The sequence below is a fragment of the Streptomyces fradiae genome, from assembly GCF_041270065.1.
Classification (GTDB): Bacteria; Actinomycetota; Actinomycetes; order Streptomycetales; family Streptomycetaceae; genus Streptomyces.
The window spans coordinates 2,452,828-2,508,810 of the sequence record NZ_CP065958.1 but is presented as its reverse complement, the minus strand read 5'-3'; the positions used below and the strand labels follow the sequence as shown (position 1 = coordinate 2,508,810).

Annotated in this window: 53 protein-coding genes and 1 pseudogene (2 of these 54 cut by a window edge); 32 read left to right on the top strand and 22 right to left on the bottom strand. The window is 71.5% G+C overall.

Annotation, left to right across the window (positions count from 1 at the left end):
• The 4 genes in view from JAO84_RS11285 to JAO84_RS11270 are tightly spaced (at most 13 nt apart) and all read left to right on the top strand, a layout consistent with a single transcriptional unit that may run on beyond the window.
• Nucleotides 1–1,040 carry the 3' portion of a PhoH family protein gene (locus JAO84_RS11285; protein ID WP_370412730.1) on the top strand. It extends 13 nt beyond the left edge of the window, so only the last 1,040 of its 1,053 coding nucleotides appear in the window; its start codon lies off the left edge, out of view; its stop codon occupies nt 1,038–1,040.
• A 12-nt stretch (nt 1,041–1,052) separates the two neighbouring features.
• Nucleotides 1,053–1,550, top strand: coding sequence for an rRNA maturation RNase YbeY (gene ybeY, locus JAO84_RS11280; protein WP_041129173.1), 498 nt, complete (start codon nt 1,053–1,055; stop codon nt 1,548–1,550).
• Nucleotides 1,551–1,563: 13 nt separating this feature from the next.
• The gene (locus tag JAO84_RS11275; protein ID WP_370412728.1) at nt 1,564–2,880 is read left to right on the top strand and encodes a hemolysin family protein; all 1,317 of its coding nucleotides are present in this window, start codon (nt 1,564–1,566) and stop codon (nt 2,878–2,880) included.
• Nucleotides 2,877–3,230: an MmcQ/YjbR family DNA-binding protein gene (locus JAO84_RS11270; protein WP_265862274.1), complete on the top strand. Its 354-nt coding sequence runs from the start codon at nt 2,877–2,879 to the stop codon at nt 3,228–3,230. Before JAO84_RS11275 ends, JAO84_RS11270 begins: the two co-directional genes overlap by 4 nt.
• A 3-nt stretch (nt 3,231–3,233) precedes the next feature.
• Here the strand turns inward: JAO84_RS11270 and JAO84_RS11265 are convergent, their stop codons facing one another.
• The gene (locus tag JAO84_RS11265) at nt 3,234–4,649 is read right to left on the bottom strand and encodes an MFS transporter (RefSeq protein WP_370412726.1); all 1,416 of its coding nucleotides are present in this window, start codon (nt 4,647–4,649) and stop codon (nt 3,234–3,236) included.
• A gap of 158 nt (nt 4,650–4,807) precedes the next feature.
• Between JAO84_RS11265 and JAO84_RS11260 the strand changes: the two genes are divergently transcribed.
• From JAO84_RS11260 to era, 7 genes are all read left to right on the top strand, one after another.
• Entirely contained in the window at nt 4,808–5,626 is an 819-nt protein-coding gene (locus JAO84_RS11260; RefSeq protein ID WP_370416724.1) for a helix-turn-helix transcriptional regulator, read from the top strand.
• 191 nt (nt 5,627–5,817) lie between these two features.
• A complete protein-coding gene (locus JAO84_RS11255) occupies nt 5,818–6,555 on the top strand; it encodes a hypothetical protein (RefSeq protein WP_370412724.1) in 738 nt (245 codons plus the stop codon).
• 78 nt (nt 6,556–6,633) lie between these two features.
• Nucleotides 6,634–6,996, top strand: coding sequence for a cytidine deaminase (locus JAO84_RS11250; RefSeq protein ID WP_370412722.1), 363 nt, complete (start codon nt 6,634–6,636; stop codon nt 6,994–6,996).
• A 180-nt stretch (nt 6,997–7,176) separates the two neighbouring features.
• Nucleotides 7,177–7,656, top strand: a complete 480-nt coding sequence (locus JAO84_RS11245; protein WP_370412720.1) for a hypothetical protein — start codon at nt 7,177–7,179, stop codon at nt 7,654–7,656.
• A gap of 190 nt (nt 7,657–7,846) precedes the next feature.
• A complete protein-coding gene (locus JAO84_RS11240; RefSeq protein WP_370412718.1) occupies nt 7,847–9,208 on the top strand; it encodes a beta-xylosidase in 1,362 nt (453 codons plus the stop codon).
• A gap of 45 nt (nt 9,209–9,253) precedes the next feature.
• Nucleotides 9,254–10,219, top strand: coding sequence for a WxL protein peptidoglycan domain-containing protein (locus JAO84_RS11235; RefSeq protein ID WP_370412716.1), 966 nt, complete (start codon nt 9,254–9,256; stop codon nt 10,217–10,219).
• A gap of 21 nt (nt 10,220–10,240) precedes the next feature.
• The gene (gene era, locus JAO84_RS11230) at nt 10,241–11,200 is read left to right on the top strand and encodes a GTPase Era (protein ID WP_370412714.1); all 960 of its coding nucleotides are present in this window, start codon (nt 10,241–10,243) and stop codon (nt 11,198–11,200) included.
• Between the two features lie 170 nt (nt 11,201–11,370).
• Here era and JAO84_RS11225 read toward each other — a convergent pair whose 3' ends face one another.
• Together JAO84_RS11225 and JAO84_RS11220 are read right to left on the bottom strand one after the other, a co-directional pair.
• Nucleotides 11,371–11,634, bottom strand: a complete 264-nt coding sequence (locus JAO84_RS11225; RefSeq protein ID WP_265862261.1) for a protealysin inhibitor emfourin — start codon at nt 11,632–11,634, stop codon at nt 11,371–11,373.
• A 21-nt stretch (nt 11,635–11,655) separates the two neighbouring features.
• The gene (locus JAO84_RS11220) at nt 11,656–12,699 is read right to left on the bottom strand and encodes a M4 family metallopeptidase (protein ID WP_370412711.1); all 1,044 of its coding nucleotides are present in this window, start codon (nt 12,697–12,699) and stop codon (nt 11,656–11,658) included.
• Between the two features lie 295 nt (nt 12,700–12,994).
• On the opposite strand from JAO84_RS11220, the gene leuA reads away from it, so the two are divergent.
• Together leuA and JAO84_RS11210 are read left to right on the top strand one after the other, a co-directional pair.
• The gene (gene leuA / locus JAO84_RS11215) at nt 12,995–14,764 is read left to right on the top strand and encodes a 2-isopropylmalate synthase (RefSeq protein WP_370412709.1); all 1,770 of its coding nucleotides are present in this window, start codon (nt 12,995–12,997) and stop codon (nt 14,762–14,764) included.
• 272 nt (nt 14,765–15,036) lie between these two features.
• Nucleotides 15,037–15,729 carry a TerB family tellurite resistance protein gene (locus tag JAO84_RS11210; RefSeq protein WP_370412707.1) on the top strand — a complete coding sequence of 231 codons (693 nt, stop codon included), beginning with the start codon at nt 15,037–15,039 and terminating at the stop codon, nt 15,727–15,729.
• Nucleotides 15,730–15,735: 6 nt separating this feature from the next.
• Here JAO84_RS11210 and JAO84_RS11205 read toward each other — a convergent pair whose 3' ends face one another.
• The 3 genes from JAO84_RS11205 to JAO84_RS11195 all read right to left on the bottom strand — a co-directional run bounded on the left by JAO84_RS11205 (nt 15,736) and on the right by JAO84_RS11195 (nt 19,529).
• The gene (locus tag JAO84_RS11205; protein ID WP_370412705.1) at nt 15,736–17,061 is read right to left on the bottom strand and encodes a LuxR family transcriptional regulator; all 1,326 of its coding nucleotides are present in this window, start codon (nt 17,059–17,061) and stop codon (nt 15,736–15,738) included.
• Between the two features lie 81 nt (nt 17,062–17,142).
• Entirely contained in the window at nt 17,143–18,516 is a 1,374-nt protein-coding gene (locus JAO84_RS11200; protein WP_265862252.1) for an FAD-dependent oxidoreductase, read from the bottom strand.
• Between the two features lie 170 nt (nt 18,517–18,686).
• Nucleotides 18,687–19,529: a hypothetical protein gene (locus JAO84_RS11195; protein ID WP_370412703.1), complete on the bottom strand. Its 843-nt coding sequence runs from the start codon at nt 19,527–19,529 to the stop codon at nt 18,687–18,689.
• 86 nt (nt 19,530–19,615) lie between these two features.
• Here JAO84_RS11195 and JAO84_RS11190 point away from each other — a divergent pair, with 86 nt between their 5' ends.
• Nucleotides 19,616–20,068, top strand: coding sequence for a DUF3592 domain-containing protein (locus JAO84_RS11190; RefSeq protein WP_370412701.1), 453 nt, complete (start codon nt 19,616–19,618; stop codon nt 20,066–20,068).
• Nucleotides 20,069–20,104: 36 nt separating this feature from the next.
• Nucleotides 20,105–20,803, top strand: coding sequence for a class I SAM-dependent methyltransferase (locus JAO84_RS11185; RefSeq protein ID WP_370412699.1), 699 nt, complete (start codon nt 20,105–20,107; stop codon nt 20,801–20,803).
• On the opposite strand, the gene JAO84_RS11180 is transcribed toward JAO84_RS11185, so the two are convergent.
• From JAO84_RS11180 to JAO84_RS11170, 3 genes are all read right to left on the bottom strand, one after another.
• The gene (locus tag JAO84_RS11180; protein ID WP_370412697.1) at nt 20,766–21,320 is read right to left on the bottom strand and encodes a GNAT family N-acetyltransferase; all 555 of its coding nucleotides are present in this window, start codon (nt 21,318–21,320) and stop codon (nt 20,766–20,768) included. The genes JAO84_RS11185 and JAO84_RS11180 overlap by 38 nt on opposite strands.
• A gap of 118 nt (nt 21,321–21,438) precedes the next feature.
• Entirely contained in the window at nt 21,439–21,708 is a 270-nt protein-coding gene (locus JAO84_RS11175) for a DUF397 domain-containing protein (RefSeq protein ID WP_370412695.1), read from the bottom strand.
• The gene (locus JAO84_RS11170) at nt 21,690–22,526 is read right to left on the bottom strand and encodes a Scr1 family TA system antitoxin-like transcriptional regulator (RefSeq protein ID WP_370412693.1); all 837 of its coding nucleotides are present in this window, start codon (nt 22,524–22,526) and stop codon (nt 21,690–21,692) included. Before JAO84_RS11170 ends, JAO84_RS11175 begins: the two co-directional genes overlap by 19 nt.
• A 177-nt stretch (nt 22,527–22,703) precedes the next feature.
• Here JAO84_RS11170 and JAO84_RS11165 point away from each other — a divergent pair, with 177 nt between their 5' ends.
• On the top strand, nt 22,704–22,871 hold the full coding sequence (locus JAO84_RS11165; protein ID WP_370416960.1) for a hypothetical protein: 168 nt from the start codon (nt 22,704–22,706) through the stop codon (nt 22,869–22,871).
• On the top strand, nt 22,868–23,086 hold the full coding sequence (locus JAO84_RS11160; protein WP_265862234.1) for a hypothetical protein: 219 nt from the start codon (nt 22,868–22,870) through the stop codon (nt 23,084–23,086). Before JAO84_RS11165 ends, JAO84_RS11160 begins: the two co-directional genes overlap by 4 nt.
• Before the next feature lie 63 nt (nt 23,087–23,149).
• On the opposite strand, the pseudogene JAO84_RS11155 reads toward JAO84_RS11160, so the two are convergent.
• Nucleotides 23,150–24,319: pseudogene (locus JAO84_RS11155) on the bottom strand (DUF3103 family protein).
• A gap of 163 nt (nt 24,320–24,482) precedes the next feature.
• Here JAO84_RS11155 and recO point away from each other — a divergent pair.
• The 3 genes from recO to JAO84_RS11140 are packed head-to-tail and all read left to right on the top strand — an operon-like array spanning nt 24,483 to nt 26,594.
• Nucleotides 24,483–25,232, top strand: coding sequence for a DNA repair protein RecO (gene recO, locus JAO84_RS11150; RefSeq protein WP_370412692.1), 750 nt, complete (start codon nt 24,483–24,485; stop codon nt 25,230–25,232).
• 13 nt (nt 25,233–25,245) lie between these two features.
• Complete coding sequence (locus JAO84_RS11145) at nt 25,246–26,070, top strand: isoprenyl transferase (protein ID WP_265862228.1); 825 nt, start codon at nt 25,246–25,248, stop codon at nt 26,068–26,070.
• Nucleotides 26,067–26,594, top strand: a complete 528-nt coding sequence (locus JAO84_RS11140; RefSeq protein WP_370412689.1) for a YcxB family protein — start codon at nt 26,067–26,069, stop codon at nt 26,592–26,594. The genes JAO84_RS11145 and JAO84_RS11140 overlap by 4 nt, the downstream gene beginning before the upstream one ends.
• Before the next feature lie 66 nt (nt 26,595–26,660).
• Here JAO84_RS11140 and JAO84_RS11135 read toward each other — a convergent pair whose 3' ends face one another.
• The 4 genes from JAO84_RS11135 to JAO84_RS11120 form a co-directional block, all read right to left on the bottom strand.
• Nucleotides 26,661–27,071, bottom strand: coding sequence for a Fur family transcriptional regulator (locus JAO84_RS11135; RefSeq protein WP_265862225.1), 411 nt, complete (start codon nt 27,069–27,071; stop codon nt 26,661–26,663).
• A 72-nt stretch (nt 27,072–27,143) separates the two neighbouring features.
• On the bottom strand, nt 27,144–28,040 hold the full coding sequence (locus JAO84_RS11130) for a metal ABC transporter permease (protein ID WP_370412687.1): 897 nt from the start codon (nt 28,038–28,040) through the stop codon (nt 27,144–27,146).
• 34 nt (nt 28,041–28,074) lie between these two features.
• Nucleotides 28,075–28,842 (bottom strand): metal ABC transporter ATP-binding protein, encoded by a 768-nt coding sequence (locus JAO84_RS11125; RefSeq protein WP_370412685.1) that lies wholly within the window; start codon nt 28,840–28,842, stop codon nt 28,075–28,077.
• A gap of 32 nt (nt 28,843–28,874) precedes the next feature.
• Nucleotides 28,875–29,870, bottom strand: coding sequence for a metal ABC transporter substrate-binding protein (locus tag JAO84_RS11120; RefSeq protein ID WP_370412683.1), 996 nt, complete (start codon nt 29,868–29,870; stop codon nt 28,875–28,877).
• A gap of 74 nt (nt 29,871–29,944) precedes the next feature.
• On the opposite strand from JAO84_RS11120, the gene JAO84_RS11115 reads away from it, so the two are divergent.
• From JAO84_RS11115 to JAO84_RS11100, 4 genes are all read left to right on the top strand, one after another.
• Nucleotides 29,945–31,474, top strand: a complete 1,530-nt coding sequence (locus tag JAO84_RS11115) for a hypothetical protein (protein WP_370412681.1) — start codon at nt 29,945–29,947, stop codon at nt 31,472–31,474.
• Nucleotides 31,475–31,540: 66 nt separating this feature from the next.
• Entirely contained in the window at nt 31,541–32,920 is a 1,380-nt protein-coding gene (locus JAO84_RS11110; protein ID WP_370412679.1) for a glycine--tRNA ligase, read from the top strand.
• 462 nt (nt 32,921–33,382) lie between these two features.
• On the top strand, nt 33,383–34,069 hold the full coding sequence (locus tag JAO84_RS11105) for a DUF3800 domain-containing protein (RefSeq protein WP_370412677.1): 687 nt from the start codon (nt 33,383–33,385) through the stop codon (nt 34,067–34,069).
• Nucleotides 34,070–34,195: 126 nt separating this feature from the next.
• Nucleotides 34,196–36,397: a hypothetical protein gene (locus JAO84_RS11100; protein WP_370412675.1), complete on the top strand. Its 2,202-nt coding sequence runs from the start codon at nt 34,196–34,198 to the stop codon at nt 36,395–36,397.
• 83 nt (nt 36,398–36,480) lie between these two features.
• Here the strand turns inward: JAO84_RS11100 and JAO84_RS11095 are convergent, their stop codons facing one another.
• The 3 genes from JAO84_RS11095 to JAO84_RS11085 are packed head-to-tail and all read right to left on the bottom strand — an operon-like array spanning nt 36,481 to nt 39,628.
• On the bottom strand, nt 36,481–37,074 hold the full coding sequence (locus tag JAO84_RS11095) for a TetR family transcriptional regulator (RefSeq protein ID WP_370412673.1): 594 nt from the start codon (nt 37,072–37,074) through the stop codon (nt 36,481–36,483).
• A 17-nt stretch (nt 37,075–37,091) separates the two neighbouring features.
• Nucleotides 37,092–38,117 carry an aldo/keto reductase gene (locus JAO84_RS11090; protein ID WP_370412671.1) on the bottom strand — a complete coding sequence of 342 codons (1,026 nt, stop codon included), beginning with the start codon at nt 38,115–38,117 and terminating at the stop codon, nt 37,092–37,094.
• A gap of 53 nt (nt 38,118–38,170) precedes the next feature.
• Complete coding sequence (locus JAO84_RS11085) at nt 38,171–39,628, bottom strand: MFS transporter (protein ID WP_370412669.1); 1,458 nt, start codon at nt 39,626–39,628, stop codon at nt 38,171–38,173.
• Nucleotides 39,629–39,738: 110 nt separating this feature from the next.
• Between JAO84_RS11085 and JAO84_RS11080 the strand changes: the two genes are divergently transcribed.
• The 4 genes from JAO84_RS11080 to JAO84_RS11065 all read left to right on the top strand — a co-directional run bounded on the left by JAO84_RS11080 (nt 39,739) and on the right by JAO84_RS11065 (nt 46,657).
• Nucleotides 39,739–40,683, top strand: a complete 945-nt coding sequence (locus JAO84_RS11080) for a helix-turn-helix domain-containing protein (protein ID WP_370416723.1) — start codon at nt 39,739–39,741, stop codon at nt 40,681–40,683.
• Between the two features lie 77 nt (nt 40,684–40,760).
• Complete coding sequence (gene dusB, locus JAO84_RS11075) at nt 40,761–41,897, top strand: tRNA dihydrouridine synthase DusB (protein ID WP_370412667.1); 1,137 nt, start codon at nt 40,761–40,763, stop codon at nt 41,895–41,897.
• Between the two features lie 377 nt (nt 41,898–42,274).
• Complete coding sequence (gene ppdK, locus JAO84_RS11070; protein ID WP_370412665.1) at nt 42,275–44,986, top strand: pyruvate, phosphate dikinase; 2,712 nt, start codon at nt 42,275–42,277, stop codon at nt 44,984–44,986.
• A 600-nt stretch (nt 44,987–45,586) separates the two neighbouring features.
• Entirely contained in the window at nt 45,587–46,657 is a 1,071-nt protein-coding gene (locus JAO84_RS11065; RefSeq protein WP_370412663.1) for a helix-turn-helix domain-containing protein, read from the top strand.
• Here JAO84_RS11065 and JAO84_RS11060 read toward each other — a convergent pair.
• A complete protein-coding gene (locus tag JAO84_RS11060) occupies nt 46,627–47,787 on the bottom strand; it encodes an alkaline phosphatase PhoX (RefSeq protein ID WP_370412661.1) in 1,161 nt (386 codons plus the stop codon). The two genes, JAO84_RS11065 and JAO84_RS11060, sit on opposite strands and share 31 nt — an antisense overlap.
• A 182-nt stretch (nt 47,788–47,969) precedes the next feature.
• Here JAO84_RS11060 and JAO84_RS11055 point away from each other — a divergent pair, with 182 nt between their 5' ends.
• From JAO84_RS11055 to JAO84_RS11045, 3 genes are all read left to right on the top strand, one after another.
• Entirely contained in the window at nt 47,970–48,998 is a 1,029-nt protein-coding gene (locus tag JAO84_RS11055) for a hypothetical protein (protein ID WP_370412659.1), read from the top strand.
• A 60-nt stretch (nt 48,999–49,058) separates the two neighbouring features.
• Nucleotides 49,059–49,523, top strand: coding sequence for a group III truncated hemoglobin (locus JAO84_RS11050; RefSeq protein WP_265862203.1), 465 nt, complete (start codon nt 49,059–49,061; stop codon nt 49,521–49,523).
• A 116-nt stretch (nt 49,524–49,639) separates the two neighbouring features.
• Nucleotides 49,640–50,068, top strand: a complete 429-nt coding sequence (locus JAO84_RS11045) for a VOC family protein (protein WP_370412657.1) — start codon at nt 49,640–49,642, stop codon at nt 50,066–50,068.
• 18 nt (nt 50,069–50,086) lie between these two features.
• Here the strand turns inward: JAO84_RS11045 and nirD are convergent, their stop codons facing one another.
• From nirD to JAO84_RS11030, 3 genes are read right to left on the bottom strand one after another with little or no spacing between them, the layout of a single operon-like run.
• Nucleotides 50,087–50,434, bottom strand: coding sequence for a nitrite reductase small subunit NirD (gene nirD, locus JAO84_RS11040; protein ID WP_370412655.1), 348 nt, complete (start codon nt 50,432–50,434; stop codon nt 50,087–50,089).
• A complete protein-coding gene (gene nirB, locus JAO84_RS11035; RefSeq protein WP_370412653.1) occupies nt 50,431–52,974 on the bottom strand; it encodes a nitrite reductase large subunit NirB in 2,544 nt (847 codons plus the stop codon). Before nirB ends, nirD begins: the two co-directional genes overlap by 4 nt.
• A complete protein-coding gene (locus JAO84_RS11030) occupies nt 52,971–54,380 on the bottom strand; it encodes an NAD(P)/FAD-dependent oxidoreductase (protein ID WP_370412651.1) in 1,410 nt (469 codons plus the stop codon). The genes nirB and JAO84_RS11030 overlap by 4 nt, the downstream gene beginning before the upstream one ends.
• A gap of 195 nt (nt 54,381–54,575) precedes the next feature.
• Here JAO84_RS11030 and JAO84_RS11025 point away from each other — a divergent pair, with 195 nt between their 5' ends.
• Nucleotides 54,576–55,361, top strand: coding sequence for a sulfite exporter TauE/SafE family protein (locus JAO84_RS11025; RefSeq protein ID WP_370412649.1), 786 nt, complete (start codon nt 54,576–54,578; stop codon nt 55,359–55,361).
• A 16-nt stretch (nt 55,362–55,377) separates the two neighbouring features.
• On the opposite strand, the gene JAO84_RS11020 is transcribed toward JAO84_RS11025, so the two are convergent.
• Nucleotides 55,378–55,983 carry the 3' portion of a class F sortase gene (locus tag JAO84_RS11020; protein WP_370412647.1) on the bottom strand. Its footprint extends 15 nt past the window's final position, so the window shows 606 of its 621 coding nt (coding positions 16–621); its start codon lies off the right edge, out of view; it ends in the stop codon at nt 55,378–55,380.

The window sequence follows — 55,983 nt, the reverse complement described above, 5'->3', positions numbered from 1 at the left end:
CCACAGCCCAGACCCCCGCGCCGGGGCAGGCCCGTGCCCAGTTCAAGGTCCCCGCCAAGCACCCCATGGTGATGGTCCTGGGCTCCCGCGACGCCCTGCTGCGCGTGATCGAGGAAGCGTTCCCCACCACCGACATCCATGTCCGGGGGAACGAGATCAGCGCGATCGGTGACGCGAAGGAAGTCGCGCTCGTTCAGCGCCTGTTCGACGAGATGATGCTGGTGCTCCGCACCGGACAGCCGATGACGGAGGACGCGGTGGAACGATCGATCGCCATGCTGCGCGAGGAGACGGACGGAGCGGCGGTCGAGACGCCCTCCGAGGTGCTCACCCAGAACATCCTCTCCAGCCGCGGCCGCACCATTCGCCCCAAGACCCTCAACCAGAAGCACTACGTCGACGCCATCGACAAGCACACCATCGTCTTCGGCATCGGCCCCGCCGGCACCGGCAAGACCTATCTGGCCATGGCCAAGGCGGTCCAGGCCCTGCAGTCCAAGCAGGTCACCCGGATCATCCTGACCCGGCCGGCGGTCGAGGCGGGCGAGCGGCTCGGCTTCCTGCCCGGCACGCTCTACGAGAAGATCGACCCCTATCTGCGCCCGCTCTACGACGCGCTGCACGACATGCTCGACCCCGACTCCATCCCCAAGCTGATGGCGAACGGGACGATCGAGGTCGCGCCGCTCGCGTACATGCGCGGCCGGACGCTCAACGACGCGTTCATCATCCTCGACGAGGCGCAGAACACGAACCCCGAGCAGATGAAGATGTTCCTCACCCGCCTCGGCTTCGACTCGAAGATCGTCATCACCGGCGACATCACCCAGGTCGACCTCCCGGGCGGCACGAAGAGCGGTCTGCGGCAGGTCAGGGACATCCTGGACGGCGTCCCCGACGTGCACTTCTCGATGCTCACGTCGCAGGATGTCGTACGGCACCGGCTCGTCGGCCGTATCGTCGACGCGTACGAGAAGTACGACACGGCCAGCGAGCAGCGCCGGCAGCACGAACAGCGCACCGGCCGCAACGGGAAGTAGACACAGCAGCACATGTCGATCGACGTCAACAACGAGTCCGGCACCGAGGTCGACGAGCAGGCGATCCTCGACATCGCCCGCTACGCGCTCGCGCGGATGCGCATCCACCCGCTCTCCGAGCTCTCGGTGATCGTCGTGGACGCGGAGGCGATGGAGCAGCTCCACATCCAGTGGATGGACCTGCCGGGCCCCACGGACGTCATGTCCTTCCCGATGGACGAGCTGCGCCCGCCGTCGAAGGACGACGAGGAGCCCCCGCAGGGACTCCTCGGCGACATCGTGCTCTGCCCCGAGGTCGCCACCCAGCAGGGCAAGGACGCCCCGACCCAGCACTCCATGGACGAGGAGCTCCAGCTGCTCACCGTCCACGGAGTGCTGCACCTGCTGGGGTACGACCACGAGGAGCCGGACGAGAAGGCCGAGATGTTCGGCCTCCAGGCCGCCATCGTGGACGGCTGGCGCGCGGAGAAGGGCCTCACCGGCCCGTCGCCGGCGCCCACCGTCTCCTGACCCCCCGCAGGTCATGAGCGCACAACTGATCATCGGGGCGGTCGCCCTCGTCATCGTCGCCTGGCTCGCCGCCTGCGCCGAGGCGGGCATCGCCCGCGTCTCCAGCTTCCGCGCCGCCGAGGCCGTACGGTCCGGGCGGCGCGGGGCCGAGAAGCTGGCCCAGGTCGCCTCCGACCCGACCCGCTATCTCAATGTGGCGCTGCTCGTCCGCGTCGCCTGCGAGATGGCGGCCGGCGTCCTCGTCACGTACGCCTGCCTGGAGGCCTTCCCGGAGACCTGGGAGGCGCTGCTCGTCGCGATCGCCGTCATGGTGCTCGTGTCGTACGTCGCCGTCGGCGTCTCGCCGCGCACCATCGGCCGCCAGCACCCGCTGAACACGGCGACCGCCGCCGCGTACGTCCTCCTGCCCCTGGCCCGGATCATGGGCCCGATCCCGCAGCTGCTGATCCTCATCGGCAACGCGCTGACGCCCGGCAAGGGCTTCCGCAAGGGCCCGTTCGCCTCCGAGGCCGAGCTGCGGGCGATGGTCGACCTCGCCGAGCAGGAGTCGCTGATCGAGGACGAGGAGCGCCGCATGGTGCACTCCGTCTTCGAGCTCGGCGACACCCTGGTGCGCGAGGTGATGGTGCCCCGCACCGACCTGGTGTGCATCGAGCGCTACAAGACGGTCCGTCAGGCCCTCACCCTCGCCCTGCGCTCCGGCTTCTCGCGGATCCCGGTCACCGGGGAGAACGAGGACGACATCGTCGGCATCGTGTATCTGAAGGACCTGGTCCGCAAGACGCACATCAACCGGGACGCCGAGGCGGACGTGGTCTCCACGACGATGCGCCCGGCGGCCTTCGTGCCCGACACCAAGAACGCGGGCGACCTGCTGCGCGAGATGCAGCAGGAGCGCAACCACGTCGCCGTCGTCATCGACGAGTACGGCGGCACGGCCGGGATCGTCACCATCGAGGACATCCTGGAGGAGATCGTCGGCGAGATCACCGACGAGTACGACCGGGAGCTGCCGCCCGTCGAGGAGCTCGGCGACGACCGCTACCGGGTCACCGCCCGCCTCGACATCGGCGACCTCGGCGAGCTCTACGGCTTCGGCCCCGACGAGTACGACGACGAGGACGTGGAGACGGTCGGCGGACTGCTCGCCAAGGCCCTCGGCCGGGTGCCGATCGCCGGCGCCAACGCGGTCGTGGAGCTGCCCGACGGGCGGACCCTGCGGCTCACCGCCGAGTCCCCGGCCGGCCGCCGGAACAAGATCGTGACCGTGCTCGCCGAGCCGCTCGGAAAGCGCGGCGACGGGGCCGAGGGGGAGGGTTCGGAGCGATGACGCCCGAGCAGCTGCGCGCGTTCTGCCTGGACTTCAACGACGCGACGGAGGAGTTCCCGTTCAATCCGGAGACCTCCGTCTTCAAGGTCGCCGGGAAGATGTTCGCGCTGTCGGCGCTCGACGCCGAGCCGCTCAGCGTCAACCTCAAGTGCGACCCGGACGACGCCGTACGGCTGCGCGAGGAGCACCCGGCGATCCTCCCCGGCTGGCACATGAACAAGCGGCACTGGAACACCGTGCGCGTGGGAGAGCTCCCGGACCGGATGGTCCGGGAGCTCGTCGAGGACTCGTACGACCTGGTGGTCGCCGGTCTGCCCAGGGCGGTACGGCTCCGCCTCGACCGGCCCTGACCCTCAGGCACGCTTCCGCAGGCCGAGGGCCACCAGCAGCGCCGCGACCAGCACGATCGCCGCGTCCAGGGCGATGACCGTACGGACCCCGGAGAACAGGTCGGCGCCGGTGGTGGCGAGCACGCCCAGCATCGGGATGCCGACGGTGAGGCCGACCTGCTGGGTGGTGGTGACCAGACCGGTCGCAAGCCCCTGCTCCTCGTCGCGGACGCCGGAGGTGACGGTCACGCCGTACGAGATGATCGCGCCCAGGTGCAGCATCGAGGCCGCCGAGACGGCGACCGTCGCCACGATCGCGCCCGACTCGCGGCCCACGAGCAGCAGCGCGGCCGTGAGCAGGCCCTGGCCGGCCAGCGAGACGACCAGGGTGCGGTGGGCGCCGAGCCGGCCGATCACCCGCGGGGTGACCATTCCGGCGAGGACCGAGAAGGCGCCCTGGACGCCGAAGACGATGCCGGAGGCGAAGGCCGAGAGGCCCAGCGTCTCCTGCAGGTACAGGGTCAGCACGAAGACGATCGTCGACATCATCGAGAAGGTGACCAGACCGCCCAGGTTGCCGAAGGCGACCGTGCGGCGGCGCAGCACCGGCAGCGAGACCAGCGGGGCCGGGTGCCGGGACTCGACGACGCCGAAGGCCAGGAGCAGCAGCACACCGAGGGCGAGCGTGACCAGGACGTCAGCGCCGCCGAAGCCGTGCTCGGCGGCCGTGGTCAGCGCGTAGATCAGCGAGAGCAGACCGCCGGTGACGGTCACCGCGCCCGGGATGTCGAGCCGGGGCCGCTCCGGGGTGCGGGACTCGGGCAGCAGGCCGGGGGCGAGCGGCAGCACGATCAGGGTGAAGACGGCGAGCAGACCCATGGTGGAGCGCCAGCCGAGGGTGTCGGTCATGACCCCGCCGAGCACCATGCCGATGGTGAAGCCGAGCGACATCAGGGTGCCGGAGATGCCGAGCGCCCGCTCCCGCAGCGGTCCCTCGGGGAAGACGGTGGTCAGCAGCGCCATGCCGGTCGGCACGATCGCCGCCGCGCCGAGGCCCTGCAGGGCGCGGCCGGCCAGGAAGGCGCCCGGGCTCCAGGCGAGGGTGGCGAGCAGCGAGGCGGCGCCGAAGAGGACGAGGCCGGAGAGGAAGAGCCGCTTGCGGCCGAAGAGGTCGCCGATCCGCCCGAAGAGCAGCAGGAAACCGCCGGAGGGGAGGGCGAAGGCGGTGACCGCCCACTGGAGCGCGGACGGGGCGAAGCCGAGGTCGGCGCCGAGGACGGGGAGGGCGACGTTCAGTACGGAGAAGTCGAGCGCCACCATGAACTGGGCGGCGCACAGCACGAAGAGGACGAGCCGGGCGCGGCCGGTGAGGGCGCCGGGGGAGGCGGGGGCCGCGGTCTGATCCTGCGGTGCGGTCGGGGGAGAGGTGACGGTTGCCATGGCCACGACTCTCGTGGCACGGGAACAACGGTGGGGAGCGGGAACTTATCCTGTTGGTCGCACCACCAGGCATCCAGGGGGAGGAAGCACACGTGGCCACGGCACTGGAGTCCACCGCCGCCAAGGCACACCGACTGGCCGAGCTCCGCGAGTTCCTGATGAGCCGCCGGGCCCGGGTGAGCCCCGCCGAGGCGGGCCTGCCGGACGGCGGCAGACGCCGCACGCCCGGGCTGCGCCGCGAGGAGGTCGCGGTGCTCGCCGGGGTCGGAGTGTCCTGGTACCAGTGGCTGGAGCAGGGCCGGGACATCACGGTGTCCGCGCAGGTCCTGGACTCGGTGGCGCGGGTGCTCCGGCTGAGCCCGACCGAGCGGCGCCACCTGTACGTACTGGCCGCGCTGAACCCGCCGGCGCCCGAACTCGCCCCGGAGGACCGGGACATGTGCCAGGGGCTGCGGCGGTTGATCGACGCGTGGATGCCGTTCCCGGCGCACATCATGGACCAGTACTGGAACACCGTGATGTACAACGACGCGGCGGCGGTCGTGCTCGGCATGCGGCCGGAGATCGTGCAGAACTGCCTGATCGCCTTCTTCACCGACCCGCTCTACCGGGAGCGGTCGACGAGCTGGGAGGAGCTGGCCCCGAAGGTCGTCGCCCAGTTCCGCGCGGCCTGCTCGGAGTGCCCGGACGACGACGGCTTCCGGCAGGTCGTGGCGGAGGCCAAGGAGGCGAGCGCGGAGTTCGCCGAGCTGTGGGAGCGCCGTGACATCCTGCCCGGCGGCCAGAACCGCAAGGAGATGGACCACCCGCTGGTCGGCCCGCTGATCGTCGAGGCCACCCAGCTCCGCGTCCCGGCCCGCCCGGACCTCGTCATCGTGCTGCACACCCCGCTCCAGGAGGCGGACACGGCGGCGAAGCTGGAGTGGCTGGTGTCGCCGGAGGGGCGGCGCGGGGCGATGTATCCGGTGGCGGGCTGAGGGGCCCGCGGGCTGTCACCGGCGGGCGAGGGCCTGACGCCGGACGGGCGGTTTGCTCAGCACGTACGCGTCGCCTTATTCATCACGTACGTGTCACCGACGCCGTATATGCTCCGGCCGTCCGGGCGTTGTCGATCTTGCGGCGCCCGGCGTCATCCGCTCAACTCTCCACCCTCAAGAGGTACTTCACCATGCGCACTCGCATCAGACGCGGCCTGGCCGCCGCCCTCGCCGTCTCCGCTCTCTCGCTGACCGCCGCCTGCGGTGGCGGCGACGAGAAGGGCGGTGCCGCGAAGGACGGCGCCGCCAAGCCGGCCGCCGGAGCGACGACCACCGCCGCCCCCACGTCCGAGGCGCCGGCCGCCAAGCCGCTGACCGACGCCCAGATGAAGGCGGCCCTGCTTGAGCTGAAGGACCTGCCGTCCGGCTGGAAGACCACGAAGCACCCGGACGCCCCGACCGTCTACAAGACCAGCAAGACCGAGTGCCAGCCCTTCGCCGACATGATGAGCAACGGCGAGACCGCCGGTGCCACGCAGAGCCCGAGCGCCGACTTCGCCCGCGGCAACAACGACGCGGAGATCACCGAGCGGGTCCTGAGCTTCACCGGTACCGGTGCGGCCGACCACCTCAAGCAGCTCAACACGGCCCTCGACACCTGCGCCGAGATCCCCGTGGAGGCCGACGGCCAGAAGATGAAGATCACGGCGAAGAAGCGCCCCGCGCCGCAGGGCGCCGAGGAGGCGCTCGCCTTCACCCTCGGTGTCGAGGTCTCCCCCGGCATCACGATCGCGCCGAACTTCGCGTACGCGCGCCAGGGCAACGGCGTGGTGCGCCTGATGGTGCTCGCGGCCCCCGCGGCCAACAAGGACTTCGACGAACTCGCCAAGACGGCCACCGACAAGTTCGTCAAGGCCGCCCAGGGCTGAGCCCCCGGCCCCGCTCGGCTCCCGCGCTGATCCCAGGTCCCCGGCCCGTCACCGCGGGCCCCGGCCTATCCTCGGATCATGACACTCAACCGCGAGCACGACGACCTCGGCGCCGAGGACCTGAAGATCATCACGCTGGCGCGCAGCGCCCGCGCCCGCAACGGGGTCGCCGAGGGCGCCGCGGTGCGCGACGAGACCGGACGGACGTACGTGGCCGGGACCGTCGCCCTGGAGTCGCTCAAGCTGAGCGCGCTGCAGACCGCGGTCGCGATGGCCGTGGCCAGCGGTGCCGAGTCGCTGGAGGCCGCGGCCGTCGTCTCCGCCGCGGAGACCCCCTCGGACGAGGACCGCGCGGCGGTACGGGACCTGGGCGGGCCGGAGACGCCGGTGCTGCTCGCGGGGCCCGACGGGAAGCTGCGGGTGGCGGTCACGGCCGGCTGAGGCGCGGGCCGCCGCACCCGTCGTACCGCCTCACACATGGCCCTTGTGCTCTTGTGAGGAATGCGCGTCAATGACTGCGCACGGTCCGACGGACCGTCAGATCCGCGCAGTGTCCGCTTCACGCAGCGTCCGCACCCCTGCGTCGTCCTTCACCGGAATCGGAAGGGGTACGTCCACGCCATGAGAAGCAGAAGCAGCTTAGGGATCGTCGCGGCGCTCTCCGGGGCGCTCGCCGCCTCGGCCCTCGCCTTCGCGCCGGGCGCCGCCGCCGTGTCGCCGGGCTCGGCCACGGCCACGTACGACTGCGGGGCCTGGGGCGGCGGCGGTGCCACGCTCACCGCCACGCAGAGCGGCACCGCCGCGACGATCACCCTCACCTCGGCCGTCAAGACGCCGATCGCGGTCGGCGCCGACCAGATCAGCGCCACCCTGACGATGGCCAAGGCGGGCGGCGGCACCCGGGTCTTCAGCGGCAAGAAGAACCCGGCGCTCGCCGCGAACCAGTCCGTCACGATCGGCCCGCTCAGTGGGACCGTCGCCTCCGGCGACAGCCTCAACTCCTACTTCGCGGGCACCGCGCTCAAGATGGTGATCTTCGGCGTCACCGTGAACTGCGACGCGCTCACCTCGCAGTCGCCCGGGCCCTTCGTGTTCAGCTGAGCCCCCTTTCGCATGACCGACCGGTGCCGCCGCGAGCGGCACCGGTTCCTGTCGTGACCTGCGGAAACACCACGATCATCCTGATCTTGACAGTATCTGATGGGTCATCAGTCGATGCATTTCGATTCCATTGACTTCTCTCGGCCCGCAGCCGTCAATGGCGCCCTCTCATCCCTCAGGAGGGGCCCACATGGCACTCGGAACACGCCGCACACGGAGCGGTACGGCTGCTCGAAGACGGCGCCGCTGGACCGCCGCCCTCGGCGCCACCGCGCTCGCGCTCACCGCGGGCGGGGCGCTCGCCGCACCCGCCGGGGCGGCCACCACCGCCTCCGTGGCGGTCGACTTCGCGACCCACTGCGTACCGCCGCCGATCGCCGGCATCCCGCCCATCGACGGCACCACCACCGCGCAGATCACCGTCGACAACGCGGCGCCCAAGGTCGGCGACACGGTCACCGTCACCTACACGGTCACCAAGCCCGCCGCGTCCAACCCGGTCGACCTCGCGCTCCCGGAAAACATCATGACCCCGAGCGGCAAGGTCACCCTGGGCGGCGCCCAGACCGGCTCGGTCACCGTCACCGGCGAGAAGAAGAACCCGCCCGTCCCCGGCAAGGGCGCCTTCCCGCCCTTCTCGATGACCGGCACCTTCACGGTCACCGCGCCCGGCGCGATCCAGCTCTCGCCCGGCGACTACAACATCCACACCTCCTACATCATGGAGCTGGACACGCCCTGCACCGTGTCCAACCCGCCCGCACCGGTCTCCGAGACCGTCACGGCGACCGCCCAGCCGGGCGCCAACGAGCGGGCCCTCCAGCTCGACAACGCCTCCGGCGCACCCGGCGTCCGGGTCACCGTCACCGGCACCAAGTTCACCCCGCTCACCGAGGTCACCGTCGCCGGCCGGGCCGGCGCCGCCGAGACCGCCGACAAGATGACCGTCACCACCGACAGCGAGGGCGGCTTCGCCGCGCGCCTGATGGTCTCCGACAAGGCGACCACCGGGATCGTGGCGTACGAGGGCGCCGCCTGGGACGCCGACAAGGGCGCCGGCCCCGTCGCGTACCAGGTCATCGACGACACCCCGGCCCCGCCGGGCAGCCAGAAGATCACCGCCACGGTCAAGGCGGGCACCCTGTCGATGACCCAGGCCGGCGACGCCGTCGCGCTCTCGGCCGTCGAGTTCGGCACCGGCGGCGCGGCCACCGGCGCCCTGCGGACGGTGACCGTCAAGGACTTCCGCGGCGGTCCCGCGGGCTGGTCCCTGACCGGCAAGGTCACCGACTTCACCGGCCCCGGCGGCGCCGCCATCGGCGCCGGGAAGCTCAGCTGGACCCCGGCCTGCGCCACCAAGGCCGGCAGCCCCAGCACCTGCGCCCCCGGCACCGCGGGACCCGTCGGCAGCACGGGCGCGACCCTCGCGTCCACGCCCAACGGCACCGTCACCGGCGGCGAGTTCACCGTCGACGCCGGGCTCTCCCTCGACGTTCCCGCGTTCACCGCGCCGGGCTCGTACGCGGGCGTGCTCACGCTGACGCTGTCCTGACCGTACGAAGGCACCGAACCACTGGAACCGAAGGGGTCCGCACCCGTGCGACGCAAGCCGTACGTCCTCCTCCTGCTGAGCGTTCTGGGCGCCGTGCTTCTGCTCGGCGCCCAGAGCGCGCCCCCCGCCTCCGCCGCCGAGAACGGCGAGTGGGCCGTCTACCCGGCCGCCTCGCAGCTCGGCAGCCGCCCGTACTTCTACCTCTCCGCCGACCCGGGGAGCACCGTCACCGACCAGGTCACCGTCGCCAACAAGACCGCCGCCCCGCTCACCTTCCTGCTCTACGGCGCCGACGCCTACAACACCGAACGCGACGGCGGCTTCGCCGTCCGCACCCGGCAGGAGCGGCAGACCGGCGCCGGCGCCTGGATCAAGCCGGCCCGCGACCGGGTCACCGTCCCGCCGCGCTCGGCCGTCACCGTGCCGTACACCCTCGCCGTCCCCGCCGACGCCGAGCCCGGCGACCACCCCGGCGCCGTCGTCGCCCTCGACGAGCGGGTGGCGAAGGGCGGCGGCGCGGGCGCGGTCGCCCTCGGGGTGCAGCGCGCCGTCGCCGCCCGCGTCTACCTCCGGGTCGGCGGCCCCACCGTGCCCGCCCTCTCCGTCGAGGACGTCACCCTCGACCAGGACCGGCCGCTCGTCCCCGGCACCGGCACCAGCCGCGCCGTCGTCTCGTACACCCTCCACAACCGCGGCAACGTCACCCTCAACCCCAAGGTCGCCCTCAAGGCCCAGGGCCTCTTCGGCCGCACCCTGCTCGCCCGCGACCTGGACCGGCTGCCGGCCGAGCTGCTGCCCCGGCAGAAGATCCGGCTCACCGAGCAGTGGACCGGCTCGCCGCAGCTCGACTGGGGGGACATCACCCTCACCGCCACCGCCAAGGACGTCCGCGAGTCCGGCCGGGTCGGCTTCCTGGCCCTGCCCTGGCTGCCCCTCGCCGCCCTGGTCTGCGGCGGTACGGCCGGGGTCGTCGCCCTCCGGATCCGCCGTCACCGGGCACTGGGTACGTGAGGCGGGCGCTCATCGGGGACAATGGCCCCCATGAGCGTTCGTACTCCTGAGACCGATGAGAACAAAGCCCCCCACCGGGCGGGCTTCGCCTGCTTCGTCGGGCGCCCCAACGCGGGCAAGTCCACCCTCACGAACGCTCTCGTCGGCCAGAAGGTGGCGATCACCTCCAACCGGCCGCAGACCACCCGGCACACCGTCCGCGGCATCGTGCACCGCCCCGACGCGCAGCTGATCCTGGTCGACACCCCCGGCCTCCACAAGCCGCGCACGCTCCTCGGCGAGCGGCTGAACGACGTCGTGCGCACCACCTGGGCCGAGGTCGACGTGATCGGCTTCTGCCTGCCCGCCGACCAGAAGCTCGGCCCCGGCGACCGCTTCATCGCCAAGGAGCTCGCCGAGATCAAGAAGACCCCCAAGGTCGCGATCGTCACCAAGACGGACCTCGTCGACTCCAAGACCCTCGCCGAGCAGCTGATCGCCATCGACCAGCTCGGCAAGGAGCTCGGCATCGAGTGGGCGGAGATCGTCCCCGTCTCCGCCGTCGGCGACAAGCAGGTCCAGCTCGTCGCCGACCTGCTCATCCCGCTGCTCCCGCAGTCCCCGCCGCTCTACCCGGAGGGCGACCTCACCGACGAGCCCGAGATGGTCATGGTCGCGGAGCTGATCCGCGAGGCCGCGCTCGAAGGCGTACGGGACGAGCTGCCGCACTCGATCGCGGTGGTCGTCGAGGAGATGCTGCCCCGCGAGAACCGCCCCGCCGACCGGCCGCTGCTCGACATCCACGCCAACGTGTACATCGAGCGCCCCAGCCAGAAGGGCATCATCATCGGCCCCAAGGGCAAGCGCCTGAAGGAGGTCGGCATGAAGTCCCGCAAGCACATCGAGGCCCTGCTCGGGACCCCGGTCTTCCTCGACCTCCACGTGAAGGTCGCGAAGGACTGGCAGCGGGACCCCAAGCAGCTCAGGAAGCTGGGCTTCTAGCCCGGCCACCCACCGTCCGGCCGGAGGCCGGCGCAGCCGTCCGAAGCCCGTGAGGCCCCCCGGGGCCTCACGGTGCGAGGGCGGCAGTGAAAGAGGGGACCCCAAGCAGCTCCGGAAGCTGGGCTTCTAGAAGCTCGGCCGCCAGCCCCGGGGCGCTAGGCCCCTCGGGGCTAGGCGCCTTCCTTCAGGACCCGCTGGATCAGCTCGCGCTGCTCCGGCGTGAGGTCGGGGTCGCAGCACTTCACCGTGCGGCCGTCGACCGTGATCTCGTACGCGAAGCCGTCCGGGACCCCGCGGCTCTCGCGGGGTTCCGCGGCGAGCGCCGCGCGGGCCAGGTCGTGCATCTGCTCGGCGTCGGCCAGGCCCGCCGTGTCCAGTTCCGCGGACTTCTCGATGCCCGCGAAGCCGCCTGTGCGTCGTACTCGGATGCGCATGGGACCTGTCTACCAGCGCTCTCAGGTGGTCGGCACGCCGACGAGCGACCAGGCCTTGAGGACGGACTGGACCTCGTCGCCCTCGCCGAAGAGCCGGCGGGCCGACGCCACCGTCGCCCGCGCGAACTCGTTGAAGCGGGCCTCCTCGGTCAGGGTGCCGCCGGTCATCACGTCGTACCAGATCTTCCCGGCCCGCTCCCAGGCGAAGCCGCCGAGCTCGGTGGCCAGCAGGTAGAAGGCGTGGTTGGGGATGCCCGAGTTGATGTGGACGCCGCCGTTGTCGGAGCTGGTGCGCACGTAGTCGTCCATGGTGGCCGGCTGCGGGTCCTTGCCGAGTTCGTCGTCGTCGTACGCCGTGCCCGGCTCCTTCATGGAGCGCAGCGCGACGCCGTTGTCGATGGCGGGACCGAGCAGACCGGCGCCGATCAGCCAGTCGGCCTGGTCGGCCGTCTGGCCCAGCGCGTGCTGCTTCACCAGCGAGCCGAAGACGTCGGAGACGGACTCGTTGAGCGCGCCGGACTGCCCGAAGTAGGCGAGGTTCGCCGAGTGCTGGGTGAAGCCGTGGGCCAGCTCGTGGCCGATGACGTCGACCGGGATGGTGAAGTCGAGGAAGAGCTCGCCGTCACCGTCGCCGAACACCATCTGCTCGCCGTTCCAGAAGGCGTTGTCGTACTTCTCGTCGAAGTGGACGCTCGCGATCAGCGGCATGCCCGCGCCGTCGATGGAACGGTGTCCGAAGGCCTTGAAGAAGAGGTCGAAGGTGGCGCCGAGCCCGGCGTGGGCCCGGTTGACGGTGGCGTCCTTGGAGGGGCGGTCGCTCTCCTCGTGCACGCGGACGCCCGGCAGCTCGGTGCCGTGCTCGGCGTCGTAGATGGTCCGCTGCGGCTTGTCGGAGGGGGCGCCCTCCGGGGCCGGGGGCGCCTCCTCGCGGGCCGAGCGCTGGGTGACGTCCATGAGGAGGGTGCGCTGGGCGGCCTGGGCGTAGGCCGGGTTATCGGATTCGGCGAGCCGCTCCAGGATGTGGGGCGGGACGATCGAGCAGAACACAGACGAGTGGGGAGTCATCCCAGCAATGTGGCACTGTGTGGTGTCACTGTCACGAGCAGCGACAGTGATTGGCGAAATGGAGTGATAGGTCACCTTTCGGCCTTGACGTGACCGCCGTCTTGCATACTGAAACGGGACGTCCGCCTCCGCCGGGCCTGGGCTACAGTGACGCACATCATGCGTTTCGGGCTGCTTCTCCTTAGCTGCCGCGGCGAGGGCCTGTAGTCGTAGGCCGACCCCCTCCCCGCGGGTTTCGGTGTTGCGTTCGACAGTCGGCCGTCCCTCCCGCAGGACCTCCGAGGAGCCCTACGCAATGTCTCAGTCGCCCTTCATCAGCCGTCCGACGCCGATCACCAACGCGACGCACCTGCAGCAGCCGTCCGGGATGCCCGTCCACAAGTACGGGCAGTACGAGGCCGTCGCCATCCCCGACCGCACCTGGCCGGAGCAGCGCATCACCAAGGCGCCCCGCTGGCTCTCCACCGACCTGCGCGACGGCAACCAGGCGCTGATCGACCCGATGAGCCCGGCCCGCAAGCGCGAGATGTTCGACCTGCTGGTCCGGCTGGGCTACAAGGAGATCGAGGTCGGCTTCCCGTCCTCCGGCGAGACCGACTTCGCGTTCGTCCGCTCCATCATCGAAGAGGGCGCGATCCCGGACGACGTCACCATCTCCGTACTGACCCAGGCCCGCGAGGACCTGATCGAGCGGACCGTGGAGTCCCTGAAGGGCGCCAAGCGCGCCACCGTGCACCTGTACAACGCGACCGCGCCGACCTTCCGCCGGGTCGTGTTCCGCGGCTCGAAGGACGACATCAAGCAGATCGCCGTCGACGGCACCCGCCTGGTGATGGAGTACGCGGAGAAGCTGCTGGGCCCGGAGACCACCTTCGGCTACCAGTACAGCCCGGAGATCTTCACCGACACCGAGCTGGACTTCGCCCTGGAGGTCTGCGAGGCGGTCTGCGACGTGTGGCAGCCCGGCCCGGGCCGCGAGATCATCCTGAACCTGCCCGCCACCGTGGAGCGTTCGACGCCGTCCACCCACGCGGACCGCTTCGAGTGGATGTCCCGCCACCTGACCCGCCGCGAGCACGTCTGCCTGTCCGTGCACCCGCACAACGACCGCGGTACGGCGGTGGCGGCGGCCGAGCTGGCGATCATGGCCGGCGCCGACCGCATCGAGGGCTGTCTGTTCGGGCAGGGCGAGCGCACCGGCAACGTCGACCTGGTGACCCTGGGCATGAACCTGTTCAGCCAGGGCGTCGACCCGCAGATCGACTTCTCGCAGATCGACGAGATCCGCCGGACCAGCGAGTACTGCAACCAGATGGAGGTCCACCCGCGCCACCCCTACGCGGGCGACCTGGTCTACACCGCCTTCTCCGGCTCCCACCAGGACGCCATCAAGAAGGGCTTCGACGCCATGGAGGCCGACGCGGCCGCCCAGGGCAGGACCGTCGACGACATCGAGTGGGCCGTGCCGTACCTGCCGATCGACCCGAAGGACGTCGGCCGCTCCTACGAGGCCGTCATCCGGGTCAACTCGCAGTCCGGCAAGGGCGGCATCGCGTACGTCCTGAAGAACGACCACAAGCTGGACCTGCCGCGCCGCATGCAGATCGAGTTCTCGCGGATCATCCAGGCCAAGACCGACGCCGAGGGCGGCGAGGTCACGCCGAAGGAGATCTGGTCCGTCTTCCAGGACGAGTACCTGCCCACCGCCGACCCGGACAACGCCTGGGGCCGCATCCAGCTGCGTTCCGGCCAGTCCACCTCGGACACGGACGGCACCGACACCCTGAAGGTCGAGGCGGTCGTCGACGGTGTCGACACCGTCCTGACCGGCTCCGGCAACGGCCCGATCTCCGCCTTCTTCGCCGCGCTGCAGGCGGTCGGCGTGGACGCCCGCCTGCTGGACTACCAGGAGCACACCATGAGCGAGGGCGCGTCCGCGCAGGCCGCCTCGTACATCGAGTGCGCCATCGACGGCAAGGTCCTGTGGGGCATCGGCATCGACGCCAACACGACGCGCGCGTCGCTGAAGGCGGTCGTCTCGGCGGTCAACCGCTCGGCGCGCTGACGCGCCTGCCCCGGGAGCTATCGACACGTCGCCCCGCACCCCGCTCCGGGGTGCGGGGCGACGTCGTTCCGGGCGTCGGCTCCGGCCACTCCGGAGGGTGATCTCGCGACGACCGGTCCACCCGCCGGACCTGCGCAAGGCCCTCGAACGCTCCGGCGGGTCTCGGCCAACTACGGGTTCTTCTGCTGACGAGGTGCTGACGCCACATCATCGATGTGGCTAACATCACGCCAACGCCGGCAGTGTTGCCGGGTCGTTGAAGGAGGTGCGGCGTGCGGTCAGCGCGGAAGTCCCGTGAGCGAAACCTGGTTCTCTGCGGAATCCGTACCTCCTGGAACACGATCGGCGACGGCGAGTTCTTCTGCGAGGAGTGCGGCGGCGACCGCAACTACCGGCGCCGCACCGGCCGCCGCCGGTTCGCCCTGCTCGGGGTGCCGCTGCTGCCCCGCGGCCAGGCCGGCCCGGTCGTGGAGTGCGCGGCCTGCCACACCCACTTCGGTACGGAGGCGCTGGCCCACCCGACGACCAGCAGGTTCTCGGGGATGCTGCGCGACGCCGTGCACACCGTGGCCCTCGCTGTCCTCGCGGCCGGCGGCACCTCCTCCCGTACCGCCGTCGACACCGCGGCCACGGCGGTCCGCGCGGCCGGGTACGCGGACTGCACCTCCCTCCAGCTTGTCGAGCTGGTCGAGGCGCTGGCCGCCGACACCGGCCGATTCCTGCCCGATGTGAGCAGCGGGGGCGCGGCCCTCGCCATCGAGCTCCACGAGGCCCTGGAACCGCTCTCCCCGCACCTCGCCGCAGCGGGCCGCGAATCGATCCTGCTGCAGGGCGCCCGTATCGCCCTCGCCGACGGCCCCTACACGCCGGCCGAGCAGGAGGTCCTCACGACGGTCGGCAACGCGCTGGCGCTGCGTGCCGACGACACGGCCCGGCTGTTGGAGACCGCCCGCAAGGTCTCCTGAGCGTTCTCAGACGCGGGTCGCCAGGAGGGCGCGGATCCGGCCGGCCTCGTACGGCACGCGCAGTTCCCGCCAGAGCGCGAGGGCCCGCCGCAGCGGGGCGGGATCGCGCGTCAGGGCGCCGCGCGCGCCGGCGGCCAGGGCGGTGAGCAGCGGCGCGTCGGGCGCGGCGAGCGTTTCCAGGTCCCGTACGGCCCGGGTGGCCGTGGCGGGCTCGTCGAGCGCGAGGGCGGTCTCGGCGAGCGCGGCGAGCAGCCGGGCCCGGCCGAGCCGGTCGTGCTCGGGGTCCGGCTGGCAGTCAAGGGCGAGCCGCAGCCCCGCGAGCGCCGCGTCCCCGCGCCCCTGCCCGAGCCGGAGCAGCGCGAGCCCGGGCTGCGGCACCCGGCCGAGCCCGTAGGCGCGCGCGTACGAGCGTTCCGCGTCCGCCGTACGCCCCTGCCGCCGCTGGATCTCGCCGAGGATGTACGTGGCCTCCGCCACCGCGTCCCGCGCGTCGGGCCCCGCCTCCCGCACCACGAGCCGCACGGCCTCCTCGGCCCGCGTCCAGGTGCCGTGGAGGTCGAGGACCGCGATGTGGTGGACCCGGCAGAGCGGCCGGAAGGGATGCGGGTGGGCGTGCGGGTGCGGCCCCGGGCTCTGCCGGGCGCACCAGGCCATGGCGGCGTCCGCCCAGGCGGTCGCGCGGCGCAGATCGCCGGCCCGCAGGGCCTGCCCGGCGGCGAGGGAGTGGATCCGGCCGGTGACGGCGGCGCTCAGGGCGCCGGCGGTCGCGGCGGCCACGGCGGCGTCGAGGAGCGCGAAGCCCTCGGCGCGCCGGCCGTGGGCGAGCAGCAGGGAGGCCTCGGCCTGCCGGGCCAGGGCGAGCAGATCGGCGCTGCCGGCCCGGGCGGCGAGCCGGGCGGTCCGGCGTACGGCGGCGAGCGCGGCGACCGGGTCGTGGTGCTCCTCGGCCCGTGCCGTGTCGGTCCAGGCGAGCAGGCCCTGCTCGGGGCAGTCGGGCCGCCCGTCCAGGTCGTGGTGGGCCCGCCGCAGCCAGCCTGCGGCGGCGGCCGGGCGCCCGAGCCGCTGGTACGCGTCGGACAGCCACCACGCGGTCAGCCCGGCGCCGCGCGGGTCGCCGGCGGCGACGTACGCGGCATGGGCCCGCAACCGGGCGGCGACGGCCTCGTCCAGACGCCCGGACCACCAGGCGGCGTCGGCGAGCGCGGTGAGCCCGTCGGGCCCGAGGGGCCGCCCGCCGGGGCGCCGGTCGGCGGCGTGCAGGAGGCGGTAGGCGGTGGGCCAGTCCTCGCGGCGGACGGCGTCGCGTGTGGCGCTGTGCTCGGCGACGGCCATGAAACGGCTCCTTCCCGGCCCCATCAAGGATAGGACCGGGAAGGAGTCAAGGCTTGATCAGCCGATCAGCTACTTAGTCGTTCAGCCGAGGTCGACACCGCTGGCGCGGAGCATGTCCTCGCGCTCGACGATCTTCACGCGCTCGCGGCCCTGGGGCTCGCCGAGCGCCTTCTCGGCGGCGTCGAGCTTGTACCAGCCCTCCCACGTCGTGTACGTGACGCCCTTGCCCTCCAGGAAGGACACGACGGCGTCCTCCTCCGGGGAGGCGGGGGTGAGCAGCCGGCCGTTGGCGTGGTCGTCGAGCAGGTTGGCCACCGTCTCGTTGGCGTCGCCCTTGGTGTGGCCGATGAGGCCGACCGGGCCGCGGCGGATCCAGCCGGTGACGTAGGTGGAGGCGAGGTGCGCGCCGCCCTCCTCGATGACCCGGCCGCCCTCGTCCGGGACGGTGCCGGTGACGGTGTCCCAGGGGAGCTTGGGCAGCTCGTCGGAGAGGTAGCCGACGGCGCGGTAGACGGCCTGGACGTCCCAGTCGGTGGTCTGGCCGGTGCCCTTGACGTTGCCGGTGCCGTCGAGCTCGGTGCGCTCGGTGCGCAGGCCGACGACCTTGCCGTCCTCGCCGAGGATCTCGACGGGCGACTCGAAGAAGTGCAGGAAGAGCTTGTGCGGGCGGTCGCCGACGTCGCGGATCGCCCAGTTCTCCAGGGTCTTGGCGACCATGTCGGTCTGCTTGTTCTTGCGCCGCTCGGCGATGGAGCCCTCGTCGTAGTCGATGTCCTCGGGGTTGACGATGACCTCGATGTTGGGGGAGTGGTCCAGCTCGCGCAGCTCCATGGGGCTGAACTTGGCCTGCGCCGGGCCGCGGCGCCCGAAGACGTGGACCTCCAGGGCCTTGTTGGCCTTGAGGCCCTCGTACACGTTGGCCGGGATCTCGGTCGGCAGCAGCTCGTCGGCCGTCTTCGCGAGGATCCGGGCGATGTCGAGGGCGACGTTGCCGACGCCGAGCACGGCGACCTTCTCGGCCGACAGGTCCCAGGTGCGCGGGACGTCCGGGTGCCCGTCGTACCAGGAGGCGAAGTCGGCGGCACCGAGGGAGCCGTCGAGCTCGACACCGGGGATGCGCAGCTCGCGGTCGAACATGGCGCCGGTGGAGAAGACCACGGCGTCGTAGAACGACCGCAGGTCGTCGAGGTGGAGGTCGGTGCCGTAGTTCACGTTGCCGAAGAGGCGGACCTGCGGCTTGTCGAGCACCTGGTGCAGGGCGGTGACGATGCCCTTGATGCGCGGGTGGTCGGGCGCGACGCCGTAGCGGATGAGGCCGAAGGGCGCGGGCATCCGCTCGAAGAGGTCGATGGACACACCCGGCTCGGCGGCGGCCTCGGACTTCAGCAGCGCGTCAGCGGCGTAGATCCCGGCGGGGCCGGCGCCGACGATCGCGACCCGGAGGGGGCGGGGCATGACTGGATTCCCTTCGCAAGCGACGCGCGGCGAGGGATCGCCGCACTTAGGCCACCCTAAATAATGCGCTGAGCTGCGCGGTACCTGACCCCTGTCTATGACCCCATAAGGCGGACTTATGACTTCCATAAGTGGAGACGAGGTCGGGGGGTGCCGAGCTTACGGGACGGTCAGCCGCCGAAGGCGGGCAGGGCCAGGAGGAACGTGCCGTAGCCGAAGAGCCCCGCCACGGCGGCGATCACGAGGAACAGGGCCAGCGTGCCCGCCTTCTCGCGCCACCCGGTGCAGACGGTCGCGTTCCTGGGGTTCCGCGGATGGTAGGCGATCCGGACGGGCCTGCCCTTGTTCTCGCCGTGGATGTGGCGGGTCACGCCGTCGGTGGCCGTGAAGGCGTTGGTCGTGCCGCCGTCCCGGAAGACCTGCTGCCCGTCCACGGTGATGCCGTAACGGGGCAGGTACCACTCCCACCACAGCCCGCTCAGTCCGACCAGAGCGACGTAGGTGACGCCGACGCCGGCCTCGCCGAGGAGCAGCGTCGCGATGCCCCGCCCCCAGTTCTTGTCGATCAGCCCGACGACGACCGCGAGGATCGCGACGGCGGCGCAGGCGGCGTACACCCACCCCTTGTGGGTCGGCAGTCCGACCTCCGCGTCCTCCTCCTCGCGCGCGCTCTCCTCGTCGTCGAAGACCAGACTCCGCGTCGCGACGAGCGTGGCGCCGTCCACCGTCTCCTCGCCCGGGGCGCGCTCGGGCAGCGCGGCGTTCACCGCGTCGGCGAAGACGGAGGCGGCGGCCGCGCTCACGTCCTCGACCCGGTACACCGTCGGCGCGGTCCCCGCCGGGGCGGTCAGCTCGACCGCGAGGTCCCGCCGCTCGGCGCGGACCCGCGCGATCGCGGCGAGCGGGATGCGCAGCTCGGCCTCCGGCCGGCGCAGCACGAGCTCCTCGCCGACGGAGCGGAGCTCGGTGCCCCGGTCGCCCTGGAGGACGGGTATGGACGAAGAGATCGACATGCGCGTGATCGTAAGGCGCGAACTCCGCACTGGTGAAGGGGATGTGGGGGTTTCGGGCGAGGCTGGTGGTGTCGTACCGTCCGCCTGTGAACCTGGTGACTGGAGTACTCGTCTGTTTCATCGTCGCGTCCGCGCCGGTCTGCGTCTTCGGCCTGATGCTGATCTCCGGCGAGCGGAGCGAGCGGAAGCGGATGACGGGGTTGTGCCAATCCGGCGTCGAGGTCCAGGCGAAGCTGATCAGCCTGGTGCCGTTCGGCAACCGGGGCTACGCGAGCGTCACGTACGAGTTCGAGACCCCCACCGGCACCGTCCGCCACAACAAGGGCGCCTCACGGGGCCCCGCGCACGTGATCGGCCACGAATACCCGATGGTGTACGACCCCCAGAACACGAAGAGCGTGCACCTGGGCGACATGGCGGCGGCCCGCAAGGAGCGCAGGAACCGCGAGGGCTACGTACGCGGCGCGCAGCGCCTGACGCTCCTGTCCCTGGCCGCGGGCGTCCTGGCGACGGTGGGCCTGATCGGCAGCCCCTCCTGACGCCACCGAAGCTGCCCACGCCCTAGGTTGGGGCGGGTGAGCGGATTTCTTGAAGAGGTGCGGGCCTCCTACGACACCGTGGCCGAGGCGTATGCCGAGCGGGTGCCGGCGCCCGGGGCGCTCGATCCGTTGTCGCGGGGGGTGCTCGGCGCGTTTGTGGAGGAGATGGCGGGGGCGGGCGGGACCGTTCTGGACGTGGGGTGCGGGCCCGGGAAGGTGGCCGGGTATCTGGCGGCCGGTGGGGTGCGGGTGGTCGGGCTCGATCTGTCGGCGCGGATGGTGGGGATCGCGCGCCGGGCGCAGCCGGAGGTGCCGTTCGTCGTCGGGTCGATGACCGCGCTCGGGGTGCGCGCCGGGGCGCTCGCCGGGGTCCTCGCGTACTACTCCACCCACCACACGCCGCCCGAGCATCTCCCCGCCGTCTATGCGGAGTTCCGCCGCGTCCTCGCCCCCGGTGGGCGTCTCATGCTCGCGGGCTACGTCGGCGCCGACGGGGACGGGGGCGGAGGCGAGGGCGAGCGGCTGCGGCACACCGAGGCGTACGGCGGGCTCCCCGTCTCGTACGAGTCCCACTACGTCCCGCCGGAGCGCATCGTCCGGCTCCTGGAGGCGGCGGGCCTCACGGTCACCGCGCGGCTCGTCCAGGAGGTGGAGTCGGCCAAGGGCGCCAAGCGCCGGGTCGGGACCTTCCTCGCCGTCAGGCCGCCGGCTGGGACGTCGCCTCGGGCCGGGTGAGCCGCCAGACCCGGAACTCCTCGCCCTCGTCCCCTCGTACCCGGTCCACCTCGGTGAAGCCGAGCCGTGCCGGGACGCCCGCGCTCGCGTGGTTCTCCGGCAGGTGCATCACCAGAAGCTGCTGTACGTGCGGCAGCCGGAAGCCCTCCGCCACGATCGCCCGCACCGCGCGGGTGGCGACGCCCCGGCCCGTGGCGGCCGGGTGGAGCCAGTACCCGATCTCGTACGCGCCCGGGGGCGTGTCCTCCTGGAGGTGCAGGCCGCACGCGCCGACGATCACCCCGTCGAGCACGACCGCGTACGTGTAACTCGTCCCCGCCTCCCAGTCCCGGTCCCGCCGCGACAGGAACCCGGCGGTCCACTCCGGGCCGTAGTTGTCGACCCAGTCCATCCACGGCCGCAGATGGTCGATGGACTCGCCGAGCACCCGGTGCAGTTCGGGCAGGTCGGCCGGGCTCACGAAGCGGCGGAGGCCGAGCCGGTCGTCCACCGTGACCGCGTCCCGCGGGTACGTCATACGTAGCCTCCCATCATGGCGACGGGCGCCCCGACACCGGGAACCAACGCCAGCAGGATCCAGCCCAGCGCCCTCGCCTTCCGCGCCGTGCCGATCTGCACTGGCGTGGAGGTGGTCGTCATCCCTTCACGTCGGCGATGAACGCGGCCCAGGCCGCGGCCGGCACGACGAGGGCGGGGCCGGTGGGGTTCTTGGAGTCACGGACGGGGACGACGCCGGGGACGTTGTCGAGGACTTCGACGCAGTCGCCGCCGGAGCCGTTGCTGTAGGAGCTCTTGCGCCAGGCGGCGCTGGCAAAGTCGTACGAGACCTCGATGCAGTCGCCGCCGGAGGCGTTGCTGTATGAGCTCTTGAACCAGTGGGCGTTGCTCAGGTCGTACTCGCGCATCGTCTGTAGTCCTCCGCCGCCGACTCGATCATGGCCAGGGACGCCTCAGGCGACAGCGCGGCGACCCTGAGCAGATCGTAGGTGCGCTGCGCATCCTTCACCACCGCCGGATCGTCGAGAAGCGTTCCCGAATACTCCGTCTCTGTATAGGCCGTTGGCGGTTGGTCCGAGAACTCCATCAGCTTGAGTGTGCCGGTCATGTGCGCGTGTGCGCCCACCTCGCGCGGGATCACTGCCACCAGCACCCGGCGCTGCCGAGCCAGTGCCACGAGGTGGTCCAGCTGCCGGGCCATGAGCGCCGGGCCACCCACGGGGGTGCGCAGGACGTTCTCGTGCAGGATTGCCCAGTACTCGGGCCTTGTAGCGTCCTCCTTGAGGATTGCCTGTCGCTCGATCCGCGAGCTGACCTTCTCCTCGATGTACGCCTCCGAGGCGAAGGGATACATCGCGAGGATCTGCGCGCGCATGTACTCCGGCGTCTGCAACAGGCCCGGTACGACGGTCGGCGCGAACTCGCACAGCTTCGTCGCGACAGCCTCAAGTTCGGCGACCTCGTGGAAATAGTCCGCATACGGTGACGCGTTGATGAGGTCCCGGCAGGTCCGTTCGAAAATACCGCCGGTTTGTAGCACCTCGTCGATTCTCTGCGCCACGTCCAGCTGCGGCTTCCGCACACCCTGCTCGAACAGGCCGATGTAGGTCCCCGACACGAACACCCGTGCACCCAGCTCGTTCCGGGACATCTTCGCCGTCTCTCGGCGCTCCTTCAGGAGCTCCCCGAAGAACACCCACACTTCTTTTCGCTTGGCCTTGGCCATGGATTAACTCCCCAGCGACACACCACAGTTGTTGCCCCCGCGCATCTGCCGATTCTAGGGAGCCGCCCCCAGGCTGGATGCGGAAATCGGGAAATGGATTCGGGAAGGATCGCGTTGGTGAAAGAACACAGCATGCGGCCGACGGAAACGGAAGCGGCGCGAGAGGCGGTGAGGGAATTGCGTGACGCGCTTGAGCGGGTCGGAATCACCCTGCCCTCGCTCGGGCTCGACGCCGTCACCCTCGCCGCCGAGCCTCCTCGGCCGCTCGTCGAGCTGGGGCGCTGCACGACCGCGACCGCGCGGTTGCTCGCCGCGGCGCTCGTGAACGAAGGGGGACGCGGATGAAGAAACCGCCCATCGGCGCGTACGTCGTCGAGATCGGTACGGGCAAGGTCGGCACCGTGATGGGGCACGAGGGGCCCTACCTCCAGCTGCGGCCGATCGGCGGCGGGCGCGAGTGGGACTGTGAGCCCGACGGGGTGCGGGTCGCCACGCCGGGGGAGCGGCTGCGCGCCTCCACGGCGCACGCGAACGCCCGGAGCCGGGGGGAGGTGCCCTGATGGGCACGTAGGGGCCTGCGGGGAGTGCTGCTCCCCGCAGGCCCCGCGCGATGCATGAAGGGGTCAGAACTGCTCGACGAAGTACGGCTGGACGGTCAGATAGCCGTTGCCCCGGGCGCCGTACAGCGTGCCGGTGCTCTGCTGGGCGAGGGTGTACCAGGAGTCGACGTAGTCGGGGTCGTCGGTCCACCAGTCGTCCGGCATGGCGTCCAGGATGGCGTTCACCAGGGGGACGTAGGCGCCCTGGTCGGTGATGGTGAGGAGCACCGTGGCGATGGCCTTGGCGAGGTCGCGGTAGTTGGTGCTGCCGTCCTCCTCCATCATCACGGCGTCGGCGAGGTTGTACTTGTAGTTGGACCAGTTGACCAGGATCTGGTTCGGCCGGTAGACGGTGCCGTCGCTGTCGAGGTACGGCATGTCGACCGGGTCGACGCGGACCTTGCCGTCCTGGCCGAAGCCGCTGACCAGGGTGTAGATCTCGGCGTCGCCCTTGACTCAGGGCTCCTCGTCGTCGTTGAGGTGGACGGCGGTGATCTTCGTGGTCCAGAAGCCGGCGGTGGCCGCGGTGGGGGCCGCGGTCGTGTTCGCGGGTGCGGCGGACGCGATGCCGGCCTTCGCCAGCTCCTTCCGTACGACGTCCAGGCCGGCCGCCAGGGCCTTCGTGCTGTCGATGTCGACGACGTACACCGGCTGCGCGGGCACCTCGCGGGCGTCCAGCCGGTGCGCTCGGCCCTGGCTGTCGTAGGCCGTGACGGTCGTGACGGTGCGGTCGTCGTCGTCCGTGACGGCCGCCGCGACCCACGGGGTGGCGCCGGCCGCGAGCGCGGCGCGCATCGACGGGTCGCCGAGCCGCAGCCGGAGCAGCGAGCCGGTCCCGGCGTCCAGGCCCTTGGCCCGCGCGATGTCCCGGTCGGCCGCGGCGAGCCGGGACCTCAGCGAACCGGTCGCCCGCTCGGCGACCGGCACCTCGGCCCCGGGCGACTTCAGGGCGGCCGCGCTCAGGCTCGTACGCCAGGAGGAGTCGCCCAGCGAGCGCGCGAGGTCGCGGGCCGCCCGGTCCTGGGCGGAGCCGACGGCGGCCTTGGTCGTGGCCGCTCCGGTGGGGGCTGGGGCATGGGCCGGGGCGGCGGAGGCCGCTGCGGCCCCGCCCAGGGTCTGGGCCGCGCAGAGGGCGGCGAGGGCGGCCGCGGTGGCGGTGAGGGTGCCGCGTCGTCGGGTGGGACGAGGTCTCACGGTGATCGCTCCTCCAGAGGGAGTGGTCGGACGATCTATGCGGGTAGAAGGTTTCCTCGGGCATCATGATGACGAGGACATGTCACCCGCCACAAGAGGGCCCCGTCCGACCCCGCTTCAGGCCCCGCCCCGGGTTGTCCGAGCCGTACGGGACAATGGCGCCATGAGTCTGTTCCGCGACGACGGCATCGTGCTGCGCACCCAGAAGCTGGGTGAAGCGGACCGCATCATCACGCTGCTCACGCGCGGTCACGGACGCGTACGCGCCGTCGCGCGCGGGGTGCGGCGGACCAAGTCGAAGTTCGGGGCCCGGCTCGAACCGTTCTCGCACGTGGACGTGCAGTTCTTCGCCCGCGGGAGTGAGCTGATCGGACGCGGGCTCCCGCTCTGCACACAGAGCGAGACCATCGCCGCGTACGGCAGCTCGATCGTCACCGACTACGCCCGCTACACCGCCGGCACCGCGATGCTGGAGACGGCGGAACGGTTCACCGACCACGAGGGCGAACCGGCCGTCCAGCAGTACCTGCTGCTCGTCGGCGGACTGCGCACCCTCGCGCGCGGCGAGCACGCCCCGCACCTCATCCTCGACGCCTTCCTGCTGCGCTCGCTCGCCGTCAACGGCTACGCGCCCAGCTTCGAGGACTGTGCGAAATGCGGCCTTCACGGCCCCAACCGGTTCTTTTCGGTCGCCGCGGGCGGAGTCATCTGCGCGGACTGCCGGGTCCCCGGAAGCGTCGTACCCTCTGCGGAGGCCGTTGGCCTGCTCAGCGCGCTGCTCACCGGCGACTGGGAGACGGCGGACGCGGCCGAGCCGCGTCACGTCAGGGAGGGCAGCGGACTCGTGTCCGCCTATCTGCACTGGCACCTGGAGCGCGGGCTGCGCTCCCTGCGTTATGTAGAGAAAAACTAGGAGAGACCACGCCATGGCCATCGCACGACTTCTCGGGCGCCAGCGTCGGGAGTACAGGACCCCCGAGCCGCACCCGTCCGGTGCCCGCCCGCCGAAGCTGCAGTCGGAGCTCGTGCCCGAGCACGTCGCGATCGTCATGGACGGCAACGGCCGCTGGGCCAAGGAGCGCGGGCTGCCGCGCACCGAGGGGCACAAGGTCGGCGCCGAGCAGGTGCTCGACGTGCTGCAGGGCGCGCTGGAGATGGGCGTCGGGGCGATCTCGCTCTACGCCTTCTCCACCGAGAACTGGAAGCGCTCGCCCGAGGAGGTGCGCTTCCTCATGAACTTCAACCGCGACTTCATCCGCAAGACCCGCGACCAGCTCGACGAGCTCGGCATCCGGGTGCGCTGGGTGGGCCGGATGCCCAAGCTGTGGAAGTCGGTCGCCAAGGAGCTCCAGGTCGCGCAGGAGCAGACCAAGGACAACACCAAGCTGACGCTGTACTTCTGCATGAACTACGGCGGGCGCGCGGAGCTCACGGACGCGGCGCAGGCGCTCGCGGAGGACGTGAAGGCGGGCCGGCTCGACCCGTCGAAGATCACCGAGAAGACCATCCAGAAGTACCTCTACTACCCGGACATGCCGGACGTCGACCTCTTCCTGCGCCCCAGCGGCGAGCAGCGCACGTCCAACTACCTGATCTGGCAGAGCGCGTACGCCGAGATGGTCTTCCAGGACGTGCTGTGGCCCGACTTCGACCGCCGCGACCTGTGGCGGGCGTGCGTCGAGTTCGCGCAGCGCGACCGGCGCTTCGGCGGGGTGGACCCGGCGGATCTCGCCGTCCTCGACAAGGCGTGAGCAGCCCGTTGACGGCCGAGGCCGTCGAGCTGATCTACACGCCGACGCGCGCCGACGTGGTGGCGGCGCTGGTCGCCCGCGCACGGAAAACGCGGCAAGCGCGGGTGATGCGGTGGCTGTGCGTCTACACCACGGTGATGTGCCTGGTGCTCGTCGTCCTGAAGGCAGGCAGCGGGAACGTGCCGGGCGCGGTGCCATGGGGCCTGTTGGCCCCGGTCGTGGCCGCTCTGCCCGCCGCGCAGCGGCGTTCGTCGGCGCGGCAGGCTCTCAAGAGGCTCGCGCCCCTCGGGGAGTTCCGGACCGTCGTGAGCGACGAGGGGGTGCACGCGGCCGCCCGCGGCCTCGAAAGGCGCACTGCGTGGAGTGCTCACCCCCGGTACGCCGAGGGGGCGGAACTGTTCGTCCTGCTGACCGCAGACCGGTCCGCCACCGGCCTTGTCGTCCTGCCCAAGCGCGGGCTCGCCGACCCGGCCGACGTCGACCGGCTCCGTACGCTCCTGGACCGGAACATCACCCGCCTCTGAGCGGGCGTACGGATACGCGAGGGCCCGCACCGAATCGCTTCGGTGCGGGCCCTCGTCTATGTCAGGTCACTTCGACGCGCAGTCCTCGCACGTGCCGAAGATCTCCACCGTGTGTGCCACGTTCACGAAGCCGTGCTCGGCCGCGATCGTCTCGGCCCACTGCTCCACCGCCGGGCCCTCGACCTCCACGGCCTTGCCGCAGACGCGGCAGACCAGGTGGTGATGGTGGTCGCCGGTCGAGCAGCGGCGGTAGACCGTCTCGCCGTCGCTGGTGCGCAGGGCGTCGACCTCGCCCGCGTCCGCGAGGGACTGGAGCGTGCGGTAGACGGTGGTCAGGCCGACGGAGTCGCCGCGGTGCTTGAGCATGTCGTGCAGCTCCTGGGCGCTGCGGAACTCGTCCACCTCGTTCAGGGCCGCCGAGACTGCGGCCCGCTGCTTGGTCGAGCGGCCTTTTACGGGGGGTCCTGCCGTCGCCACGGGGGCCTCCTTGAATCCTTGTCTGCCCCCGCCATTCTGCCAGCCCCCCGTACCCCTTCCGTGAGACCCGGCTCAGACCTTCACGTCGTCCGTGGGGCGCCGGGTGCCCGGGACGCAGCGCGCGTCGCAGTCCGCGATGGCCTGTTCGGCGGCCCGCGCCCGGCGTCGGGCGAGCGGGGCGGCGAGCAGGGCCAGGGTGATGAAGACGCCGATCGCGAGCAGGACGATGGTCGCGCCGGGCGGTACGTCCTGGTAGTACGAGGTGATCGTGCCGGAAAGGGTGACGCCCGTGCCGATCAGCACCGCGAGCACGAACGTGGTCTTGAAGGACCGGGAGAGCTGCTGGGCCGCCGCGACCGGGATCACCATCAGCGCGCTGACCAGGAGCAGGCCGACGACGCGCATGGCGACCGTGACGGTGACGGCCGCGGTGACGGCGATCAGCAGGTTGAGGACGCGCACCGGCAGGCCGGTGACCCGGGCGAACTCCTCGTCCTGGCTGACGGCGAAGAGCTGGCGGCGCAGGCCGACCGTCACGAGCAGGACGAATCCGGCCAGGATGCTGATCGTGGTGACGTCCTCGGTGGAGACCGTCGAGAGCGAGCCGAAGAGGAACGAGCTGAGGTTGGCGTTGGAGCCGGTCGGCGAGAGGTTGATCAGCAGGACGCCGCCCGCCATGCCGCCGTAGAAGAGCAGCGCGAGGGCGAGGTCGCCGCGGGTCTTGCCGTACGCCCGGATCAGTTCCATGGCGACGGCGCCGGCGACGGCGACCAGGGTCGCCATCCACACCGGGTTGGTGTTCATGAGGAAGCCGAGGCCGACGCCGGTCATGGCGACATGGCCGATGCCGTCGCCCATGAGCGCCTGGCGGCGCTGGACGAGGTAGATCCCGACGGCGGGGGCGGTGATGCCGACGAGTACGGCCGCGAGGAGCGCCCGCTGCATGAAGGCGGGTTCGAGGAAGTCCATGGTCTTGTCTCTCGGTCTCTTGTCTCTCCGCGCCTCAGGTCAGCAGGCCGGTACGGAGCGACTCGTCGGCCGCGTGGGGGTGGACGTGGTCGTGGCCGGGCAGGGCGTGCTGGCCGACGGCCTGCGGCGGCGGGCCGTCGTGGACGACGCAGCCGTCGCGGAGCACGACCGCGCGGTCGATGAGCGGCTCGAGCGGGCCCAGCTCGTGCAGGACGAGGAGGACGGAGGTGCCGCCGGCGACCTGCTCGCGCAGGGTCGCGGCGAGGATCTCCTGGCTGGCGAGGTCGACGCCGGCCATCGGCTCGTCCATGATCAGCAGCTCGGGTTCGGAGGCGAGCGCGCGGGCGATGAGCACCCGCTGGTGCTGGCCGCCGGAGAGCGCGGAGACGGAGTCGGTGGCGCGGTCGGCGAGGCCGACGAGCTCCATGGCGCGCAGTACGGCGGCCTTGTCGGCCCTGGTCGGCAGGCCGAAGCGGCGACGGGCGAGCCGGCCGGAGGCGACGACCTCGCGGACGGTGGCGGGGACGCCGGCGGCCGCGGTGGTGCGCTGCGGTACGTAACCGACGCGGGCCCAGTCGCGGAACCGCTTCTGCTCCGTGCCGAACAGCTCGATCGTGCCGCCGGTCAGCGGCACCTGGCCGATGACGGAGCGGACGGCGGTGGACTTGCCGGAGCCGTTGGCGCCGAGCAGGGCGACGACCTCACCGCGGTGGACGGTGAGGTCGACGCCCCGGAGGACGGGGCGGGCGCCGAGGGCCGCCGTGGCTCCGCGGACGGAGATGACGGGCTGGTCGTCGCTCATGAGTGCCTCCTGTGCCTCCTGCTGTGCTGTGGTCACTTGGCGCCGAGGGCCTTCTGCAGCGCCGCGAGGTTGGACTGCATGACCTCGATGTAGTCATCGCCCTTGGACTTGTCCGTGATTCCCTCGAGCGGGTCGAGCACGTCGGTCTTCAGACCGGTGTCGGTGGCGAGGGTCTTCGCGGTCTTGTCGCTCGCGAGGGTCTCGAAGAAGACCGTGGTGACCTTGTCCTTCTTCGCGATGTCCTGGAGTTCCTTGATGCGGGCGGGGCTCGGCTCGGACTCGGGGTCCATGCCGGAGATGCCCTCCTGCTCCAGGTGGTAGCGCTCGGCGAGGTAGCCGAAGGCGGAGTGGGTGGTGATGAAGGTCTTGGTGGTGGTGTTCTTCAGACCCGTCTCGAAGGCGGTGTTCAGGTCGCCGAGCTTCTTCACCAGGGCGTCGGTGTTCTTCTTGTAGTCGGCGGCGTGGGCCGGGTCGGCCTTCTCGAAGGCGGCGCCGACGCCCTTGGCGACCTCGGCGTACTTCACGGGGTCCAGCCAGATGTGCGGGTCGGCACCGGCCTCGGACTCGTGGCCCGCGTGGTCCTCGTGGCCGGCCTCTTCGGAGCCGTGGCCCTCTTCGCCCCCGTGCTCGTGGCCGACCTCGGTGCCGTGCTCTTCGAGCTTGGTGAGGGTGGTGGCGTCGACCTTGGCCTTCACGTCGGTCTGGGCGATCGCGTCGTCGACGGCGGGCTGGATGCCCTTGAGGTAGAGGATGACGTCGGCCTCGCCGAGCTCGCCGATCTGCTTCGGCTTGAGCTCCAGGTCGTGGGGTTCGACGCCGGGCTTGGTGAGCGTGTTGACGGCCACGTGGCCGCCGCCTATCTGCTCGGCCAGGTACTGCATGGGGTAGAACGACGCGACCACGTCCAGCTTGCCGTCGCCCCCCTTGTCCGCGGCGTCGGAGGTTCCGCCGCAGGCGGTGAGGGTGATGAGGCCGAGGGAGACGGCTCCGGCGAGGGCGGTGGCGGGTATGAGGCGGCGTACGTTCATGACACTCATTTTCAACAAAAATGGAAACGGTTGTCAATTGCCGGACGTGTGTCCCACGGCACTACTGTTCGATCATGCGGCGCGCGGAGATCAACGGCATCCCCCTGTACTGGGACGACATCCCCGGGCCCTTCACGGCTCACCTGCTGCTCGGTACGGGCGTCGAGGACGAGCCGCTGCCGCTGGGCGGCGTCACCGAGCTCCTGGAGCAGCTCGCCGTCACGGCCGTAGCGGCCGTGACAGCCGTCGTCGAGATCGACTCCGCCGTGCGGGGCGACCACGTCCACTTCCGTCTCGTCGGCGCCCCCGAACGCGTCGCCGAGGCCGTGAACCGGCTCTGCCGGGCGCTCGCCGAGCCGCCCGTGGCCGGCCTCGCCGCCGCCGCGCGGCGCGTCGCGGCGCGGCAGGAGCGCGAGGAGCGCTGGGAGGGGTTCCAGGAACGGGAGCTCGGATACCGCTACGGGCTGCGCGGCCCCGGCCGGATCGGCTGGGGCTCCCTCGCCCTCGACCACCTCGTCGACCACGCCGGTGCCGGCGCCGTCCGCGCCTGGGCCGCCGAGCGCGTCACCCGGGCCGGGGCGGTGCTGCTGCTCAGCGGGCCGCCGCCGGAGGCCCTCGACCCGCGGCTCCCGGACGGGCCGCGCGTCGAGCGGCCCGTCGTCGCTCCGCTGCCGGGGCGGGCCGGCTGCTGGCTCCAGGCGCCCGGGCACTGGATCGACCTGGCCATCGTCTCGTACGAGGGCCCCGCCTCGCCCGCCGGTCGGCTGGCCGCCGAACTGGTGCGCCACCGGGCGCTGCGCGATCCGCACGTGGCGGCCGATTTGACCGGCGACGTCGAGGTCCACTCCTCGTACGTGGGCGGCGGGCGCATGCTCTTCTGGCTGGTGGCCGACACCGACGAGATGGGCGCCGCGGCGGTGGGCGAAGCCCTGGACGCGATCCTGCGGGAGCTGGCGGGGTACGGCCGGGAGGGCGCGGGCGCGGATGAGGAGGCGGGCGAGGCCGCGGACAAGGCCGCGGACGAGGTGCGGCGGCTCGGTCTGGCCTGGACCGAGCGGCTCGACACCGCCGAGCAGCGGCACGGGCAGCTGGTCACGGCCGGCCTCGACCACCTCTCCGGCCTGGAGGTCTTCGACGTGCCGGCGCTGCGCGAGCGGATCGCCGCGCTGGGCCCGGCCGACCTCCGCGCGGCCCTCGCCTCGTACCCCTCGACCGCCTTGCTCGTGCTGCCCCACGCGTGCGTGCCCGGCGCGGACAGTCCCTTCGAGCCGGAGCGGCACGACACCCTCGCCGAGACCCTCCACGACCACCCGTACACGTACAAGCCCCGGCTGTTCGGGCCCGCCGGGCGCCACGAGCGGATGTATCTGAACGACGAGGGCATCGCGCACTGGAACGGGCACTGCCTCCGCTCCGTGCGCTGGAACGAGGCGGCCGGGCTCGGGATCTTCCCCTCCGGACTGCGGCGGCTGTTCGGGGAGAACGGCGATGTCGTCGATATCCAGGCAGACTGGTACAAGTCGGGGGCCGATCTGGCCCTCGCCGCCGACACCCGCGTACCGCCCTCCCTCCGCTTCCCGATGAGGGAGGAGGAACCGATTTGATACGGGCCCCAGGGGCGCCGGTAACCTGTGGCATTCGCACTTCGTCGTCGTAATGAAGAGAGCACCGTGGCCGCCGACAAGATCGACAGCATCGTCAGCCTGAGCAAGCGCCGTGGCTTCGTTTTCCCCTGCAGTGAGATCTACGGCGGTCAGCGCGCCGCCTGGGACTACGGACACCTGGGCGTCGAACTCAAGGAGAACATCAAGCGCCAGTGGTGGCGTTACATGGTCACCTCGCGCGAGGACGTCGTCGGTATCGACTCGTCGGTCATCCTGGCGACCGAGGTCTGGGAGGCGTCCGGTCACGTCGCGACCTTCACCGACCCGCTGACCGAGTGCACCTCCTGCCACAAGCGCTACCGCGCGGACCACCTGGAGGAGGCGTACGAGGAGAAGCACGGCCGCCTCCCCGAGAACGGCCTCACCGACCTCAACTGCCCCAACTGCGGCAACAAGGGCACCTTCACCGAGCCCAAGCAGTTCTCCGGCCTGCTCTCCACCCACCTCGGCCCGACCCAGGACAGCGGCTCCGTCGCGTACCTGCGTCCCGAGACCGCGCAGGGCATCTTCACCAACTTCGCCCAGGTGCAGACCACCGCGCGCAAGAAGCCCCCGTTCGGCATCGCGCAGCAGGGCAAGTCCTTCCGGAACGAGATCACTCCGGGCAACTTCATCTTCCGCACCCGCGAGTTCGAGCAGATGGAGATGGAGTTCTTCGTCAAGCCGGGCGAGGACGAGCAGTGGCACGAGTACTGGATGGAGCAGCGCTGGAACTGGTACACCGGCCTGGGTCTCCGTGAGGAGAACATGCGCTGGTACGAGCACCCGAAGGAGAAGCTCTCCCACTACTCGAAGCGCACCGCCGACATCGAGTACCGCTTCCAGTTCGGCGGCAGCGAGTGGGGCGAGCTCGAGGGCGTGGCCAACCGCACCGACTACGACCTGAAGGCCCACGCCGAGGCCTCGGGCGCCAACCTGACCTTCCTGGAGCAGGAGGGCGAGCGCTACACGCCGTACGTCATCGAGCCCGCCGCCGGTGTCGGCCGCGCCATGCTGGCCTTCCTCCTCGACGCGTACACCGAGGACGAGGCCCCCAACGCCAAGGGCGTCATGGAGAAGCGCGTCGTGCTGCGCCTCGACCACCGCCTGGCCCCGGTCAAGGTCGCCGTCCTCCCGCTGTCCCGCAACCCGGAGCTCTCGCCGAAGGCCAAGGGCCTCGCGGCCGACCTGCGGCAGAACTGGAACATCGAGTTCGACGACGCCGGCGCCATCGGCCGCCGCTACCGCCGCCAGGACGAGATCGGCACCCCGTACTGCGTCACCGTCGACTTCGACACCCTCGAGGACAACGCGGTGACCGTGCGCGAGCGCGACACCATGAAGCAGGAGCGCGTCTCCCTGGACCAGATCCAGGGCTACCTGGCCAGCCGCCTGATCGGCGCCTGACCCCCTGGTCGTCGGTACGGCGAAGCCCCCGGTTCCGGAAACGGAACCGGGGGCTTTCCCGTGCCCGGGCCTGGACGGAATGGCGTACTCCGCTCCAAGGCCGGGTAGATACAAGGGATTTGATGGCGCATCGGATCGGCCATCCGCTACCGTTGATCCATCCGAGACACCAGGCCGCACCGTGGCGCATGGGTTCGAGGCCGCTGCCGGAATGGTCCGGTGCCGGCCCCGAAGGCTCGGGCCGCCGCAGGGCGTCCCCGGCTGTCGCCGGTGCGGGTGGTTACCTTCATATGAGGTCTGATCCCGCATCGCCGTGACATCTGCCCCCGGAACGACCGCCGTGTGCCCGGTACGCGGCGGTCAGGCACTCCGCGTTCGCCACCTCCTCATGCGAGCCGGGTGGTGAGAAGGGCCTCCGGCAACGGTGCTGGAGACAACCCAGACGTGCCCGGGAGTCGACCCATGATTTCCAGGAACAGTGCCCCCCGTCTGTACGCGATCGACGACGGAGGCGACGGCCGTTCGCTGGTCTCGTTCGCCCGCTTACGCATCGAGCTTCCCCACCTGTCCGCCGCGACGCGGATCTGGCAGACCTTCCGCCACGAACTGGCGGCGGACACCCGGCTGCTCATCCCCGCCCACGCGCCCCTCCACTCGGTCGACCTCGCCCGCGCTCGCGGCCGCCACCTGCACCGCTCACGCAGCTCCGACAAGGCCGCCCACCAGCGGCACAGCCGCGAGGTGATCCTGCGCGGACTGCGGGCCATCGCCACCATGCCGGGCGCGGACGTGCACGTGGTGTACCGGCGCACCCAGCGCTACGGCCACGACCGGCCCGACCTCTTCGCCGCGCTGCTCGCGCAGATCGAGCAGGAGCTGACCGAGGCCGGCACCAGGGGGATGGTTGTCGTGGACGGCGACGGCACGGAACGCCAGCTGGCCCAGGCGCTGCACCGCCTTCCCGACCGGGGCCGCCGCATCGTCGGCGGCGTCCGCTTCCGCAGGTCCCAGGAGTACGGCCTGCTCCAGGCCGCCGACATGATCGCGTACTCCGCCCACCAGGCGGTCGCCAAGCGCGACGCCGGGATCGAGATGGCGCACTGGTTCGGCGCCACGTTCCCCGGCACGTGCGGGCCCAGCGCCCGCTGACCACCACAGACAAAAGGGCCGGCCCCCGGCGAGGCCGGGGGCCGGCGGGCTGGACCTGGCCCACTGAGAGCGGGCCAGAACCGCGTTGCCAGTCTTCCACACTCATGCGAGATCAGGAGAGGTCACATGTCCGCCACGCGCCCGGGAACACCGGTCGAGATCGAGTGGGACAAGCAGAAGATCGAGGTCGCCGATGTCCTCCGGGAGCTGCCCGACGCGTCGAGCGTGGGCGACCGGAACGCCCTGGTGAAGGCGGGTCTTGAGAGCTCCCTCGCCTACCTGCCCGAGGACTCCTGGCACGCGCTCGCCCGTGCCGTCGTGACGCCGTCCACGGTGACCGTGCAGCTGAACAACTCGCGGGACGCCGACAGCAGCCTGCTCCTTGAGGAGTCCGTCGACGGCGCACTGCTCCGGTCCGTCCACTCCCGGATATGGCTGTACGAGCTCTTCCCCGGGATCCAGCCGCGGACGGCCCAGGAGATCCTGGCGACCGAGGACCCCCTGGTGGAGGGCGCGGCCGAGGAGGACCGCCCGCAGGCGGTGCTGCGCTACCGCTACAAGAACCTCGCCCACCTGCGGAACCACATCCGGCAGACGCTCGCCGTGACGCTGGCCCGCAACTCCTACGCGGAGTCGATCCTCGCCCGCCGGGTGACCCGCGCGCTGATCGCCCACCCGGTCGTCTACGAGTTCGAGGACGGTTCGGAGCCGGTGCACGTGCTCGTCGCCCGCGACGGCATCACGCGACTGGCCAGCGCCTGGAAGGTCCTCGCCGGACCGGACGAGGAGCCGGAGGCGGTGGCGGAGATGGCGGCGGAGGTGCTCGTCGCCAGCCTCGCCGTCGTGGAGGGACAGCCGCACAAGCCGCGTACGCAGCGGATGGCCCTGGCCCGGGAGCGGCGGCGCAAGAAGCTCCGGGCGGAGTTCTACGAGGAATGGGGCCGGGCGCAGGGCGAGGCCGTGCCGCTGCGGGCCGTCCAGATCGGGCAGTCCCACACCCTGCCCGCCCATGTGACGGTGGGGGTGGTGCCGAACGGAGGCACGTCCCTCGCCGCGCGCGATGTGTTCGACGACGCGCTGCACTCCGTCCTCGCCTCCATCCACGTCGAGTTCAAGGCCTGGGACGAGGCCGCGCAGAACGTGGAGGTGGCGGGCCGCGCCCTGAAGCACGTCGTGCAGAGCCACCAGAGCGACGGGCTGGCCGGCATCTACGAACTGGCCGTCGGACGCCGGGAGGTCGCCGACCTTCCCTCGGTCTACAACGAGCCGAAGCTGCCGGCCACCGGGCTGTGGCGGGCCACCCGGCTGGTGCACACCCTGACGCGACCCGCGCTCTACGACGCCCTGCGCCATCGGGCCAAGGAGATCAAGGGTGTTCGCCGGATGACCGACAAGGGCTTCGCGGCGCTGCTCGGACCGATGGTCGACCAGCCGTGGCGGGCCACGAAGAAGGGCGCGTCGACGCAGGCCCGCAACGCCTGGACGAACGGAGGCGTCCTCTTCAAGGAAGTGCTGAAGGACGGCTGGGCGCCCGTCGTCACGGACGACTTCACCTCCCTCGTGGAACCCGCGATGGGCGGCGACCAGAACGCCCGGCTCACCCTCGCCCTGGCAGGTGGTACGGCGCTGATCGCGGACAAGCTCCTGACCCGGAACGTCGGCTCCGCCCTCGGCGCCCGCCGGGCGTACGGCAAGGTGCCCCTGCGCAGCGACACGCACAAGGTCGTCGAAGGGCTCGCGCGCGAGGGCAACCTCCTCGGCCTGTGGACCCTGGGCCTCGCGGCGCAGCGGTTCCAGGACAGCGGCCTGCCCTGGAACGCGAGCCAGCAGGAGGGCCTGCCCAGCCTGGGGGGCTACGCGCACTACGCCGTCGACCTGGAGGCGGAGGACCGCATCCTGCGGGAGGGTGGCGACCCCGTTCCGCTGCTCGAATGGGACGTGGTCGCGGCGGCTTTCCCCGAGCGGGTGAAGCCCGGAAGGGCGGGCGGCGCCGACGACGCGGACGGCGAGCGGGGGGATCAGAGCGGCGACGCGGAGGGCGACGACTGGGACGACGTGGGGGAGGAGGCGCAGTTCGAGGAGGGCGCGGACGGGAGTGAGGACGAGCTGCCCGTGGACCAGCGGATCGCCCACCGAAGGACTCTCCTCGGCGAGTCGCTGGCCGATGCGAAGGAGCTCGTGGAGCAGCTCCACGCCCTCGACGGGCTGATCTCCTCCCCGCCGCTGTACGGGCAGAAGGAGACCTGGGCCTCCCTTCGGGAGATGGCCATGACCATCGCAACCAGCCTCCACAACAAGGCGGGCGACTACCCGGAGGACTCCGAGTGAGCGGGTGAGGGACGGGAAGGACGAGAAAGGGGTGCCGGATCCATCGAGGATCCGGCACCCCTTTCTCCTTGTCTCTCCGCGGGTCAGGGCCGCAGCGCGCGCTGGACCAGGGCGACCACCGCGTCGAACGCCGCCTCGCTGGCCGGGGACGTCCACTCCGCCGCGTGGGCCGGGTTGTGGAAGCGGTCGGTGGCGTGGAAGACGGCGCGGGCCGTGGTCGCCAGGTCCTGCTGCGGGGCGGCGAAGACGTCGTCGCGGACGCCGGACGCCAGGATCTGGGCGATCTGGTCGACGAGGTGCTGTTCGTGGCGGTCGACGACCGCGCTGTTCTCGCCGATCAGGACCTGGAAGGTGGCCATCAGCTCCGGGTCGCCGCCGGCCTTCGTGCGCTTGAGGGCGAAGAGGGCGGTGAGCCAGCCGGTCAGCCGCTCGTCGGCGGGGCTGTCGCCCTCGGCGTACGGTTCGAGCGCGGTGATCGTGCGGTGCAGCCAGCGTTCGGTGACCGCCTCGCGCAGCGCCGCCTTCGTACGGAAGTGGCGGTAGACGCTGCCGTGGCTCACGCCGAGGGCGCGGGCCACGTCCACCACGGTCGCCTTCGCCGGGCCGTAGCGGCGCAGCACCTCCTCGGTGACTTCGAGGATGCGCTCTGCGGTCAGGGTTTCGGTGCTGGCGGCCATGCCACTGACAGTACCTGTCAGTGCTCGCTGTCCAGGTGGGCCATCTGGGCCTCCGGGTAGCGGGCGCCGGCCGCCGCGTCCGCCGGGACGGCCGCCTCGATCGCCGCCAGGTCGGCCGCGTCGAGGGTGACGTCCAGCGCGCCGAGGGCCTCGGCGAGCCGGTCGCGGCTGCGGGCGCCGATCAGCGGGACGATGTCCTCGCCGCGGCTCAGCGCCCAGGCGATGGCGGTCTGGGCGACCGTGACGCCCTTGGCCTCGGCGACCGCGCGCAGCCGGTCCACCAGGTCCAGGTTGCGCGCCAGGTTCTCGCCCTGGAAGCGGGGGCTCATGCCGCGGAAGTCGCCGGGGGCCAGCTCGCGGTCCCGGGTGAAGTGGCCGCTGATCAGACCGCGCGACAGCACGCCGTACGCGGTGATGCCGATGCCGAGCTCGCGGGCGGTCGGCAGGATCTTCTCCTCGATGCCGCGGGAGATCAGCGAGTACTCGATCTGCAGGTCGGAGATCGGAGCGACGGCGGCGGCCCGGCGCAGGGTGTCCGCGCCGACCTCGGAGAGGCCGATGTGCCGGACGTGGCCGGCCTCGACCAGCTCGGCGATGGCGCCGACGGTCTCCTCGATCGGGACGTCGGGGTCGACGCGGGCGATCCGGTAGACGTCGATGTGGTCGGTGCCGAGGCGCTGCAGCGAGTAGGCGGCGAAGTTCTTCACCGCCGCCGGGCGCCCGTCGTAGCCGGTGAAGCCGCCCTCGACCGTGCGCAGGGCGCCGAACTTGACGCTGGTGAGCGCCCGGTCGCGGGCGGCGGCCGAGGCGGTGCGGAGCGCCTCGTTGATCAGCAGCTCGTTGTGGCCCATGCCGTAGAAGTCGCCGGTGTCGAGGAGCGTGACGCCCGCGTCCAGGGCCGCGTGGATGGTCGCGATCGACTCGGCCCGGTCGGCCTCGCCGTACAGGGCGGACATGCCCATGCAGCCGAGGCCGAGCGCGGAGACCGTGGGGCCGGTGGTGCCGAGGGAACGGGTGGGGAAGGGGTTCGTGGTCGTCGTCATGCATCAACCATGACATGTGCGATGACAGATTTCAATATCTGTCAGTCGTCTCCTCACTTCAGGGAGGGGAGGCGCAGGCTCAGGAGCAGCGTCAGGACCACCACGCCCAGCTGCACCAGCAGCGTCGTGACCAGCGCCGATCCCATGTCGCCGGATCCGGCGACGGACGGGCCGGCCAGCGACAGGAAGAGCGAGCCGAGCGTCGCCACACCGAGCGCGAGCGCCGACTGCTGGGTCGTCACCATCACGCCGCTGCCCACGCCCGCCTGCTCCGACGGCACCTCGGAGAGCACGAGCCGGAACAGCACCGGCAGCTGCAGGCCCTGGCCGAGGCCCGCGATCGCCATGCCCGGCAGCAGGTCCACCACCGACAGGCCCGCCCAGTCGCGCCACACCGTCCACGCGATCAGCGCGATGCCGAGCGCCTGCGCCAGCGCGCCCGCCGGGACCACCCGGGTCGCGCCCCAGCGCCCGATCAGCCGGGGACCGGCGAGCGAGGCCCCGAAGAAGGCGAGCGCCATCGGTACGAGGGCCAGGCCGGAGGCGATCGCGCCCATGCCCAGGCCCTGCTGGAGCGCGATGGCGATCACGAACATGAAGCCGCTGAAGCCCAGCGACAGCGGCAGTACGACGGCGAGGCCCCGGCGCAGCGAGACAAGCCGCAGCAGGCTCGGCGGCACCAGCGGGGTGCGGCCCGCGCGGTCGGCGCGCACCTCCGCCCACCAGAACGCCGCCGCCGCGAACGGGAACACGGCGAGCGCGACCCAGGTCCACAGCGGCCAGCCGGCCGCCCGGCCCTCGGTCAGCGGGGCGAGCAGGGTCAGCAGGGCGAGGCCGAGCAGCAGGGTGCCGGGCAGGTCGACCGGCGCGGGCCGGTCCGAGCGGGTCTCGGGCACGCTGCGCACCGCGAGGACCAGGCCGACCAGCGCCACCGGCACGTTGACCAGGAAGATCGACCGCCAGCCGCTGCCCGCGACATCGGCCGCGACCAATACGCCGCCCAGGATCTGGCCGGCCACCATGGCGAGGCCGGCGGTCGCCCCGTACAGGCTGAGCGCGCGGGCGTGCCGGGCGCCGGAGGTCGAGGAGTGGATGGTCGCGAGCACCTGCGGCAGCATCAGCGCGGCCGCGGCGCCCTGCGCCACGCGGGCGCCGACCAGGGTCCATGCGTCCGGGGCGAGGCCGCAGGCGAGGGAGGTGAGACCGAAGGCCGCCATGCCGCCGAGGAAGAGCCGGCGGCGGCCGAAGCGGTCGCCGAGCCGGCCGCCGAGGACGAGGAGCACGGCGTACGCCAGTCCGTAGCCGGCGACCACCAGCTCCAGGAGGGCCGGTCCGGCGGCCAGGTCGTGGTCGATGGTGGGCAGGGCGACATTGACGATGAAGAAGTCGACGAGGGGGAGGGCCGCGCCGAGCAGCACGGTGACCAGGCCGAGGGTGCCGAGCGCGGGGCGGGCGTGGTCGACGACCGGGACGGCGCGGGCCGGGGCGGACGGGGAAGTTTTCGTAGTCACGGAGTCGAGACTCGCGCGGTCCTTAGCCTGGTACCAGAGTCTTCTTATCCTGGTACAAGGAGTACCTGGCAAGGGGCTGAGCGCCCCGGCACCCTGGGAGCATGAGCGTCATGAGTCTCGGTACGGCAAGCAGTGCGGCGAGCGGTACGGCGGACAGCTCGGCGGGGCCGGATGTACGGCGGCACGAGCTCGCCGCCTTCCTGCGCAGCCGCCGCGAACGGATCAGCCCCGAGCAGGTCGGCCTGCCGCGCGGGCGCCGGCGCCGCACGCCGGGGCTGCGCCGCGAGGAGGTCGCGCAGCTCTCCGCGGTGGGCGTCACCTGGTACACGTGGCTGGAGCAGGCCCGGCCGATCCAGGTCTCCCCACAGGTCCTCGACGCGCTCGCGGGCGCGCTGCTGCTCGATCCCACCGAGCGCACCCATCTCTTCGCCCTCGCCGGTCAGGCCGACCCGAACCCGGAGACGCCCTGCCCGACCGTCACTCCGGCGCTGCGGGCGCTGCTCGACCAGCTGGAGCCGGTGCCGGCCGCCGTGCAGAACAGCCGCTACGACTTCCTCGCCCACAACCGCACCTTCGGGCGCCTCTTCTGCGACCTGGACGCGCTGCCCCGCGAGGACCGCAACAGCCTGTGGCTGGCCTTCACCAACGACGACTTCCGGGCCGCAGTCACCGACCTGCCCGAGGTGCTGCTCGCGCTCGCCGGCAAACTGCGCGCCTCGATGGCCGAGCACCTGGCCGAGCCCGCCTGGAAGGCCCTGGTCGACCGGCTCCAGGCGGCCTCCCCGGAGTTCCGCGAGATCTGGGCCCGCCACGACGTCGTCGACCAGTCCGGCCGCACCAAGCTCATCCGCAACGCCCAGGTCGGCCTCCTCCGCCTCGAACACACCAACCTCTGGCTCGGCCCGACCGCCGGCCCCCGCCTCGTGACGTACGTCCCGGTGGACGCGGCCACCCGCGCCGGCATCGAACGCCTCCACGCCCTGGCCCTCGCGGAGGAGCAGACGGCCGACGCGGACCGGGAGGCCGCGGGAGCCACCCGCCTGGCCGCGGTCTGACGGCGCCCCGTCCCGTACCCCGCGCCCCCGATTCGTACGGTTGTCTAAAGACTTGCCCGGTGCGGGACAATGGGCCAATGACCGCGTTCTCCCCCCTCGCCATCGGGCCGCACATCGTGCAGCCGCCGGTGGTGCTCGCGCCGATGGCCGGCATCACCAATGCTCCCTTCCGCACCCTGTGCCGTGAGTTCTCCGGCGGGAAGGGGCTGTTCGTGAGCGAGATGATCACGACGCGGGCGCTGGTGGAGCGCAACGAGAAGACGATGCAGCTCATTCACTTCGACGCGAGCGAGAAGCCGCGGTCGATCCAGCTGTACGGGGTGGACCCGGTGACCGTCGGCAAGGCGGTGCGGATGATCGTGGACGAGGATCTGGCCGATCACATCGACCTGAACTTCGGGTGCCCGGTGCCGAAGGTGACGCGGAAGGGCGGCGGGTCGGCACTGCCGTACAAGCGGCCGTTGCTGCGGGCGATCCTCAACGAGGCCGTGTCCAACGCGGGGGAGCTGCCGGTCACGATGAAGATGCGGAAGGGGATCAACGACGATCACCTGACGTATCTGGACGCGGGCCGGATCGCGGTCGAGGAGGGCGTCACCGCGATCGCCCTGCACGGCCGGACCACCGCCCAGCACTACGGCGGCACCGCCGACTGGGACGCCATCGCGCGGCTCAAGGAGCACGTGCCGGAGATCCCGGTGCTCGGCAACGGCGACATCTGGACGGCCGAGGACGCGCTGCGGATGATGCGCGAGACCGGTTGCGACGGGGTGGTCGTGGGCCGCGGCTGTCTGGGGCGGCCGTGGCTGTTCGCCGACCTGGTGGCCGGCTTCGAGGGCACCGACACCTACACCCGGCCCGGGCTCCGCCAGGTCGCGGACGTGATGGTGCGGCACGCTCGACTTCTTGGCGAGTGGCTGGGTGACGAGGCCCGCGGTGTCATCGACTTCCGCAAGCACGTGGCCTGGTACCTGAAGGGCTTCGCGGTCGGCTCCGAGATGCGCAAGCGGCTCGCGATCACCTCGTCCCTCGACGAACTGAGCGCTCAGTTGAGCGAGCTCGATCTGGACCAGCCGTGGCCGGTGGGTGCGGAGGGGCCTCGGGGGCGTACGTCCGGAAACAACCGAGTTGTCCTGCCGGACGGCTGGTTGAGGGACCCGTACGACTGCGCTGGCGTGAGCGAGGACGCTGAGCTGGACACGTCCGGAGGGTGAGACCAGGGTCTCTCGGGCCCTGCTCGGGGGCGTTTTCGGTGAGTGATCCTCGCCACCCCTGATAGGGGTCCCGCTCAGATGAGCAGGTTACCTGACCCTCTCCCGCTTGAAGGGTGGCACTGGGTGCCACCCTTTTTGCGTTCAAGACTTGAACGCAAGTGCTCGATTAGGCGCTCATGTGAGCGCTTGAACCCTGCATTGAGTCAAACGGGCTTCGGGGCCTGAAAGCGGAAGCTACTCATCGGTTACTTTCGATGTGCTGGCGGACGGGTGGTTAAGACCGGGTGACCGGTAGGCGTACCTCCCCAGACGCCTTCGATCTGGGTATGTTCCTCGGCGTCAGGGCAGCCAACCGAGTCGTCGAGGAGTCGTGACCCGTGTCGGAAATCAATGATCAGAAGTTCGTCTACGACTTCACCGAGGGCAACAAGGACCTGAAGGACCTGCTCGGTGGCAAGGGAGCCAACCTCGCCGAGATGACCAACCTCGGTCTCCCGGTCCCTCCCGGCTTCACGATCACGACCGAGGCGTGCAAGGTCTACCTCGACTCCGGCTCCGAGCCGGTCGAGCTCCGCGACGAGGTCAGCGCGCACCTCGACGCCCTCGAGCAGCAGATGGGCAAGAAGCTCGGCCAGGCCGACAACCCGCTGCTCGTCTCGGTCCGCTCCGGCGCCAAGTTCTCGATGCCCGGCATGATGGACACCGTCCTCAACATCGGCCTCTCCGACGCCTCCGTCGTGGGCCTGGCCGCCCAGGCCGACAACGAGCGCTTCGCCTGGGACTCGTACCGCCGCCTCATCCAGATGTTCGGCAAGACCGTCCTCGGCGTCGACGGCGAGCTCTTCGAGGACGCCCTCGACGAGGCCAAGGCCGCCAAGAAGGTCGCCAGCGACACCGACCTGGACGCCGGCGACCTGAAGAAGGTCGTCAAGCAGTTCAAGAAGATCGTCAAGAGCGCGACCGGCCGCGACTTCCCGCAGGACCCGCGCGAGCAGATGGACCTCGCCATCGAGGCGGTCTTCAACTCCTGGAACACCGACCGCGCCAAGCTGTACCGCCGCCAGGAGCGCATCCCGCACGACCTCGGCACCGCCGTCAACGTCTGCTCGATGGTCTTCGGCAACCTCGGCCCGGACTCCGGCACCGGCGTCGCCTTCACCCGCGACCCCGCCTCCGGCCACCAGGGCGTCTACGGCGACTACCTGCAGAACGCGCAGGGCGAGGACGTCGTGGCCGGCATCCGCAACACCGTGCCGCTCGCCGAGCTCGAGTCGATCGACAAGAAGTCGTACGACCAGCTCATGGAGATCATGTCGACCCTGGAGACCCACTACAAGGATCTCTGCGACATCGAGTTCACCATCGAGCGCGGCCAGCTGTGGATGCTGCAGACCCGCGTCGGCAAGCGCACCGCCGGTGCCGCCTTCCGCATCGCCACCCAGCTCGTGGACCAGGGCCTCATCGACGAGGCCGAGGCGCTGCAGCGCGTCAACGGCGCCCAGCTCGCCCAGCTGATGTTCCCGAAGTTCGACGAGAACGCCAAGGTCGAGCAGGTCGGCCGCGGCATCGCCGCCTCCCCGGGCGCCGCCGTCGGCAAGGCCGTCTTCGACTCCTACACCGCGGTCAAGTGGTCCCGCTCCGGCGAGAAGGTCATCCTGATCCGCCGCGAGACCAACCCGGACGACCTGGACGGCATGATCGCCGCCGAGGGCATCCTCACCTCCCGCGGCGGCAAGACCTCGCACGCCGCCGTCGTCGCCCGCGGCATGGGCAAGACCTGTGTCTGCGGCGCCGAGGAGCTCGAGGTCGACACCAAGCGCCGCCGCATGACCACCGCCTCCGGCGTGGTCGTCGAGGAGGGCGACGTCGTCTCCATCGACGGCTCCACCGGCAAGGTCTACATCGGTGAGGTACCCGTCGTACCGTCCCCGGTCGTCGAGTACTTCGAGGGCCGCATGCACGCCGGCGCCGACGACGCCGACGAGCTGGTCCAGGCCGTCCACCGGATCATGGCCTACGCCGACCGCGTCCGCCGGCTGCGCGTCCGCGCCAACGCCGACAACGCCGAGGACGCCGCCCGCGCCCGCCGCTTCGGCGCCCAGGGCATCGGCCTGTGCCGCACCGAGCACATGTTCCTCGGCGAGCGCCGCCAGTACGTCGAGCGGCTCATCCTCGCCGACACCGACGAGGAGCGCGAGGAGTCGCTGAAGGCGCTGCTCCCGCTGCAGAAGCAGGACTTCGTCGAGCTCTTCGAGGCCATGGACGGCCTGCCGGTCACCGTGCGCCTGCTCGACCCGCCGCTGCACGAGTTCCTGCCCGACATCACCGAGCTGTCGGTGCGTGTCGCCCTCGCCGAGGCCCGCAAGGAGCCGCACGAGAACGACCTGCGCCTGCTCCAGGCCGTGCACCGGCTGCACGAGCAGAACCCGATGCTGGGTCTGCGCGGCGTCCGGCTCGGTCTGGTCATCCCCGGCCTGTTCACCATGCAGGTCCGTGCCATCGCCGAGGCCGCCGCGCTGCGCGCCGAGGCCAAGGGCGACCCGCGCGCCGAGATCATGATCCCGCTCGTGGGCACCGTCCAGGAGCTGGAGATCGTCCGCGACGACGCCGAGAAGGTCATCGCCCAGGTCGCCACCGAGACCGGCGTCGAGCTGAAGCTGGCCCTCGGCACCATGATCGAGCTGCCGCGCGCCGCCGTCACCGCCGGCCAGATCGCCGAGGCCGCCGAGTTCTTCTCCTTCGGCACCAACGACCTCACCCAGACGGTCTGGGGCTTCTCCCGCGACGACGTGGAGGCCAGCTTCTTCACCGCGTACCTGGAGAAGGGCATCTTCGGCGTCAGCCCCTTCGAGACCATCGACAAGGACGGCGTCGGCGCCCTGGTCCGCCAGGCCGCCGAGGCCGGCCGGGCCACCCGCCCCGACATCAAGCTCGGCGTCTGCGGCGAGCACGGCGGCGACCCGGAGTCGGTGCACTTCTTCCACGAGGTCGGCCTCGACTACGTCTCCTGCTCGCCGTTCCGGATTCCGGTGGCGCGCCTGGAGGCCGGCCGCGCCGCGGCCGAGGCGAAGGGCAGCGACAGCCGCTGATCCCTCGCGGGCCGCCGCTGAACATCGGTTCAGTAGCAAAGCCCGACACAGCCACCGGAGCCGCCGCTCGTCCCCGACCCTCAGAACCGATGGGCGGCGGCTCCGGTCTCCACAGGAGACGGGGCGGACACCTTGTGCGGAGGTGTCCGCCCCGTCGTGTTTTGACCCCCGGTCACCCCTGGTCACCGTTGCATGATCGTTGGGGAAAATGTGAGTTCCTGTTCAACTGCATGTGCCAGTGGTGCATGGAGTGGCGCCGGGTTGTACCGGGGTCATGCATTGAATTATTCGGCGTTGAACATTTGCAAAGAATGAGGCGGGCGCGACCTCCGGATCCCCACCCGGAGGCCGCGCCCATTACCCTCGTCGGGCGGGTGAGCCGCAACCCTCGCCGACCGCCGCCGGACGCGCCAAAGCCCCCCACGGTCTTCGCCGCGTCACCTCGGTCCTGAAGGTTTCCCGTCCGACGTGCACAGCTTTTCGGTTCCCGGCCGTTCGCCGCGAGGCTTTTCAAGTGTGGCTGAAACACCCTGGTAACGTGCAGTGATGATGTGCATACTCGTCGGCGGGGGTGGTTGCGAGTGCACAGGTGGGGGTTCCATGCTGCGGATTCATTTCACCGGAAACGACTTGGCGGGGGTGCGGATGGCCGCACAGCCGGACGTTCTGTGGGAAACGATTCTCAGTTTTCATCGTTTACGAGACCGGCGCGGCTCCGTGGTCTACGGGGAATGGCGGTCGGAGGCGCGTATACGACTCGGGGGTGAGACCCGGCTGCTCGGCGCCCTCGTGCCCAGCCGCGGCTATTTCCCCGACTTCCTCACCCCGCCCCAGGGCATTCTCGGCCTCGACGAGGGCCTCGACGCCGTCCGGGCCACCCCGCCCGGCCGGCTGCACACGGAACTCGCCCTGATCGGCGCCGCCCGCTCCGGGCACCCCGCCGTCCCGAACGCGCTCAGAGCCCTCGCCGACGGCGGCAGCGGGCCGCTCGGGCGGCTCCTCGGCGCGCTCCGCGCCTACCACCGGGCCGCCGTCGAGCCGTACTGGAGCCACATCCAGGCCCGGGTCGAGGCCGACCGGGCACGCCGCGGCCGGGCGCTGCTCGACGGCGGCGCGGACGAGCTCCTCGCCTCGCTGCCGCCGATGCTGCGCTGGCGCAGCCCGGTCCTGGAGGCCGACTACCCGGTCGACCGGGACGTGCACCTCGACGGGCGCGGACTGCTGCTGCAGCCCTCGTACTTCTGCCGCGGCACCCCGGTCGTGCTGCGCGACCCGGAGCTGCCGCCGGTGCTCGTGTACCCGGTCACCCACTGCGAGGCGCCGAACGTCCGGACACCCGGCCTGCCCTCGCTCGCCAAACTGGTCGGGCACACCCGCTCGGAGGTCCTCAACGCCATCGGCGACGGCGGCACCACGAGCGAACTGGCCCGCCGGGCGGGGGTGTCCCTCGCCTCGGCGAGCCAGCACGCCGGTGTCCTGCGGGAGGCCGGCCTGGTCGCCACGCTCCGGCACGGCAACGCGGTCCTGCACACCCTGACCCCGCTGGGCGCCGCCCTCCTCGGCGGCGCCCAGGGAGCCCCGGTCGCGGCTCCGGCTCCCCAGGGCTCTCGCGAGGCCCGGGAGGCCAGGGAGACCCGCTGCTACGCGCGGAACGGGCCGGCGACCTCGTAGGTGATGCCACCGGACGAACTGCCGGTGGTGCCCCGCTGGCTGGAGAAGTAGAGCCGGCTGCCGTCGGGCGAGAAGGCCGGTCCGGTGATCTCGGAACCGGACTGGCCGCTGATCCGCAGGAACGGGGTGACGACGTCGTCCGGGGTGATCAGGCAGATCTCCATGTTGCCGCCGTCCTCGGCGACGTACAGATCGCCGGAGGCCGTGCCGGTCACGTTGTCGACCCCGGTCAGCGGCGCCGCCCCGCCGGGCACCAGCGAGTCGTCGTACGCCAGCTCGTAGGTGCCGGCGGCCAGGTTGACCTGCCACACCCGGTTGTCGCCCTTGGTGGTGAACCAGACGGTGTCGTCGGCGTAGTGGCAGCCCTCGCCGCCGTTGAACCGCTTGGCGCCGGAGACCTGGTTGCGGGTGGTGGTCGGCGAGCCGTCCGGGTCCGGCACGTTCTGCCAGGTGAAGGTGCCGGAGGTGGCGGTGCCGGCCCTGAAGACCTGCAGGGTGCCGGAGGACAGATTCCCCCAGGTGGTGGGCAGGAAGCGGTAGAAGCAGCCGTCGGTCTCGTCCTCGGTGAGGTAGATCGCCTGCCGCACCGGGTCGGCGGCCGCCGCCTCGTGCTTGAACCGGCCGAGCGCCGGCCGCTGAACGGCCGCGTTCACGCCGTACGGATCCGTCTCGTACACGTAACCGAGGCTGACCTCCTCGCAGGACAGCCAGGTGTTCCACGGCGTCCTGCCGCCCGCGCAGTTCTGCCGGGTGTTGGACAGGATCCGGTAGGCGTTGGTGACCGTGCCCGAGGAGTTGAACTTCACCGCGCTGACGCCGCCGCCCGGGTTGATCTCCGAGTTCGACACATAGATCCAGCCCGTGCCGTCGGCGAAACAGGCGCCGCCGTCGGGAGCGTTGTGCCAGATGTACGAGGTCCCCGGGACCGACTGGCCCGACCGGGCGATCACCCGGCTGCTGAAACCGGCCGGCAGCAGGATGCCGTTCGCGTCCGCCGCGCCGAGCGCCCCGTAGGGCCCCGCCCCGGGCTGCGCGGGCGCGGCATGGGCCGCCCCGCTCCAGAGGCTGCCGCCGAAGGCGGCGGCCGAGGTGCCGATGACCGCTCCACGCAGGAAACTGCGTCGCTCCACGTCTCACTCCTGATCAGGGTGTGATCCGCCCCGCGGCGCCGGTCGGCGGCGCGGGGTCGCGCGGTCCTGGAATCTAGGCGTCCGGAGTTGACCGGGCGTCAACGGGCGGTGACGGGGAGGAGGCGGGCGGCGACCCTTTGGGTGGGGGCGGGGCTGTCGGTGACGGGCGGTAGGTTCCGGCCATGGACTTCGTCGCACGCCTGATCGGTTCGCCTTCGGTTCCCGGAGTGCGCGCGCTCCTCGAAGGCAGCGTCTTCGAGAGCGGGGGACACGAGCAGCGCAGAGTCCTGCTGAAGCACGGAGCCGAGCTCGCGGTCCACGACCGCGCAGCCCTCCTGGCGGGGGAGCGGGCTCCGGAGACCGTCTTTCCGCTGCCCTGGCCCGGCTGGGATCGAGGAGTGCACTCGGTGAGCCCGGACAGCACCTTTGCCGTCTTCTCCGGCCAGCGGTCGGTACGGGCCGTCGCGGCCGACGGCGGCACGCTGTGGTCGTACGTGCACGGCTGCTGGAACCAGGAGGTCGGCCACGCCCACACCGGCGACGAGCAGCAGGTCTGCCGAGGCAATGCGTCGGGCTCCTGTCGGGTGTCCGACGACGGCCGCCTCGTCTGGGCTCACGTCGTGGACTCTGAGGAGTACGGGGAACACTGGGTCGTCCTTGACGCGAGAGACGGCCGCGAGCTGGCCCGATGGGAGCTGGACAGTGCTGCCTCGGGTTCCTGGCACACCTCGCACCCCGACGGCGTCCACATGGGCCTGTGCGTCGGCATGGGACAGGACGGCGCGCTCGTCTACTGGGGCCGCTGGGACGGGGAGACACTGGCCGTCCACGACGAGCTGAACGAGGGCCTTGACCGGGTTCTGGCCGACGTCCACCCCAACCACCCTGGCTTCCTGACCATCGAGCACAACCTCAACGACCTTCAGATGCACGCCCTCGACGGCACGCTCCTCGCAGAGCGGCGTGAGCTGCCCTGGGACTGGTGCTGCGGCTTCCTCGACGGGGACACCGTGCTCGCCACCACCGGGATCGAGTTCTCCTCCGACCCGGAGGAGACCGGCACCTGGCTCCTTGACGCCCGCACCCTGGAGATTCGCGGGCGCGTCACCTACCCCCCGGGCACGGTCGACAGCGTGGCCCGCCCGCTGGGCGACGGCACGTGGCTCACGCACGAGCACGCGACGGAAACCGTACGACGCTGGACGCTCTGATCCGGGTCCAGGGACCTTCGGCACTGGCCCCCGCCCCGTCCGATCCGCGACCCTCGTCCCATGGCCGTCACCCGTGACATCCGCGACCGCGCCGACCTCGACGCCCTGCTGCGCCGCTTCTACGAGGCGGCCTTCGCCGACCCGCTCATCGGGCCGTTCTTCACCGAGGTCGCCGGCACCGATCTCGACACCCACCTGCCGAGGATCGGCGACTTCTGGGAGCGGGCCCTGTTCCGCAGCGCCGAGTACCGGCGGGACGCGTTCGGGCCGCACGCCGCGCTGGACTCCGTACGTCCGCTGACCGCCGCCCATTTCGGGCGGTGGGTGCAGCTGTGGCGGGCCACGATCGACGGGCGGCACGCGGGGCCGCTGGCCGAGCGGGCCAAGGCGCAGGGGGAGCGGATCGCGGTCGCGATGCTGCGGCGGCTCGGCGGGGCCGAGGCGTCGACCGACGCGCCCGAGGGCGTCGGAGGCAGCGGCGGATTCGTCCCGCTGGCGGCGCTCACGCTGCGGTCCGTCGCCTGAGCGGGAAGGATTTTCGAGGAAAGTGTCGGCGGGGCGATGAGTTCCGCCGGGCCCGCCCGTCTTAACTCTCGAAAGCGCCGACACGGCACCGACGGACGAGAGAGTGGACGGACACCATGGCCCCGCAGATGATCTTCGTGAACCTGCCGGTGAAGGACCTGGACGCGAGCAAGGCCTTCTACGAGCAGCTCGGCTACACCATCAACCCGCAGTTCACCGACGAGACCGCCGCCTGTGTGGTCATCAGCGACACGATCTTCACCATGCTGCTCACCGAGGAGAAGTTCCTCGGCTTCGCCGCGCCGGGCAAGGTGGTCTCCGACGCGACGAAGTCGACCGAGGTGATGTGCGCGCTCAGCGCCGAGAGCCGCGAGAAGGTCGACGAGCTGGCGGACAAGGCGCTGGCGGCCGGCGGCGGCGCGGTGCTGCCGCCGATGGACATGGGCTTCATGTACGGGCGTTCCTTCACCGACCTCGACGGGCACCACTGGGAGGTCATGTGGATGGACCCCGCGGCGGTCGAGGGCGACGCGCCGCAGGGCTGAGCCACGCAGCAGGTCCGGCTAGGCCGTACGGACCGGGTACACCGCCACCGTCACCTCGTCGTCGTCCAGGCAGCGGCCCGTCTCCAGGTCGAAGCGCTGCTTCAGGAGCGGCGAGGCGACGAACGGCCGGCCGTCCGCCGAGCCGACCAGGCCCCGGGAGAGCACCTGGGCGCCGGTGAACGGGTCGCGGTTGTCGATCGCGTACGCACGGCCGGACCGGTCCCTGAAGACGGCGGCCTGCCGGCCGTCCGGCAGCAGCGCGGCCATGCCCCGGCCCGGGGTGAGCCGGGCCTCCTCGCAGACCGGCATCCAGGACTCGGCATCGGGGGAGAGTTCGAGGATCGCCGTCGTCGTCATCGTCGTCATCGGGAGGTGGCTCCTTCCAGGGTGCCGATCGTGAGGATCTGCAGGTCCGGCTTGATCTGGTCGCGCTCCGGCACGAACTTCACCGTCGGGTCGGGCGTCTCCGGCGCGTTCACGAAGGAGACGAAGCGCCGCAGCCGGTCCGGGTCGTCGAGGGTCTCCGCCCACTCGTCCCGGTAGCCGGCGACGTGCGCGGCCATCAGCGCCTCCAGCTCGTCGCACAGGCCGAGTGAGTCGTGCACCACCACGTCCTTGAGGTGGTCGAGGCCGCCCTCCAGACGCTCCAGCCACACCGAGGTCCGCTCCAGGCGGTCGGCGGTGCGGATGTAGAACATCAGGAACCGGTCGATCAGCCGGATCAGTTCGGCGTCCGACAGATCCTGGGCGAGCAGATCGGCGTGGCGCGGGGTGGCGCCGCCGTTGCCGCCCACGTACAGGTTCCAGCCGCTCGCGGTCGCGATGATCCCGAAGTCCTTCGACTGGGCCTCGGCGCACTCGCGGGCGCAGCCGGAGACCGCGGACTTCAGCTTGTGCGGGGCGCGCAGGCCGCGGTAGCGCAGTTCGAGCAGGATCGCCATCTTCACGGAGTCCTGGACGCCGTAGCGGCACCAGGTCTGTCCCACACAGGACTTCACCGTGCGCAGCGCCTTGCCGTAGGCGTGGCCGGACTCGAAGCCGGCGTCGACGAGCCGGGTCCAGATGGAGGGGAGCTGGTCGACCCGGGCGCCGAAGAGGTCGATCCGCTGGCCGCCGGTGATCTTCGTGTAGAGGCCGAAGTCGCGGGCCACCTCGCCGATCACGATCAGCTTCTCGGGGGTGATCTCGCCGCCCGGGATGCGCGGCACCACCGAATAGGAGCCGTTGCGCTGCATGTTGGCGAGGAAGTGGTCGTTGGTGTCCTGGAGCGCCGCCTGCTCGCCGTCCAGGATGTAACCGTTGTTGAGCGAGGCCAGGATGGAGCCGACGGTCGGCTTGCACACCTCGCAGCCCTCGCCGCCCTTCGCCTCGTCCCGCCCGTGCGAGTCGAGCAGCGCGGCGAAGGAGGTCACGCGGAGGGTACGAGCGATCTCGTAGAGCTCGCTGCGGGTGTACGAGAAGCAGCCGCAGAGCCCTTTGTCGGTGGCCGCAGGCAGCAGCTTCTCGATCACCTTCACGCAACTGCCGCAGCCCGTGCCGGCCTTGGTGCACTTCTTCACCTCGGGGAGGCTGGTGCACTGGCTGATCGCGTGCTTGGTGACGTTGTGGCAGGAGCAGATGACGGCGTCGTCCGGGAGGGCGGAGGGGCCGAGCGCGACCGGCGCGCCGACGCCCGCGGGGAGCACCAGCTGCTCGGGCGAGACCGGCGGCTTGCTGCCGGTGAGCGGGCGCAGCATGCCGTACGCCTCGGCGTCGCCGACCAGGACGCCGCCGAGCAGCACGCCCTCGCCGTCCACGACGAGCTTCTTGTAGATGCCGGAGCGGGAGTCGGAGTAGACGACGTCGAGACAGCCCTCGGCGGTGCCGTGGGCGTCGCCGAAGGAGGCCACGTCGACGCCGAGCAGCTTCAGCTTGGTCGACAGGTCGGCGCCGGTGAAGCCGCTGACGGTCTCGTCGGCGATCGTCGCGGCGGCGGTCGATGCCATCTCGTAGCCGGGCGCCACCAGGCCGTACACCCGCCCGTCCGAGGCGAGCGCGCACTCGCCGATCGCGAAGACGGCCGGGTCGGAGGTCCGGCACAGCTCGTCCACGGCGATGCCGCCGCGCTCGCCGACGTCCAGGCCGCAGTCGCGGGCCAGCTGGTCGCGGGGGCGGACGCCCGCCGAGAACACCACCATCTCCGTGGCGAGTTCGGAGCCGTCGGAGAGGCGCATGGCGGTGACCGCGCCGTCCTCGGTGACGACCTCCTGGGTGCCGGTCCCGGTGTGGACGGTCAGGCCCATCTGCTCGATGGTGCGCAGCAGGGCCGCGCCGCCGCCCTCGTCGACCTGCACCGGCATCAGGCGCGGCGCGAACTCCACGATGTGGGTGTCCAGGCCGAGGCCCTTCAGCGCGCCGGCCGCCTCCAGGCCGAGCAGGCCGCCGCCGACCACCGCGCCGGTGGTGCGGCCCTTCGCGTACTCCTCGATCGCGAGCAGGTCCTCGATCGTGCGGTAGACGAAGCAGCCGCGGGCGTCCTTGCCGGGGACCGGCGGCACGAAGGGGTACGAGCCGGTGGCCAGGACGAGCGTGTCGTACGCGAAGACCTGACCGGAGCCGGTGGTGACCGTGCGGGCGGCCCGGTCCACGGCGGTGACGGGCTCGTCGGTGTGCAGCTCGATGCCGTGCTCGGCGAGGAAGCCGTCCGGGACGAGGGAGAGGTCGTCGGGGGTGCGGCCGGAGAAGTACGAGGTCAGCTGGACGCGGTCGTAGGCGGGCCGGGGCTCCTCGCAGAGCACCACGACCCGGGCCCGCGCGGTGACGCCCCGCTCCGCGAGCGCCTCCAGGAACCGCTGGCCGACCATTCCGTGGCCGACCAGGACGATGGTGGGGGCGGCAGGGGTGGTCGGGGTGGTCGAGGTCGTCATGAGGAGCCTCCGTCGTGGGTGAGCAGGTGCAGCAGGGGGGCGTCCGGCAGGGCCTCGTCGCCCTCCCAGGCCCGGGCGAGCGTCCCGACGGCGCCCAGGTCGCCGAGCAGTACGCCGCCCACCAGCCGGTCGCCGCGCACGACGACCTTCCGGTAGGCCCCGCGGGTGGCGTCGGTGAGCCGTACGACGTCGTCGCCGGGCAGCGGGGTGGCTTCGCCGAAGGCGGCGAGGTCGAGGGGCTGGGCGCCGCCGAGGGTGAGGCGGGTGAGGGCGCGGGTGCCGGTGTATCGGGGGCGGTCCGTCGCGGGCGGCACCTCTGCGGGTGCCTCCGCCCCCGGGGCCTGTACGTGCGGCCCGGGCGCGGCGTCCTCGTGGTGCGGGTGGGCCCGGGTGCGGAACGCGCCCGCATGGGCGCCGTCCCGTGTAGCCCACCCTCCCCCTAGGGCTTCGCCCTGGGGGGACCCCCACGCCCTGCGGGACGATTGCCCACACGGGACGGCGGGGGCGTCCGCTTCCGCCGTCAGCAGCTCCGCCAGGACGTCCGCCTGTTCCAGGGCCGGGCCCGCGAGGCCGTAGACGCGGCCGGCGTGTTCGGCGCAGTCGCCGATCGCGTGGATGTACGGGTCGGAGGTGCGGAGCTCGTCGTCGACGACGACGCCCGTGCGGAGGGCGAGGCCCGCCTCGCGGGCGAGGGCGACGCGGGGGCGGACCCCGCAGGCCAGGACGACGATCTGGGCGTCGAGGACGAAGCCGTCGGCGAGTTCGACGGCGGTGACGGCGCCGTTCTGCTGCCGCAGCCCGCTGACCCGGCACTCGGTGTGGACCTCGACGCCGAGGTCGGTGAGGTGGGTACGGAGCAGGGCCGCGGCCTCGTCGTCGAGCTGGCGCTCCATGAGGCGCTCGCCCTGCTGGGTGAGCATCACCTCGGCGCCGCCCGCCGCGAGCGCCCGGGCCGCCGAGACGCCGAGCAGTCCGCCGCCGACGACGACCGCCCGCACTCCGGGCCGGACCAGCTCGCGCAGCGCCAGACAGTCGTCGAGGGTGCGGAACGGGTGCACCCCGGTGGGCAGTTGCGCCCCGCGCAGGCCGCGCAGCGGCGGCAGCACCGGCGCCGCGCCGGTCGCCAGGACCAGCCGGTCGTACGGGACGAGGGAGCCGTCCGCGCACTCCACCGTGCGGGCCGCGCGGTCGATCCGCACCGCCCGCGCGCCGGCGCCGAGCCGGGCCGGCTCGCGCGCCGCGGGCAGCGCGATGACCTCGGGGCCGTACCGCCCGGCGAGGACGTCCGCGAGCAGCAGCCGGTTGTACGGTGCGTGCGGCTCCTCGCCGAGCAGGGTGACCGGCAGGCGCTGGGCGAGCCGGGCACCCGCCGTTCCGCCCCCGACCACCACGATCCGTGTACTCATACCCGGAAGAGTGCGCGGCGGGTGTTACCCGACGGGATCCCGACTGTTTCCCGTACGGAACGCTGATCTCACCGCCGCCGCTCCGCACTGTGAGGGCCCTTCGACGTATACGACGCGCCGACAAGGCTCAGACGTAGCTCAAGACTCCTCGGGATCGATGGCTGGTGCATACATCGGGGCTCTAGGCTCACCCCCATGCCTGACATATCCCTGACCACACTCGTCCTGCTCTGCCTCGCGGCGCTGGCCGCCGGCTGGATCGACGCCGTGGTCGGCGGCGGCGGGCTGCTGCAGCTGCCCGCCCTCCTCCTCGGCCTGCCGCACGTGCCGGCCGCGCAGATCCTCGGCACCAACAAGGCGGTGTCGATCGTCGGGACGTCCGGCGCGGCCTTCACGTATCTCCGCAGGGCGCCGGTCAAGGTCGGTACGGCGGTGCGGATCGGGCTCGCCGCGCTCGTCGGGTCGATGGGCGGCGCCTTCTTCGCGGCCGGGATCAGCAGCGCGGTGCTGCGGCCGGTGATCATGGTGGTGCTGCTCGGGGTCGCCGCGTTCGTGATGCTGCGGCCGTCCTTCGGCAGCCGTACGGCGGAGGAGGACCGGCCCCCGCTCACCCGGGCCCGGATCGTCACCGCGATCGTCGTGGTCGGCGGCGGCATCGGGTTCTACGACGGTCTGTTCGGGCCCGGCACCGGCACCTTCCTGGTGCTCGCGCTCACCGCCGTGCTCCACCTCGACCTGGTGACGGCCTCCGCCACCTCCAAGATCGTCAACGTCTGCACCAACGCGGGCGCGCTCGCGATGTTCGCCTACCAGGGGCATGTGCTGTGGCTGCTCGCCGCCGTCATGGCGGTGTTCAACCTGGTCGGCGGCATGATCGGCGCGCGGATGGCGCTGGCGAAGGGCGCGGAGTTCGTCCGCGGGGTGCTGCTCGTGGTCGTCTTCTCGCTGGTCGCGAAGCTCGCCTTCGACCAGTGGGCGTAGCCGTCGCTTCGAGCCGTCACTTCACCCCGATGAGGTGGCCGAAGGCGACGACATTGCCGAGGTAGCCGCCCGCCTTCTTCGAGAAGCCGCCGCCGCACGTGATCACCCGGATCTCGGCCCGGTCCGCCTCCCCGTACACCCTGGCGTCCGGGAAGCGGTCCTTCTCGTAGACCTCGACGGCGTCGATGGTGAAGACGGCGGTACGGCCGTCCTGCCGGTCCACCTCGATCCGGTGCCCCTTCTTCAGCGCGCCGAGCGCGTAGAAGACGGCGGGCCCCTGCGCGTTGTCGACGTGTCCCGCGACGATCGCGGTGCCCTTGGCGCCGGGCCGGGTGCCGTTCTCGTACCAGCCGGCCAGATTGCGGTCGTCGGCCGGCGGCACCTCCAGGGCGCCGTCGGGGCCGAGGCCGAGGCCGGTCAGGGGCGTGTCGACGTCGATCTCGGGGATCCGCAGCCGCAGCGGGGACGAGGGCGGCAGCGGATCGGCGGCGGCGTCGGTGTGCACGCTCGGGCCGGCGGCGAAGGCCTGCGCGGCCGTGGGGATCGGCGGGGTGACCTCGCCCGAGCCGTTCTGGATCATCCACAGCCCGACGCAGGCGGCGACGGCTATTCCCCAGCCCTT

Bases quoted from the DNA above. Each gene is read 5' to 3' on its own strand.
- JAO84_RS11045 (WP_370412657.1), top strand. From the start codon at position 49,640: ATGGCCCCGCAGATGATCTTCGTGAACCTGCCGGTGAAGGACCTGGAC.
- JAO84_RS11270 (WP_265862274.1), top strand. From the start codon at position 2,877: ATGACGCCCGAGCAGCTGCGCGCGTTCTGCCTGGACTTCAACGACGCG.
- JAO84_RS11080 (WP_370416723.1), top strand. From the start codon at position 39,739: ATGAGTCTCGGTACGGCAAGCAGTGCGGCGAGCGGTACGGCGGACAGC.
- JAO84_RS11115 (WP_370412681.1), top strand. From the start codon at position 29,945: ATGCGGCGCGCGGAGATCAACGGCATCCCCCTGTACTGGGACGACATC.
- ybeY (WP_041129173.1), top strand. From the start codon at position 1,053: ATGTCGATCGACGTCAACAACGAGTCCGGCACCGAGGTCGACGAGCAG.
- JAO84_RS11275 (WP_370412728.1), top strand. From the start codon at position 1,564: ATGAGCGCACAACTGATCATCGGGGCGGTCGCCCTCGTCATCGTCGCC.
- JAO84_RS11200 (WP_265862252.1), bottom strand. From the start codon at position 18,516: ATGCCCCGCCCCCTCCGGGTCGCGATCGTCGGCGCCGGCCCCGCCGGG.
- JAO84_RS11225 (WP_265862261.1), bottom strand. From the start codon at position 11,634: ATGCGCATCCGAGTACGACGCACAGGCGGCTTCGCGGGCATCGAGAAG.
- JAO84_RS11265 (WP_370412726.1), bottom strand. From the start codon at position 4,649: ATGGCAACCGTCACCTCTCCCCCGACCGCACCGCAGGATCAGACCGCG.
- JAO84_RS11195 (WP_370412703.1), bottom strand. From the start codon at position 19,529: ATGTCGATCTCTTCGTCCATACCCGTCCTCCAGGGCGACCGGGGCACC.
- JAO84_RS11055 (WP_370412659.1), top strand. From the start codon at position 47,970: ATGGACTTCGTCGCACGCCTGATCGGTTCGCCTTCGGTTCCCGGAGTG.
- JAO84_RS11205 (WP_370412705.1), bottom strand. From the start codon at position 17,061: ATGGCCGTCGCCGAGCACAGCGCCACACGCGACGCCGTCCGCCGCGAG.
- JAO84_RS11065 (WP_370412663.1), top strand. From the start codon at position 45,587: ATGCTGCGGATTCATTTCACCGGAAACGACTTGGCGGGGGTGCGGATG.
- JAO84_RS11180 (WP_370412697.1), bottom strand. From the start codon at position 21,320: ATGACGTACCCGCGGGACGCGGTCACGGTGGACGACCGGCTCGGCCTC.
- JAO84_RS11240 (WP_370412718.1), top strand. From the start codon at position 7,847: ATGGCACTCGGAACACGCCGCACACGGAGCGGTACGGCTGCTCGAAGA.
- JAO84_RS11260 (WP_370416724.1), top strand. From the start codon at position 4,808: ATGAGCCGCCGGGCCCGGGTGAGCCCCGCCGAGGCGGGCCTGCCGGAC.
- JAO84_RS11130 (WP_370412687.1), bottom strand. From the start codon at position 28,040: ATGGACTTCCTCGAACCCGCCTTCATGCAGCGGGCGCTCCTCGCGGCC.
- nirB (WP_370412653.1), bottom strand. From the start codon at position 52,974: ATGACGACCTCGACCACCCCGACCACCCCTGCCGCCCCCACCATCGTC.
- JAO84_RS11250 (WP_370412722.1), top strand. From the start codon at position 6,634: ATGACACTCAACCGCGAGCACGACGACCTCGGCGCCGAGGACCTGAAG.
- JAO84_RS11120 (WP_370412683.1), bottom strand. From the start codon at position 29,870: ATGAACGTACGCCGCCTCATACCCGCCACCGCCCTCGCCGGAGCCGTC.
- JAO84_RS11105 (WP_370412677.1), top strand. From the start codon at position 33,383: ATGATTTCCAGGAACAGTGCCCCCCGTCTGTACGCGATCGACGACGGA.
- JAO84_RS11145 (WP_265862228.1), top strand. From the start codon at position 25,246: ATGGCCATCGCACGACTTCTCGGGCGCCAGCGTCGGGAGTACAGGACC.
- JAO84_RS11160 (WP_265862234.1), top strand. From the start codon at position 22,868: ATGAAGAAACCGCCCATCGGCGCGTACGTCGTCGAGATCGGTACGGGC.
- JAO84_RS11175 (WP_370412695.1), bottom strand. From the start codon at position 21,708: ATGCGCGAGTACGACCTGAGCAACGCCCACTGGTTCAAGAGCTCATAC.
- era (WP_370412714.1), top strand. From the start codon at position 10,241: ATGGCCCCCATGAGCGTTCGTACTCCTGAGACCGATGAGAACAAAGCC.
- JAO84_RS11245 (WP_370412720.1), top strand. From the start codon at position 7,177: ATGAGAAGCAGAAGCAGCTTAGGGATCGTCGCGGCGCTCTCCGGGGCG.
- nirD (WP_370412655.1), bottom strand. From the start codon at position 50,434: ATGACGACGATGACGACGACGGCGATCCTCGAACTCTCCCCCGATGCC.
- JAO84_RS11220 (WP_370412711.1), bottom strand. From the start codon at position 12,699: ATGACTCCCCACTCGTCTGTGTTCTGCTCGATCGTCCCGCCCCACATC.
- JAO84_RS11095 (WP_370412673.1), bottom strand. From the start codon at position 37,074: ATGGCCGCCAGCACCGAAACCCTGACCGCAGAGCGCATCCTCGAAGTC.
- JAO84_RS11125 (WP_370412685.1), bottom strand. From the start codon at position 28,842: ATGAGCGACGACCAGCCCGTCATCTCCGTCCGCGGAGCCACGGCGGCC.
- recO (WP_370412692.1), top strand. From the start codon at position 24,483: ATGAGTCTGTTCCGCGACGACGGCATCGTGCTGCGCACCCAGAAGCTG.
- JAO84_RS11050 (WP_265862203.1), top strand. From the start codon at position 49,059: ATGGCCGTCACCCGTGACATCCGCGACCGCGCCGACCTCGACGCCCTG.
- JAO84_RS11090 (WP_370412671.1), bottom strand. From the start codon at position 38,117: ATGACGACGACCACGAACCCCTTCCCCACCCGTTCCCTCGGCACCACC.
- leuA (WP_370412709.1), top strand. From the start codon at position 12,995: ATGTCTCAGTCGCCCTTCATCAGCCGTCCGACGCCGATCACCAACGCG.
- JAO84_RS11025 (WP_370412649.1), top strand. From the start codon at position 54,576: ATGCCTGACATATCCCTGACCACACTCGTCCTGCTCTGCCTCGCGGCG.
- JAO84_RS11255 (WP_370412724.1), top strand. From the start codon at position 5,818: ATGCGCACTCGCATCAGACGCGGCCTGGCCGCCGCCCTCGCCGTCTCC.
- JAO84_RS11030 (WP_370412651.1), bottom strand. From the start codon at position 54,380: ATGAGTACACGGATCGTGGTGGTCGGGGGCGGAACGGCGGGTGCCCGG.
- JAO84_RS11100 (WP_370412675.1), top strand. From the start codon at position 34,196: ATGTCCGCCACGCGCCCGGGAACACCGGTCGAGATCGAGTGGGACAAG.
- dusB (WP_370412667.1), top strand. From the start codon at position 40,761: ATGACCGCGTTCTCCCCCCTCGCCATCGGGCCGCACATCGTGCAGCCG.
- JAO84_RS11170 (WP_370412693.1), bottom strand. From the start codon at position 22,526: ATGGCCAAGGCCAAGCGAAAAGAAGTGTGGGTGTTCTTCGGGGAGCTC.